This is a genomic window from Motilimonas thetidivivens (genome assembly GCF_046452435.1).
Lineage (GTDB): Bacteria > Pseudomonadota > Gammaproteobacteria > Enterobacterales > CBDFNC01 > Motilimonas.
The window spans coordinates 1-57,671 of sequence record NZ_JBKFDK010000012.1; the positions used below are offsets into that span (position 1 = coordinate 1).

Sequence of the window (57,671 nt, forward strand, 5' to 3'; positions counted from 1 at the left end):
ATAAAAACAATACCTACTCTAAATACAGTCAAATTAAACAGTTGAAGAGCCGACGAAAGACTAGTTACAAATAAATCAATAAGGGTTGGAGTCTAACCAAAGTCACAACTCTTTTCATCTCTAAAAAACATCGTAAACAGTCAAATCAAAATCATGTTTAACAGTATAGCTGAGTAAAGTGGATGCAATGTAAGTTTGGGGGAATACAATAAGTTGGCATTTGGGGAGTGGGGCGAATGACGGGGATTGAACCCGCGACAACCGGAATCACAATCCGGGGCTCTACCAACTGAGCTACATCCGCCGCTGTTTGCATTAAGCAATGATCCTAACGTGGCGCACCCGACAGGAGTCGAACCTGTGGCCTTTGCCTCCGGAGGGCAACGCTCTATCCAGCTGAGCTACGGGTGCAAATGTTAGGCAAAGAAGTCTAAGGTTTTGCGATTAACGAGTCCAGTATTTTTTCTTGTCTCATTATCAAGTGGCGATTTTGTCGACAATATAAATATCGTCACAGACACTTGGTTACTTAATCCTCAAGCCTGAACTTAACCTATTAACATCTCCTAACCGATTAAAGCCAAAAAGGCCCCGCAGGGCCATTTTGTTAAATTGGATTTAGGCTAATCAGAGCCAAACAAATCACGGGTGTAAACCTTATCCACCACATCAGCCAGCTCTTCCACCATGCGGTTCGACACAATCACATCACAATCGGCTTTAAACTGACTTAAGTCACGATAAACCTTAGAGTGGAAAAATTCATCTTCTTTAAGTACCGGCTCATACACCACCACTTCGATACCCTTGGCCTTAATGCGTTTCATAATGCCTTGGATACTCGATGCGCGGAAGTTATCAGAGCCCGCCTTCATAATAAGACGATAAACCCCAACCCGCTTTGGACTACGCTTAATAATCGAATCGGCAATAAAATCCTTACGCGTGGTATTCGAATCGACAATCGCGCCAATAATACTGTTCGGCACATCCGCATAATTTGCACGTAACTGCTTGGTATCTTTAGGTAAACAGTAACCACCATAGCCAAACGACGGATTATTGTAGTGTGAGCCAATACGCGGATCTAACCCCACCCCTTGAATAATCTGGCGCGTATCCAGTCCGTGGGTTTCCGCGTAAGTATCTAGCTCATTAAAATAAGCTACGCGCATCGCTAAATAAGTGTTAGAGAATAGCTTAACCGCTTCAGCTTCGGTTGAATCGGTAAACAGCACATCTATGCTTTCTTTGATTGCCCCTTGAACCAACAAATCCGCGAACATCTCGGCTCTTTCGCTGCGCTCACCCACAATAATCCGTGAAGGATACAAGTTATCGTAAAGCGCCTTACCCTCACGTAAAAACTCAGGTGAAAAGATCAGATTATCGCAGCCGAACTCAGCTTTAATACGCGACGTATAACCCACCGGCACCGTAGACTTAATCACCATCACCGCATCAGGGTTTATCGCCATCACATCTTTAATCACCGCCTCAACAGAAGAAGTATTGAAGAAGTTTGTTTCAGGATCATAATCCGTTGGCGTAGCAATCACCACGTATTGCGCCCCTTTATAGGCAGCCTCTTTATCAAGCGTGGCACTAAAATTAAGCTGCTTGTTCGCCAAAAAATCTGAAATTTCAGTGTCAACAATGGGCGATTGGCCATTGTTTAATAAATTTACTTTTTCTTCGATGATATCAACGGCAACCACTTCATGATGCTGCGCGAGTAACATCGCGTTAGACAGGCCAACGTAACCTGTTCCGGCTATAGCAATTTTCATTTGGTTTACTCAAAAAACTAAAATAAAGATAGAATAACACAAGAAAACTCTTGCAAGGATAAAACTAATGAGTGAATAGAATAAAATTCTATCGCACTGACATATCAAATCTAAGTTGAAACAGATACTTAAAATCTTAACACGAAATAAAATCAAGCTTTACGGATAAATTGAGGTATTTTTGAAAAATTCTTCCAAAACAATGCCGGCACGACCGCTAAACCACTACTTTTCAATGCTCGAATATCTTCACAAGATTTTAGATAGATATTCTTTAAGCTCCGATTACTCACCCCACCCTGCTTCATTTTAATCAATACATGCTCACAATATGACATTGAAACCCCACCAGACCACAAATATCTAAGTAACGAATCATAGTCACCGGCAATTTTATAGCTTAAATCGAACCCCCCCATATTTTCATATAGCTCTCGCTTCATATAAAACGTCGGATGGGGTGGCATCCATCCATACTTTAATTTATTTCGTGAATACTCACCGCTTTTCCAATATCGTATGACCTTATCAGTATTAGTTGCTGAGACATATTGTAAATCACCATAAACTGCATCTTTTTTGCTCTCTAAGAATGTATCAACAATTTGTTGAACAGATTCAGAAGAAGCAAATTCGTCATCGGAATGCAAAAAACCGACAACATCTCCAGTGGCTGCTAAGATACCTTTATTTAACGCATCATAGATACCTAGATCAGGCTCAGAAATGAGTTTTGATACCCTTGTACTTTCACGCTTTACAAGTTCTAAAGTGCCATCAACTGAAGCTCCATCTACAACAATATACTCAATATCAGAATATGCTTGCTGCTCTACTGATCTAAGCGTATCGCAAATGGTCATGGCACTATTATATGTTGCTGTTATGATGCTCACTCGCATAAAGCCACCGAATTATTTACCCCCGTAATCGCTTAAAAACATAGATCCGGCAGTTTTCCACTCACAATAAAGAACATGAAACACATCAAACTATGTTCCAATTATATGCTCTAACCACTAAAACTGGTGCCCAATCATTTTTAGCATTGCATTTTGGAAAAAACGCGAACATTTTTATATAATCACCCATCATACCTAAGGCATTCTATCAGATAGTTTCTCGCTGAATCAGGGTGTTAGCATGAATTTTTTGATAAAAATCTTAGTGATCAAAGTAACATTTTCTTATCCGAACAGCAGTGCAACAATCCTTGATGGCCTAACTGCCGCTGTCCTGCAGCAGCTATTCGTCTAAGGAAACATCACTCATCATTCAAAACACATTCATGCGTTTTCCCTACAAAGCTCCTCCTTTGCCCCCGATATTATTGATTTCGCCTTCATACTATATCGTGGCATTGGCTTGCTGCGACTACAGCCATCATTCAGAATGATAAGCATAAATGTGCAAAAAGCATTCATGTGTTAGCCCTGGCCATGGCTAACGAGAGAATACACAACAGCACTTATCCTTATCCTTATCCTTATCCTTATCTTAATTTCTAGCCTAGCGTTCACATTCAAGTTACGATGTGACTCTGGTATTGAGCTCCTCCTTTGTATGATTAATCATAAATAGTTGCCCGAAAATTTCTCTCTAGCGACGGTATAAAGCGAATGATAAATAATTTGATATTTCGGAATACCCTTTGGGTTGGCTTAGAAAAATCTTTAAGGCTCATACTTGGGGTGCTTTTGAGTAGTTTAATTGCTCGTAGTTTAGGCCCCGCAGAGTTTGGACAACTTAACTTTCTTATCTCATTATTAGTCATCGCATCTGTATTAAATTCGTTAGGCCTGAATAGAATCATTATTCGTGAAGTTGCAGACCACCTAGAAGACATTATATTCATTAAGACAACCATCATTACGGCTCTTTATTTAAGATTGCTAATTTCACTTATTTTATTTCTTTTTGCTGTTATTTTTTCATGGGCTATATGGCCTGCACACCTTCTCTATTCTGCCGTTGTTTTTTCCTCATTATTTTTTATTTCATTCGATGTCTTTGATTTTTATGCGCAAGGCACTTCAAACTTCAAGATAATCAGCATCTGTCGTTCGGTCGCTTTCCTTATTACATCTGCAATGAAGTTGGCGGTGGTTTTTCTTGACGGCGGGATTGATTTTTTTGTTTTTTTGATCCTTTTTGAGCATGCGTTGGTCGCTATACTTTTTTATTACCTTTTCGTGAAAAAGAATAATGCTAATTTGAGTTTTTATGGGGTAAAGCTAGAGCGAGGTGTGCAGTTACTTCGAGAATCTTGGCCGGAAATCATAGCTGGCTTTGGTGCTATTATGTTTATGCGCCTTGACATGATTTTTTTACAGTGGATATCTGGCGATCTTAGTGTTGGAATTTACTCAGCTGCAACAAGGATTACTGAGGCTTGGTACTTTTTGCCCGCTGTGATTATTGCAACAACTTTTCCTAAACTGATTAGTTTGCGTCAAAGTTCTTATTCACAATATCTTGACGGTATTCGGTTGTTAATGTCACTACTAGTAACGATGTCTTTAGTTATTGCCATCATTTTTACTCTAACAGCGGATTGGATAGTGGCTTTGTTATATGGCTCCGATTATGCTGAAAGTGCTAATGTTATTGTTTTACACACTTGGGCGGGGCTATTTTTTTGTATGGGGATTGCTTCGGGCTCTTGGCTTGTTGCTGAGAAGAAATTAAAGCTTAACTTGCAAAGAAATTTGTTCGGCTTGGCAGTAAGCGCATTAACGAATTGGTTGTTAATTCCAAGTTATGGGGTCACTGGATCTGCAGTTGCAACACTGGCTGGTATGAGTGCTGCTTTTTACTTATTTGATGCATTTCATCCACAGCTCAGGCCTATGTTTAAGCTGAAAACTAGCGCATTGCTTCCTGTATACCTTTATCACTTTATTTGTGAGAGAAGAATCTAACCCCATGAAGTTAAAATCAATTTTCAAACATGTTCAATACTCTATATCACCTAGTACTAAATTGGAAAAACCAATTGTAATTCAATTCCCTGTGATTGATATCTGTAATTCTCGTTGTCAGATGTGTCGCATTTGGGAGAATAAAAAGAGCCAAGATATTAATGTGGACGATTTAAGGAAAGGATTAAGTAGCAAATTGTTTGATAAAGTGGAAGGGATTGGATTTAATGGCGGTGAACCAACTTTACGAGGAGATTTGATTGAGCTGGTTGAAGTTGCATTAAACTCACTTCCAAATATAAGACAAGTATCAATAATCACAAATGCTTATAAACATATTGACGTAGTTGAACAGATAAGAAAAGTTGGTAATTTAGTGAAGTCACATGGTAAGTACTTTGATGTGATGGTCTCACTTGATGGCTTTGGCGAAATTCACGATCGCGTTAGAGGGCGAACGGGTAATTTTGATAGCGCGAAGAAAGTTTTGGCGTTTTTAAGTAAGTTTAATAACGTTGATAATATCCGAATCGGATGCACTATAATTCGAGATAATGTATTTCATTTAAGCGAATTACTAGAGTTTTGCCTCGCTAATGATCTATATGTAAAGTATCGCCTTGGTGTACCCCATCAACGTTTATATACCGAAAACTTACTGGATCCTTATGCTTTAACATTTGAAGAAAAATATGAACTTGTTGAGTTTTTAGAAGGGATTATTAAGTATTATGAGTCGAGCCCTCTACAGCGATTTTTTTATCGCTCATTGATTGAACAGATTATTTATAATAAGCCTCGTGCTGCGGGTTGTGATTGGCAGCACCGCGGTGCCACCATTACATCTAAGGGGGAGCTCGCTTATTGTGCAGTGAAAAGTAAAACCTTGATGAGTAATATAGCTGACGGCGATCCTATGCATGCCTATTTTTCTAATCAAGAACATTTATCTGAGATCATTTCTAAAGAATGCGCAAATTGTCATCATGATTATGTTGGTTTACCTAAACCAGCTGAATATCGCCGAATTTTACGTTCTCGGATTGATGATATGTTTGGCCTTAAAGAAAAATTACGTAAAGTACCAGGCTTTGTTACTCTCAATAAACGCCGTCAACGCCATAGTTACAATAATCAACTGCAATTTTACCGCTCCCAAAGTAATAGTCCCCCAACTTCTTGTGAAAGTAAACAGGTTCTAATCTGTGGTTGGTATGGTACTGAAACTTTAGGAGATAAGGGGATTATTGGTGGGGTAATGCATGCGTTAAGGCTGCAACTTGGTGATAACACTCGTTTTATAGTGGTTGCTTTATATACTTACATTAGCGAAATTACTCGTCGTCAAATGCCAGAATTTCGAAATACTCAAATAGTCACTCCTGAAGAAGGTATCGGGCTAGCTAGCCAAATGGATTATGTTGTATTTGGTGGCGGCCCATTGATGGCGATTGATTCATTAGCCCCAATGCAAGTGATGTTTGAACGAGCGAAACAGGGGAATGCTAAAACTATTGTCTCTGGTTGTGGTGTTGGCCCTCTAGGCGATGAGTGGCATAACGACAGTATTGCCAATATTTTAAACTTAGCCGACATTCGGGTTTATCGAGATAGGCGTTCACGAGATTATGCGCTCCAACTTGGAGTTGATGCCCAAAATGATGCTGTTGCAGAAGATCCTGCTTTCACATGGTTGGCCTCAATTGCCAATCAATTACCGAGCAATATAAATGATCCAAACCAGCAGGTGCTGCTGCTTGGGTTACGTGATTTTCCTTATCAAGAATACGCTCGCCATATTCCGCTTTCTGAAGCACTTGCTATACGTGATAATTATGAACGGGTAGTCGTCGAAGCTTTAGAGCAGTTGGTTGTAAAACGGCCCAACTTAGTGATCCATCCACTGCCCATGTGTACGAACCATTTTGGCTCTGACGATCGCTGGTTTTACCGACGCTTATTCCGTTTCAAACCTACTTTAGCAAATGCCCTAGATTACTCCTTGTTAGGGCCTGAAATGGCACCATTGTCATATTGTGAGGCATTCAAAAGTGCTGATGCATTGTTAGCAATGCGTTTTCATTCACTTGTTTTTGGTTTAGGGCTGGGAGTTAACTCCGTTGGACTAGATTATACCTTAGGTAAAGGCAAGGTATGCTCGCTTGCCGAATGCTTTGGGGTTCCATTATTGGGGATGAGCCATCTTCAAGTTGAAGAACTTGTAAATGCTTTAGAAAATTCGTTGGATGCACAACAAGCCGCCCCAATCACTATGGAAAAGCTTACCTTTACCTCTTCATTATTAACAAAAATGAAGGAAATATAAGTTTGAAAATTCTACATATTTGCTACAGCGATCTAGAGGGGGGAGCGGCAAGAGCAGCTTATCGCTTGCACCAAGCTCAGCGAAAACAAGGGCTCGACAGCCAGATGTTAGTGATTAACAAATGTTCTGATGATCCGAAGGTTCATGCTGTCTCGGGTTTTCGCCGCATTCGTACCCAATTAGCTTCACTATTTAGTCGAAATATATTACGACTTCAACAAAATCCTAATCCAGTGCTTCACTCTCTTAACTTGTTCCCATCTGGGTTACTGCATGACATAGAAAAACTGGCCCCCGATATCATTAACCTACACTGGCTTGGCGGAGAAATGTTATCCATTGGTGAGATAGGCCGCATACAACAGCCAGTAGTGTGGACGTTACATGATATGTGGGCGTTTAGCGGAGCGGAGCATTATGATGACGATAAGCCATCAGAACGGTATAGAGTCAGCTATAGCAAGGGAAGTCGACACCCGTCACACCAAGGAATAGATCTCGATAGGTGGATATTTCAACGCAAGCAAAAATTATGGCAAGGAAAGTCATTCCACATTGTTACACCTAGTCATTGGATGGCAGATTGTGTTAGGCAAAGTGATCTATTTTCAAAGATGCCTACCCGTGTTATTAGCAATTGCATTGATCACCTCCTTTACCGCCCCTTATCTAGGGAATTGGCTAGAGAGGCTCTCAAATTTCCAATTGACAAACAACTGATATTATTTGGTGCGATGTCAAGCACATCAGACCCTAGAAAGGGCTATCACTTGCTGATCCCTGCTTTACAGCAGCTGACAGCAGAAGGTAAAACCGAAAATGTAGAATTGGTCATTTTCGGAGCAAGCAATGGTGACGCCGAATCCCTTACAGGCATTCAAGCTCGCTATATGGGAACGATGCATGATGATATTAGCCTCATCCTGCTTTACAATGCAGCTGATATTTTTATCGCCCCTTCATTACAGGATAATTTACCTAATACCTTAGTTGAGTCTTTAGCATGCGGAACCCCATGTGTCACCTTTAATACAGGGGGGATGTTGGATTTAATTCATGATCCTTGCATGGGAGAAGTCAGTAAGGAAATCACCCACGAAGCGCTTTCTGAAGCAATAAGTATCGCTTTAACGAAAGAATACGATAGGGAAAGTATTGCAATAAAGAGTGCTAAAAGTAGAGATGAAACTAACATTGTAAAAAAATACAATGAATTATATCAAAGTATAAAATAGAATAAGAACTGTTGTGATAAATAAAATCAGTGTTATTACCGTTGTTTATAATGGAAGGCAAGATATTCAATCTACGATAGAATCCGTTGCCAATCAAGATTACCCTCATATTGAGTTTATTGTAGTTGACGGGGGTTCTAGTGATGGGACTGTTGATATTTTATCTTCTAACAATAACGTTATAGATAAGTGGATTTCTGAGAAAGATAAAGGGATCTACGATGCTATGAATAAAGGCGTAAAGCTTGCTACTGGCGACTATGTCATTTTCATGAATGCGGGCGATCTATTTTTTACGCCAAATGCTGTTTCAAAATGCATATCTACTTTATGTAGCTCTGATGTTTTATATGGGAATCATTGGGTTATTGGAGCTAGACGAGTAAATGGCCTACAAACTGCAAAAGCGATTGAGCATTTAAATAAAGGCATGGTTTGTTCACACCAGAGTATGTTTTTTCGACGCAGTACTCTTATAGATAATCCTTTTTCATTTGATTATGGCTCAGCAGGTGATTATGAACTCATATGCCGGTTATACAGTAAAGGATTTGAATTTAATAGAGTTGATGAGGTTATTGCATATTATCAGGCGGGTGGAGTCTCCGATGTGAAAAGAGTTAAGTCATTGTTGTTTTCATTGAAAGCGGGAAGCGAGCATTTACCCCTTAACTGGAAAGATTATGCTTACTACACTTACAGAGTTTTACGTGAAATCATCGTTGGTATTTTTTACAAGTGAATACTTCTAGCTTTAATGACAAGGTAAAAACTACATAGTGACCGCATGAATGTAAAAAATTTAGACGGAAAAATGAGATTTTCTTATACAAAACGCCGTGAAATCACCATAACGTCTTAACTTCCGCATTCTTATTACAGATTTTCGTATAATAATAAACCACTCATCTCTGAAAAATTCATGCGATTGCCATGGTAAAAACGATGTTTACTATTTACTTACAAGAGTTCTCATGATTTACATTGATCTGATAATTAATAAATTACAGTCTCATGGTGGCATATCGGTTTATTTTAACGAGCTAACATCTAGGCTATCCAAAGAAAATATCAAAGTCACTTTCTTGAATGAAAAAAATGATAAAACGTCTATTTTTGAACGCCCGTTAAAGTGGCTAGAAAGATATAGAAGTGTAAAAATAAATAGTAAAAAAGGTGTTCTTCATTCTTCTTACTATCGTGTATCAAATAATAAAGAAATTAAGCTGGTAAATACGGTTCATGACTTCACTTATGAAAAGTTTATAAAAGGGCCTGCCAAGTGGATACATTGTTGGCAAAAATATCGCGCTATCCTACGTAGTGATATTGTTATTTGCGTATCTCAGAATACAGCCAATGATTTGTTTCATTATTGCCCTATCGAGGCTTCTAAAGTTCGAGTAATCTATAACGGTGTTTCAGAAATATATTCACCACTCAACCTCAGAGAAAGGACTAATGAGGTATTATTCGTGGGTGCAAGAGCTGGATATAAAAACTTCTCCCTCGCTGTAGAAGCAGTTGCCAAAATTCCTGATTTAAGCCTCAGTATAGTTGGTGGTGGTATGCTGAGTAAAAATGAAACGCGCTTATTGGAACATCATTTACCCGGACGATATCAATGGTTAGGGCGTTTAAGCGATAACGATCTTAATGTAGCGTATAATCGTGCGTATGCATTGTTATATCCTTCAAGCTATGAAGGGTTTGGTATTCCGATATTAGAAGCGATGAGGGCTGGATGTCCGGTAATCGCAGTTAACGTATCGTCAATACCTGAAGTTGCTGGTGATGCAGCAGTATTAACTCCAAAAGCCGATACAGATCTGTTTGTCGACGCGCTGAAATCCGTAGCCAGTAGACGAGAGAGCCTAATGCATGCAGGCTTTGAGCAAGCTAAACTTTTCTCCTGGGATAAGTGCTACATTGAAACCCTGCAAGTATATAAAGAACTTATGCAATAAACGGAGTAAATCTGACGTGAATAAAAAAATTGCTTTAATAACGGGTATCACAGGTCAAGATGGCTCTTACCTTGCCGAGTTTTTATTAGAAAAAGGGTATGAAGTACATGGTATAAAGCGTCGTGCATCTTCGTTTAACACAGAACGTATCGACCATATATATCAAGATCGTCACGAGTCTGATCCACAGCTTTTCCTTCATTACGGTGATTTAACGGATACATCGAACTTAACCCGTATACTTAGTGATGTTCAACCCGATGAAGTGTATAACTTAGGCGCTCAGTCTCATGTTGCGGTTTCGTTTGAAGCACCTGAGTACACGGCAGATGTTGATGCCATTGGTACATTGCGCCTGTTAGAAGCAATTCGCTTTTTAGGCATGGAAAAGAAAACCAAATTTTACCAAGCATCGACTTCTGAACTTTACGGTGAAGTGCAAGAAATCCCGCAAAAAGAAACCACCCCGTTTCACCCTCGCTCGCCGTATGCGGTTGCCAAAATGTACGCATACTGGATAGTGGTGAACTACCGTGAATCTTACGGTATGTATGCGTGTAACGGCATTTTGTTTAACCATGAATCGCCTCGTCGCGGTGAAACCTTTGTTACGCGTAAAATCACCCGCGCATTAGCGAATATTTCGCAAGGGTTAGAAAAGTGCTTATACCTAGGTAACATGGATGCGCTGCGTGATTGGGGTCACGCCAAAGATTACGTGCGCATGCAATGGATGATGTTGCAACAAGATGTGGCAGAGGATTTTGTTATCGCTACCGGTAAACAAATCACGGTACGTGAGTTTGTGCGTATGTCTGCAGCTGAGCTGGGTGTGACGTTAGAGTTTAGCGGTGAAGGATTGGATGAAATCGCAACCGTTGTGGCGATTGAAGGTGACAACGCGCCAGCGCTTAGCGTTGGTGATGTGATTGTTAAGGTTGACCCGCGTTATTTCCGTCCGGCTGAAGTTGAGACGCTACTTGGCGACCCTTCTAAAGCGAAACAAAAACTAGGCTGGGAGCCGCAAATTACCGTTGAAGAAATGTGTGCAGAAATGGTTCAAAACGATTTAAGTAAGGCCAAACAACACGCTATTTTAAAAAGTCATGGTTACGACGTTAGCGTGTCAGCTGAGTAATTAGTTAAGTTAAGTGGCGTTTACAAAGAGCTGATCGATGCCAGTTTTTCGTTTGGAAAGAGAATAGGTTTTGCCCATGAAAAAGATATTTGTAGCGGGTCACAATGGCATGGTTGGCTCAGCCATTGTTCGCCAATTGCAGGGAAGCAGTGACGTTCACGTTGTTACTCGTAATCGCAGCGAGCTTGATTTACTTGACCAGCAGGCTGTGCGCGCCTTTTTTGACGCTGAGCAAATCGACCAAGTTTATCTTGCTGCAGCCAAGGTTGGAGGGATTGTGGCGAACAATACGTACCCCGCTGAATTCATTTATGAAAACCTCACCATCCAGAACAATATCATTCACAGTGCACATTTAGCGGGCGTACAAGATTTATTGTTTTTGGGCTCGTCATGTATTTACCCTAAGCTGGCTGAGCAACCAATGACCGAACGCGCCTTGTTGACAGGCACATTAGAGCCAACCAATGAGCCTTACGCTATCGCCAAAATTGCCGGCATTAAAATGTGCGAGTCTTATAATCGCCAGTACGGTCGCAATTACCGCTCAGTGATGCCAACCAACTTATACGGTGAGAATGATAACTTTCACCCAGAAAACTCGCACGTTATACCGGCATTATTGCGCCGTTTTCACGAAGCCAAGCTTAATGATGATGCAAAGGTGGTGGCGTGGGGCTCAGGTAAACCAATGCGTGAATTTTTGCATGTGGATGATATGGCGGCGGCCTCTATCTATGTCATGAATTTAGACCAGACGACATACGAAGCCAATACTGAGCCTATGTTGAGTCATATCAATGTGGGTACTGGCGTTGATTGCACTATTCGCGAATTAGTTGAAACGGTAGCGAAAGTGGTGGGCTTTAGCGGTGAAATCGAGTTCGATATTACCAAGCCGGACGGTGCACCGCGTAAGTTAATGGATGTATCATGTTTAAAAGCCCTTGGTTGGAGCGCTACCATTACATTAGAAGAAGGGTTAACGTTAACTTACGACTGGTTTGTAGCTAATCAAGGTATGTTTAGAAAGTAGTGGCTTGCGTTATCATTTCAATCTTTTTTGTTTCTGTATTAGAACGGTTGTATTTGATAGCGGTTATCTTTGCTTCATATTAACAACATTGTTCACTGAGGAGCTTTGATGCTTTTACCTGTAATCATGGCTGGCGGATCTGGCTCACGCTTATGGCCATTATCGCGCCAACGTTTCCCCAAGCAGTTTTTAACTTTAATCGGTAACCACTCCATGCTACAAACCACGGCGCTGCGCTTGAAAGGGATTGAGCATGCACCTGCCTTGGTTATTTGTAATGAAGAGCATCGTTTTTCGGTTGCTGAGCAATTTCGAGCTAATGCGATTAAAACCAGCGGCATTATTTTAGAGCCCGTTGGCCGTAATACAGCGCCTGCTATTGCGCTAGCTGCTATGCAAGCGTTAAAGAATGGCGATGACCCACTGCTTTTAGTGTTAGCGGCTGACCATGTGATTAAAGACGAAGCAGCCTTTTGCTCTTCGGTTGAGCAAGCCGTGCCGTTTGCACAGGCTAATAAGCTTGTGACCTTTGGTATCGTGCCAACCACTCCAGAAACCGGCTATGGCTATATCAAGCGCGGTGAGGTGCAAGGTGATAATGCAGGCTTTAGCGTGGCGCAGTTTGTTGAAAAGCCAAATTTAGCCACGGCGCAAGAGTACCTAACATCTGGTGAATACTACTGGAACAGCGGCATGTTCTTATTTAAAGCCAGCACCTACTTAGCTGAGCTAAAAGCCCATCGCCCAGATATGTTAGCTGCGTGTGAGCAAGCGATGGCGGTCACGCAAGCCGATTTAGATTTTATTCGTGTTGATAAAGCGGCGTTTGAAGCGTGCCCCGATGATTCCATCGATTACGCAGTAATGGAAAAAACCACCCAAGCCGTAGTGGTGCCAATGGATTGCGGCTGGAGTGATGTCGGCAGCTGGTCAGCACTTTGGGAGGTGTCTGATAAAGATGAACATGGCAACGCTTGTCGTGGTGATGTGATTAATGTTGATACCCGCAACACCTATGTCCATGCTTCTGAAAAACTCGTCACTACCATTGGATTAGATGATGTGGTTGTCGTTGAAACCAAAGATGCAATTTTGGTAGCGAAACAGTCTGAAGTGCAACAAGTTAAAAAAATCGTCGAGAAACTAAAAGCTGAAACACGCAGCGAGTGGCAGCATCATCGTGAAGTGTATCGCCCTTGGGGTAAATACGACTCAATTGATAATGGCGACCGCTTCCAAGTAAAACGTATTACGGTGAAACCGGGTGAGAAATTATCGATTCAAATGCACCACCACCGCGCCGAGCATTGGATTGTGGTAACAGGCACTGCCAAGGTGACCAACGGTGATAAAGAACTGTTGCTGACTGAAAACCAATCGACTTATATTCCAGTCGGGGTAATCCATGCGCTGGAAAACCCAGGCAAGGTGCCATTAGAGCTGATTGAAGTGCAATCAGGCTCTTACTTGGGCGAAGATGACATAGTGCGCTTTGAAGACAGATATGGCAGGATAGATCGTCATTCCACAGTCAGGGCAAACGCATGAATGTTTTTTAAGCAATGAGTGTTATAATTAAGTCCAGAATGAAAGCCGATTTAACAGGTAAAAGATTAAACTGTTAAATCGGCTAGTGAATTAAATAGCAGCTTGAAAAGACAATTTAAATACAACTGATAGCACAAACACTAAGCAACAACCTTCATCTCTTTCTGCTTTGAAATAGCAGTTTCATATGCACTATCAAGTAAGGCTGACCGTTCCTCACTTTGCTGTTGAGAGTTAGGTATTCGGTACATTGAAGTTGTTTTTGGAACAAACTTAAACTCACTGATAAGGCCATACTTAGTCCAAAGATTCCAGTCTTCCAAATAGTCCATATCTTCTTCAAAACCACCAACCTCCTCAAAAAGGCTTCGTTTAAAGAGAATTGCTTGAATTGGAATATAGTTGTGCTTTAGTAGTACTTCTCGTGAAAATTCTTGATAAAACAATGGTAAAGTAAAATGGTTATATTCAGTATAAGTACTATCTTCTTTGTTAACGTCTGTTGAAACAGCCCAAGCTAATGAATACGCAGCTCCGATTTTTGAATTTGAAAGTAATTCATAAGCCAAGGTTTCAACATGATCAGGAAATAGCAGGTCATCATCATCAAGGAAAAGGCAATACTTACCTTTGGACTTAGCTAGGCCTTGATTACCTGTATACGAACGACCTTTCTTTTCAAAACCATAAAATTCGATATTAATACTCGGATAAGCTTCTTTGACTCTCCCGACAAGACTAGCCATTGTATCCCCACCATCTTCAACAATGATATGTTGAATATTCGGATAGGTTTGGTTAATAACTGAGGCAATACATTCTTTAAGTAAGAACTCACGACCGCGATAAGTTCGCGTGATGATAGTAACCAATGGCAAGGACTCTGTCTTTCGCACCTCTGTTTTAAGTTCATAGAAGGCACCTTCTCTTATCATTTCGTAGTCAAAACCACGAAATGGAAAATAAGTATGCTTAAGTGCGATAGTTTTCAAAAAATGGGGGGCATTTTTAAAGATTAAACCAATGTTACGTTTTACCAAGTCACGACAATTCGGGACACTATTCCCTCTTAAATATAGCGCCAACTGTAACGGAATGATGGCGAGTTTATCGTAGAAATTTCCATACCTTAATCGTAAATAGCTATTTGCTAAAGTACTGCCTGAAAATTGGAGGGGCTTAACTTCACCAGCCTCCTCATATGTGTAGTGATGCACAAGCGCGGATGGAATGAATTTTATTCGGTATCCCAATGAGCGGAAGCGATAGGATAACTCAACATCTTCACCATACATGAATATTTTTTCTTCATAACCGCCAACATTAAAATAGGCAGACCTTCTAACAAGTATGCAAGCATGAGAACACCAAGCTGTTTCAAAAGTAAGTGGATCGTAAAATTTGGGGTGTTCGTAAGGCGCTTGTCTTAATTCCCAGCAAGCCACATCTTCAGCGTCAGAAGTTGCGAATGATACAACTTCAACCAAAGAGTCATACTCAAATTCTAAATCAATGTTGCTGATTAATACGAGTTCCGTATTGGTTTGCGAAAAAGCATAATCATGACCTGCGCCAAAGCCTAAATTTTCTCTCTCATAAACGTTAAAGGAAGCAAAACCATGATCAGCTGATTTAGCTTCATTTAATTTACAGACAGTATCATCAGTAGAACCATTATCAACGAAGTGTAAGTGGATGAGATTAATAGGATACTGCTGCGCTAAAAGGCTTGATAAAAACTTGCCAAACCAACGACCATTATTATAAGTAACAACACTTATAGAAATTTCTGGTAGTTTTTCACTACTAGATGACTTATTTGCAATGGCACGATGCTCATCAGAGAACAATAAGTCATGTCTATTTTTGGTCACGCCTGATGAATAGAGTAGATTCTGCCTACTATCTGGAAGTTGAGAAATATATAGTGACAACTTTTGCTTGATCAACTTGAATCTTCGTAAATACTTTATTAAACCCGAGTTGATCAACTTCCCTTTTAAAGTGATAGAAAAAGAAGTCACATAACGTCGAGCATTTCTAAATGGTGCGGTATAACGCCATGATTTAGATGCTGTCATACCATCCATTATTGATATGCGTTGCTCTCGGTCAACAGTTAACCACTCGATCTCATCATTCTTAACTTCAATATCTGATTCCAAGCCTGAAATCACTTCATTCAAATTTTTTATATCTATAGATAGCTTTTCACGAAATTCTTTATGAGATTTGACTTCATTAGCTAATGCTAGATTCTGTTCATTCAAAACATCTATATCATTAACCAAATGCTCATTAAATATTTTGTGTTTATCAATTTCAGCACCAAGTTCATCTTTCAAAGAGTTCAAATCACTTGACAAATGCTCGCTGAATAACTTGTGTTGTTCGATCTCTGAACAAAGCTCACTATTTTTATTAACAAGTTCAAGTACATCATTATTTATTCGGCTTGAAAAGCTAATAGACTCTTCAAGCTCTAAAGCAAGCTTATTGATTGTCGCATCATGCCAACTAAATTGCTCATACAGCCTATCGTACTCCGAGCAAACCTCATCCCATAACTTACTTTCTCGATCATCAGATAGCACTAGCTGAAAAATTTTCTCCGCTAAACTTGCCATGCCAATTGCATTATTACTTTCATCGCCCGAGTAATTTGATAAGCTAGAGTCAATAACATCTGAGTCAGTAACGCTTTCGATACCTAAATAATGCTTAACCTGATTTTCAATCTTTTTCGTATCTTTTAACAGTTCTTCGTAATTCAATACATAGTAATCATATTCTTCAATATTTCTGTAACTATCTAAAACATATGACATCCAAAGTAAATATGCTTGGGTTTCACTGTAGCCATTGCGTTTCACAAGTGAACTGACAACAGCATTAGGATGCCTGATAGCATAAATATATTTTACATCTGCATTTTCGCTAACAAATATATCATGCCAGAAGTGAACCAAACGGCAATGTCTTGGATCTTTCAAGCCAATATATTTTGAATCCGATTTTTTTGTCTTGAAAAAGGCACAAGCCCGCGTCGTTAGCTCTTCGCTAACAGGGTTGCTTAAAGTAGCCAATCCGCTCCATTTAGTACCAAGTTCGGCCAAAAGTCTTTCGTTAATCTCTACAAAATCACGATCTTCCCAAAAACCTCTTTTATTATCTTGCGCGGCTGGAATTAAATTTTGTCCAAAATCCACACCAAAGGATGATAGCAACTCTGCAACAGCACTGGTACCAGAACGATGCATTCCTAAAACGACAACCACTGACTTATTAATCATTCTTCCCACTTACAATACTTTGAAATCTATTTTCTCAGCCACTGCTAAATCTAAGTTGAACATGATAGTTACTAACGCTTTGCTCGCATTGCGTTAAACAACTTGTTATCTTAATAATAACTATCACACATTGAATAACATTATTTTTTTCAAAAAGTTCTATATTCTTCTGTTAAACATATGCTTCTACGTAATTTTAATCGCGCATACACCACCGCTAAGCGGTCCAACAGTCCCATATTTTTCTTTTGGCCCGCAAACACTTCTTGCGGTGGAACGTCATGATTAGCAAGTTCAAGAAAATTAAACACCCTAGCTAACGTGGCTTGGTGCTGATGACGCAAATCATCATTATGTAAAACAAGCACCTGCTCAGGCTTAAAATGTTGTTTGATAATGGCTAGCTGATCACTAAAACGGCCTCGGTCTAAGTAGGAATGGATGCGCCAAGGAGAGCCGAGCGCCCACTTATCACTTGCTTGTTTTAACCGTGTAGGCTCAGCTAAAAAAGCACCTAGCAGCGAACGAGGCTCATGGCCGCGACCGTGTTCCATTTGGTATTGCGATATCGCGCGATCAACCGGATCTCGCACCAGCATAATCACCTTAGCTTGTGGTGAAAACGCCGCTAACCGGGCAATAATGCCTGGCAAGTAGCAATATATAGGTGTCGCATCACATAGGTACTTCTCACCTTGATAGTGAGGCAACAATGCCTTATAGGCATTCACTAATGCCGCATCATCACTGGTTAAATGCGCGGGAGAATCAAAAATATGCGCTTCTTTACCCTGTACCAAGCAAATATCAGGGTGCTGTTGTAAAAAACTCGCTAGCGCGGTGGTACCGCATTTTTGCCCGCCTACAATGTAAAGGTTAGGCTTCATTCACTACCTCTGCGTGCAGTTCCATACCAAAATCAATTAACCCTGTGGTATCAGGGTTTTCTTCAATCACACTAAACATGGCAGCATCAACACCCCGGTGTAAAAACTGGCGTTCGCCGTTGACTAACGCCGAGCAGCCGCAGTTTAAAAAATAGGTGCCGTTGCGCAATAAACAAGGAAACCGAAAACGCACTTGAATCACCTGCCCTTTTGCCACAAATGCAAGGCGCTTTTGATGATTGCGCGTTGTCGTTGCACCAGCCAGCTCAGCCCCTTCAACGGTTTTAATCAACATGCCAAAACCCACTTCAAAGGCGTCTTGGGCAAATGTCACTTGAAAGCAATAATCGTAATAATGACCAGACTGTAGCAAATTTACCCGCTGCCCCGCGGTGTTGCGCAATAGTGGGTGTTGAATCAAGGCACCATTTGATTGATACCAAACCGTTGAGCTAGGCACTAAATTTTCGTCCAGCTTGCCACTGTCATCGTCATCATCTTTGGTTAGTAGCACAGGCTCACAGCTTATATCGCCGGCGATAATGCGCTGGCGAAACTCATCACGCTCAGCCCCTGTCATGTGAAGCAATTTATGATAATTATGCACCACGTCTTTTGGGCTGCCCGTCATTAGCATTTCACCTTTATCAAGCAAAATGGCGCGATCGCATAGATCAATAACTTGCCCCGCGGAGTGTGACACAAACAACAAAGTAACGCCTTGTGATTGTAATTGCTTGATACGGGCGTGACATTTACGCTGAAATGCATCGTCCCCCACGGCCAGTGCCTCATCCACAATTAACACATCAGGATCGGTATTAATAATGACCGAAAATGCCAAGCGCAACATCATACCGCTGGAATAGGTTTTAACTGGCCTATCAATAAATTCACCAATAGCCGAAAAGGCCAAAATATCATCCAACTTAGCGCGGATTTCAGCTTCGGTTAAGCCCAGCAAGGAGGCATTAAAAAACACATTTTCGCGGCCAGTAAACTCAGGGTTAAAGCCTGAGCCCAATTCCAGCAAGGCGGCAATACGCCCATCCACCGCCACTTCACCTTGGTCGGGGCGCATCACACCGGTAATAATTTGCAATAGGGTGGATTTGCCCGAGCCATTATGGCCAACAATCCCTAAGGTTTCCCCTTGTTCTGCACTAAATGAAATATTAGTTAAGGCCTGAAAGCGTGGCACCTTAGTGTGGCCAAAGACTTTTTCTTTTATCACTTGCAGCGGGTTATCAAACATCAAAAATGATTTTGATACATTACTAACGCGAATGCTCACTCAAAGTTACCCAAAAACTAAAAGGCGTATTATGTCAAAAGCAAGCCGAAGAAAAAAGCACAACCCTCCCATCAAGAGGGATTTATTAATTTAGGAATGTTTTATAAAGATAAGATATATAACCACGGGCTGATAATTCTAATTTCAATGAATTAAAAGCCAAACAGCTCCATCGTCACTGGATTGATAATGTAAAGCATCGCTTTTATTAATGGTGATAATCACCAAAGGCGCGTTTATTTATGCTATTTAAACTGCAGTGCTCAACACTATTTTCAAGCAGCAAGCTGCGATACCAGCGCGAGGGGCATGTTAGTCTGGCCGTGCCCTGGGCGATTAAGCTTAATGGCAATAAAGCAAAAACCGCTTTCATCAAACAAAAAAAGAGGCGCTAAGCGCCTCTTTAAAGCTTGTTAGTTACGCTCTTAATTAAAGAGTGAAATCAACTAGGTTACCGTCTTTTTGCGTCTCAACGCCACGAGTACCGTTTTGGATGTCTACACCCACACCAGATACTTGTTTCTTGATTGCAACTTCACCTTGGTTAGTCTCAACTTCAAATAGGAAGCGAGCTTGGCGGCCTTCAGTTACAGTCACACCTAGGTCTTCTTGAACTAGACGTGGGTCAAGTGTTACCGCACCACCGCTAGGTAGAGTAGTAGTTAGCGCTTTACGCACTACAAGGTCAGTACCTTCACCAGCACCGTTTACACCGTGTTGAGCGTATTCAGTGATAGTAACAAAGATCTTACCGCCTTCTGGTGGAAGAACTTTAGATACGTCACGGATGTAGATTTGGTTAGAAGAAGTAGTACCAGTAGTGATGGTGTCAAACTTCATACCATCACGCTCGATAGTGATGATGTCTAGGATTGAACGCTCAAACAGGTTGTAAGTTGCGCTTGAATCGATAACGCTTGCAGTTAGCTTGTAAGAGCCAGCTTGGATTGCGTCATCACCAGTGAATGGTAGTACAAAAGTATTTACCGCTTCAGTGTCGCCACCTTCGATGGTACCAACGTTAGCGTAACCTGAGCCATCAAGAACTGCAGTAGCTACAGTGCCTTCTTGGTTTAATGTCCAGCCACCTGCTAATGGAGCAGTTGCAGTGAAGTCACCTTCAATCGCTAGCTCAATTTGTGGTGCTTGGATAACTTGGTTAGTTGTATTGTTGGTGATTTGGATACAGCCTTGAGTAACAGAATTAATTGTTACATTAGGTGCAGCAGCTTGAAGCTCTTTAAAGCCACTTGAAACTAGTGCTAACGCAGTTTCACCGTCTTCGTCTGCATCACATATTGCATCGTAGCCTAGGCTAAATAGTGGCACAGGAGAGAAGATAGGATCAGATTGTTTTGGATCCGCTGTGTAAGATGCGTTTAGAAGTGCACCGAACGCTAGTTTAACATCGCTTGAGAAACCTGGGTCAACTTTAAATAGTTGGTTACCAGCTGCGAAGTTAAATTGGAAGCTATCCGCAGTTGTAGCTGCATTAGCTGCATAAATACGTAGACGCTTGTTGTTTAAATCAAGTTCGTGACGTAACCAAGTTGTTGGACCATCGGTGTCCGTTTGGAATACTTTTTCAACGTCAGCGATTAAAGATGAAACTGCAGGACCAACACCTTGACCAGCGTTAGAAACTGCGATGTTGTAGTCTGTAGCGCCAGCGGTTAGGAAGTTTTTAACGTCAGCTGGGTTAAATTCTGCTGGGCCCTTGATTTCAACAATGATAACACCAGCTGCATCTAGGTCTTCACCAGCTTCAAGAGTCATTGTGATAACGTCTTGGTAAGTTGATAGTGCTAGTACTTCATCTTTAGTTACAGAAGCGATATCTGTTACGGTGTTACCTAGGCCGCCATTTAGGTCTACTGCCATAGCAGGCGCAGCGGTAACAGTTGCAAGGATTGCTGCAGCAATCAGTTTCTTTTGAAACATTGTTAATTTCCTTTTAGAAAAAAGTTTTTTTTGGATCCTAAGAATAAAGCTAAGTCTATTCTTTATATACCTTGATGCAAATTGCATCAAACTTAGCTAGCAATATAAAATACCACTAAACTGAATTCGCACCAAAGCGCGCAACGATATTTTTATGCTAAACCGCTTAACTGTCAAACGAAGAATCAAAAAAAACGGTTAATCATCAATAAAACACAACCTAGATCGCTAATTTTTACCGACTCACGCCACCTTAGCAACCAAATTATCATCAATTGTTCAAAAAGCAACCACACCTGCACAATTCGATTATTTATCGCTCTATCGTAGAGTAATTGCTTACACCTTGGTGGGTGAAGCTTATCTTGGTAAGATTACCGCCTCTTTTGCCACAGCAAACATTATGTCCAATCAAACCAAGCAAGCTGTAGCTAACAGTCTCGATGCCTATATTATTCAGCCTCGCTAAGGCTTCTTCACATTTATGAAGTGAGTAGGCCTGTGGTCATGTTAATAAAAACGTACCCTGCCCTTTTAATCGCTGTCTTGACAAGCTAAAATCGCCACTCTTTATGATAACTCGCCTAGCTCCGGCTTAACCTTTACTCTATATAACGTAAGCCAAGCAAGGTTTTTTGCTTGCAATATCGCCACTATTTTTGGGCCACTGTTGTTAAGCTAGCCAGCGATGCTGGCCATACAAAAAAGGTAGTTTATAACAATGAAAGGAATTATCTTAGCTGGCGGCACCGGCTCACGTCTTCACCCTGTCACCTTAGCTTCAAACAAACAGCTTCTGCCCGTTTACGATAAACCAATGATTTATTACCCATTGACTACCTTGATGCTAGCAGGCATTAAAGAGGTGTTAATCATTTCAACCCCGCAAGACAAAGCTCTGTATCAGACCTTGTTTGGTAACGGTGAGCAGTGGGGGATTCAGTTAAGTTATGCCGAACAGCCCAGCCCCGATGGCCTAGCCCAGGCCTTTATTATTGGCGAGCAGTTTATAGGGGATAGCAGTGTCTGTTTAGTGTTGGGCGATAATATATTTTACGGCCATGGTTTGGCCGACACGCTACAACAAGCCGCGCAACGCGAACACGGGGCCACTGTGTTTGGCTATTATGTACAAGATCCTGAGCGTTATGGGGTGGTTGATTTTGATGCTAACGGTAAAGCATTAAGCATTGAAGAAAAGCCCGCCAAGCCTAAATCTAAATATGCCGTCACTGGTTTGTATTTCTATGACAATCAGGTAGTGGAGTACGCAAAGCAAATCACGCCTTCGCATCGCGGTGAGTTAGAAATCACCGATATTAATAACCTTTATTTGCAAGCTGGCCAATTAAATGTAGAACTACTAGGGCGCGGCACGGCCTGGCTTGATACAGGTACGCACGACTCACTACTCGATGCGGCTAACTTTATTCGCGTCATCGAAAAACGCCAAGGGCTAAAGGTATCTTGCCCTGAAGAGGCGGCCTACCGGATGGGCTACATAGATGCAAAACAGCTCGCTTTACTGGCTCGCCCCTTGGTTAAAAGTGGTTATGGCCAATATTTGCTTACCATTTTAGAAGAACAAGGTATCAGCCATGAAAATTATTAATACCGCGATTAATGATGTAAAAATTATCGAGCCCACCGTGTTTGGTGATGAGCGCGGTTTTTTTATGGAGACCTTTCAGCTTGCCCGCTTCCAGCAAGATGTGGCCAATGTGACCTTTGTACAAGATAACCACAGTAAGTCTAAGCAGGGCATTTTACGTGGCTTGCACTATCAAACCCAGCATACCCAAGGCAAATTGGTACGCGTGGTGGCCGGCAGTGTGTTTGATGTGGCGGTTGATATGCGTGAAAGCTCGCCAAGTTTTGGGGAAGCGGTTGGCGTAATTTTGTCGGCAGACAATAAACGCCAGCTTTGGGTACCACCTGGCTTTGCCCATGGTTTTTATGTGCTGTCAGACAGTGCAGAGTTTGTTTATAAGTGCACTGATTATTATCATCCAGCAAGCGAAATCTCGGTGTTGTGGAACGATCCCACCTTGGCTATAGACTGGCCTTTGGTTAATCAGCAGCCACCTGAGCTTTCAGCAAAAGATCAAGCAGGTTTACTTTTTAGTGATGCGCCAAAGTTTCGCTGATCTTGGCCCTTGCCTGTATCGAGTATCACTGCATCCTTAGTTATAAATATGAGTAGAACATGAATCGAATTTTAATCACTGGCGGCGCGGGCTTTATCGGCGCAAACTTTGTTCACTACTGGCTAAACCAATACCCGCAAGATGAAGTGACCGTATTAGACGCACTCACTTATGCTGGTAATATGCAAAATTTGGCTAGCCTAGCCGACCATCCTCGCTTTCACTTTGTGAAGGCCAGCATTAATAATCAGGAATTAGTTGAGTACTTATTACGCGAGCACAAGATAGACACCTTAGTGCATTTTGCCGCGGAATCTCATGTTGATCGCTCAATTACCGGCCCTGACGCATTTTTAGAAACCAATATTATGGGCACTCATGCACTGCTTAAAGCGGCTAGAAATGTTTGGCTTGCCGATCCTGCTAAGCCACTGCCCCATCGCTTTCATCATGTCAGTACCGATGAAGTTTACGGTACTTTAGCACCCCATGATCCTGCGTTTACCGAAACCACACCTTATGCACCTAATTCGCCCTACTCAGCGAGCAAAGCGGCGTCGGATCATTTAGTGCGTGCTTATTTTGAAACCTATGGTTTGCAGGTTTCAACCAGCAATTGCTCAAACAATTACGGTTTTTATCACTTTCCGGAAAAACTGATCCCCCTTTGTTTAACCAATATTTTGGACAATAAAGCGCTACCTATTTATGGCGATGGTTTGCAAATTCGTGACTGGTTATATGTTGAAGATCACTGTCGTGGTATCGATTTGGTGATCAAGCAAGGCCGTGTCGGTGAAACCTACAACATAGGTGGGGTAAATGAATGGACCAATATCGACATTGTGAACCTGTTATGCGAATTAGTTGATCAGCGCTTTGCAACTCAGCCCCATCTGGCAAAGCAGTTTCCTCATGCCCCTGCGGCGAATGGTCAATCAAGTAAATCGTTAATTACCTATGTCACCGATCGCGCTGGCCACGACCGTCGTTATGCTGTAGCGACCGACAAAATCAAAGCTGAGCTAGGCTATGAACCTTGTGAAACCTTTGCCACTGGGATTGAAAAAACCATTGATTGGTACTTAAACAATGAAGCTTGGTGGCGCGCAGTACAAGATGGTAGCTACCAGCAGGATAAATAAATGCATCAAATAATCACTGCGCCTATTACCCATCGCCGATTAATTTGGGCCATGGCCAAACGCGAAATCGCCGCAAAGTATAAAGGGTCTGTGTTAGGGGTATTTTGGACCTTTCTCAACCCTTTGTTTATGCTTGCTATTTATACCTTTGTTTTTAAATATATTTTTAAGGCAAGGTGGAGCGTACCCGAAGGCTCTGCTGAGGTTGATTTTGCTACCTTACTGTTTGCAGGCTTATTGTTGCACGGTTGGCTTGCCGAGGTATTTGCGCGCTCGGTTTCATTGATCACAGGTAATGTTAACTTGGTCACTAAGATCCAGTTTCCACTGGAAATCTTACCTTGGATTAATCTTGTTTCTTCTGGAATTCAACTACTTATAGGTATTGGGGTGTTGTTTATTTTTATGCTATTTAACCAAATCCCCCTGCAACCTCAGTTATTACTGGTACCTATTCTGTTATTGCCGCTGGCGATTTTTTTGCTGGGTGCATCTTGGTTAATTGCCGCCCTGGGGGTTTTTATTCGCGATATCGAGCAATTTATGATGTCGTTTATTACCGTGTTGCTGTTTACCAGTACGATATTTTTCTCTCTCGAAAACGCCCCTGCGTTGATCCAGCCTATTTTGCAGTTCAACCCTCTTACTGTGCCTGTTGAAGCGTTTCGCAATGCCGCCATTTTCGGCACATTTGATAACTGGGGTATTTGGGGGATCTATTTTGCTAGCTCGGTGTTATTTATGCTGCTTGGCTTTGCGGTGTTTAAAAGATTAAAACCTGTTTTTTCAGATATTTTATAGTGAAATCTTAAAAAGTATTGCCCTAGGCTGAATGATTATTTGGTATGATTTTGCACTGTATAAATGAGTGGTATAGATAAGATGTATATTGGTGAGTTGTTGATTCAATCGCAGACCATTAGCGAAGCCGATCTTGAATCTGCATTGCAGTTGCAACGCAACGAAGGCTTTAAACGCTTAATTGGTGAAATATTAGTTGCATCTGGGGTGTGTGCCGAAGCCGAAGTATTGCAAGCCTTGTCGCAACAGTTGTCTTTACCCTTACTCGGCCATGTACTTAAGCAAATGGGTGAAGATGATATTGATATGCTCAAACCCATTGCAACCAATTTAGCTTTAACCTGGTGGCAAAAAAACAATGCCTTTCCGCTGTTTCTGGAAGGGAATCGGCTGTTTGTTGCAACCGAAAATGTGTTTGATGAATTTGTTGCTGGCGCGGTATGCCAAGAGTTAGGGTTTGAGTTTCAACCCGTGCTGACCTCCCATTATGAATTTCGTAAACTGGCGCAAATGTTAGAAAGCTCTGACCATGAGAAGCTTGAAGCCAGCGCAGGGGATGAGTCCAGCTCAGCGCCCATTATCAAGTTAGTCAACAGTGTGATCCAACAAGCGGTTGATGCCAAGGCGTCTGATATTCATTTTGAAATGTATCGCGGCGTGTTTCGGGTTCGGATCCGCATTGATGGGGTATTACAAGAAGTAGAGCGTCCCAGTTTGGCTTTGCATGCCGCGGTTATTTCTCGGGTTAAACTGATGGCTGGGTTAGATATTTCTGAAAAGCGCCTGCCCCTTGATGGCCGAATTCGGGTTAAGTTATCCGGTAAAAACATTGATATTCGGGTAGCGACAACGCCAACCGTCTACGGTGAAAACATTGTGATGCGTTTGTTAGTTAACGAACAGCAAAGCGTTAGCCAGCCAAAAGAACTCGCTATGTTTGCCGACCATTTGCTGACCCTTAATTCGTTAACAGACAAGAAAGAAGGTATTTTCTTAGTTACGGGGCCTACGGGTAGCGGTAAAACGACATCGCTTTACACCTTGTTAAGCAAACTTAATGATATGGAAACTAAGATCATCACGGTTGAAGATCCTGTTGAATATCAAATGCCTGGTTTAACTCAGATTCAGGTTAACAGCGATATTGGTTTGCATTTTTCCACCGTACTTAGATCAGCCTTGCGCCAAGACCCCGATATTATTTTGATTGGTGAAATGCGTGACCAAGAAACCTCGCAGATTGCGGTACAATCGGCGCTAACCGGTCACTTTGTATTATCCACCTTACACACCAATGATGCACCCAGTAGCTTTATTCGTTTAAAAGACATGGGCATCCCTGATTATTTGATCAAATCCACTGTGGTGGGCATTATGGCGCAACGTTTAGTGCGTCGCCTTTGCCCTCATTGCAGTGAAGAATGTGAGTTTGAACACAGCAGAGCCGAGCAATTGGGCTGGGGTCAAGTGGCGCAAAGCTGGCCACAACTGTGTGCTGATGGGGTTAGGTTTAAGCGAGCAACGGGTTGCGATCGTTGTAATCACACTGGCTACCAAGGCCGTTTGGCTATTTTTGAACTCTTAGTGGTTGATAGCGAGCTAGGGGATTTTGATATCGAAGGCTCAAGTTTGCGTGATTATGCCAAGCGGCAAAATATGCGCACGCTGCGCCAAGATGCTCTGCTGCGCGCGGCCGCAGGGGAAACCAGTATTGATGAAATTATGCGCGTGGTAGGTTAAATGTACTTTGAGTATGTTGCTAGACAGAAAGACAGCAGCTTAATTGACGGTTGGATCCAAGCCATATCCAAAGAGGATGCTAAACAAACCCTTGAACAACGTGGGTTGAGTGTTTTAGTTATTAAGCGTGGGTTGCCAAGGATCCCATTAACTGTCTCTCGTGAAGCCTTGCTAACGGCCTTGCGCGAATTAGCCAGTTTACGTGCCAGCGGTATGCCACTGGATAAAGCCGTGGCTTCCCTAAGTAAGGTAGCTGAAAGCAAAGTGTTGCGTAAAGCGTGGTCCATGGTGCTTGCTAGCTTAGAGAACGGTTTATCATTATCCGATGCGATAGAGAGCCTGCCTCATGTGTTTCCTTCTTATATTCCACCCATGCTGCGTTTAGGTGAAGCTAATGGTGATTTGCCTAATGCCTTGTACAGTGTGGCTGAGCGCGTCGAACGAGAAGAGAACTTGCTTAGTGAAATGCGCAGTGCCTTAACGTACCCAGCTTTTTTACTTTTTATCAGCTCCGCTATCATGTTGTTTTTGTTTTCTTACGTATTACCCAACTTTAAAAGTATGGTTGAGGGGCAAGGCTCTGACACGGCACTGGCTCGTTTGATTGCCATATCCGACTGGATTAATTTGAATTTTGATTTCATTATCGTCGGCATCATGATAGCGATTGTGTTGTTATGGTACACTCATCATCGCGGTATTTTACAAGCCAAATTATTTTCCATCTTAAGCTTTGTTCCTGTGACTCGACGCCTATTGCTAGCTTGGGACATAGTGCAATTTTCAAGTAGCATGCAAAAGCTATTAGATTCGGGTGTAGAGCTGGTAAGAGGGGTGGAACTTTCTGCCGAAAGTTTAGCCAGCCAATCGCTTAAAAAACGCCTCGAAGATGCTGTGGTACTGGTCAAACAAGGCAGCTCGTTATCAGGCGCGTTAACACAATTAAAAGTCTTTCCTGACATGGTGTTACAAATGATAACGACGGGCGAATCTGGTGCTAATTTAGGACAAAGCTTCGCTGAGATTAATGTGCTTTACGAACGCCGCTTAAAATTGGGTTTACATCGTGTTATCACTCTTATGGAGCCTGCCGTTATCGTTTTGATGGGTGGGTTAATTGGCTCTATTATGGTGATGATCATTTCCGGTATAATTTCAGTTAATGAGATTTCTTTTTAAAGGTTAAAAAATGAAACGTCTAAAAAACGGCTTTACGCTGATTGAAATGCTCGTAGTATTAGTGCTTATTTCTTTGCTTGCTGGTTTAGTGGGTCCGCGCTTGTTTCAGCAAGTCGGCGGGTCTAAAACTAAAGTAGCCGCAGCTCAGGTTGAGCTGTTAACTTCTGCTTTAAACACTTATCGCTTAGACGTGGGCGAAGCCCCAACCACAGAGCAAGGGCTTGCTTCTTTAATGTCTGCTCCTAATGGCGCCAGAGGCTGGAACGGCCCCTATCTAACGAAAGAAGTGCCTATCGATCCTTGGAATAAACCTTACATTTATGAGCGTAAAAACAATGGCGATTTTGCGCTTTATTCACTTGGCCGCGATGGCGTTAAGGGCGGAGAAGGTGAAGATCAAGACGTGGGTTTATTCTAGTAAATGAAAGATCGACGCCATAACTGCCCCCCTGCTATTATTCGAGGCTTTACGTTAATCGAATTGCTCGTTGTGCTGGCGTTACTTGGCGTTATTTCTGGTATTGCGGTACCCAAACTTTGGAATCAGCTGGAGCGTGCACAGCAACGCCATGCTATCGAAAAAATTTGGCTGCGTAGTTTTCAAGACATTAAATCCATTCTTAAGCAGGGCAACGCCGTCGAGTTAAATGAAGGTTTTATGGTCAATCAAATGACCATTGCCGGCATTACCGATTGGCAAATCAGCGTGCCCACCCCCATAGTTTACCGACCACATCATGTAACGACGGGTGGCGAAATTGTATTTATGATTGATTCCTCAACCCACTGGCAGCTTGCCATTTCTCGCCTTGATGGCCAGATTGACTTGCAAAAACTATGAGGCAAAAAGGGTTTACATTAATCGAAGTATTAGTTGCGAGCGTTATTCTGGTCGCGCTGTTATCGGCATTGCTGCCGTTATTTAATCAGTCTGACTTTACCACTCAGCGTGCCATGATGAGTAATCAACGCATTGCTATTGAAAGAAACATTTTCAATTCAATAAAGTTTATCAACCCGCATTTAGTCAAACAAGGCAACGGTGAGCTGGCTGATATCCAATATAATTGGCGCGCCCGCGCGATAACCCCCGAGGTGCCAAGCCGACTAGATAAATTGGCACTTGACCGTAATCGCATGCTGGCGCTTTACCAAATTGAAGTACAAGTACAACCATCTGCCCAAGCCTCGCAGCCTTGGCAATTTCAATTTGAGCTCATTGGATGGGAGCCATGAGGAATAATAAGGGTTTTACGCTAATTGAGATGCTGGTCGCTTTGTCCATCTTTTCAGCTGTGATGGGACTGGCATTACTAGCCTTTGAACAAGGTCGACTCAATTGGGTAAGAAGCTTACATAAGGGAGAGGCAGAAACACGATTACTCTACCGTGAACAGTGGCTTAGGTTGGTTTTTGAACAATCTGTAGCATCCCGCTTTAGAATCAGCTCTTACAAGTCTGCCCCCTATTTTAAAGGCGACAATGTAAGCATGAGCTTTCTTTCTTCTGCGCCGATATTTCAAGGGCCGGGAAAAGTAGCTCTGACTGAGTTGCAAATCAAAAAGGAACAGAATACTTGGCAACTAATGTATCGAGAAAAGCTGGGGGCAGATCCACAAAGAGGTATGTATCTATCTGATTTGGAATGGTTTCCGCTGTTGACTGAGTTAAAATATGTGGAATTTAGTTACGAGGGCGATATTCACCTTCCCTTCAGTGATTCAATCAATAGCCTTCCTCGTGAGCAACAACAATATTACCGCGATACACCTGAATGGTTGAGTCATTTTAACAGTGAGTTTGAAGAGAGCATTCCTCGCCGAGTGATTATTCGGTTTATCAATAACAAAGAACAAAGATTTGAGTGGGTATTTAGCCTAAATCACTATTCTAATGTGCTAGAGCCAGCCTATATTCCCGGAGACGCTTCATGAATAAAATGACGGGTGCTGTGTTGCCATTATCCTTGGTCATTTTAGCCATTTTAACCATTATGGCACTCACTCTGACACAGAAATCAGCGGGCTTTTTAGACCAAGCTTTTGCGCAAAAGAATCAATGGCAAGCCGAGCTAGCTATTCACAATGCCGAGCAAAGAACATTACTCACGCTGATTGCTGGTAATTATTCGCCTAGTTTGATTAAGCTTGGCGGCACGGAAATATCCATTTACGGCAAATCCTATGAATTATCTAATGACGTAGAAATCAAAGTACAAGACCAAGCTGGGCTGATTAACTTATTGCATGCCTCCTATAAACCCCTGGTGAAGCTGTTGGGCAACCTTGGCTATGCTCGTCAAGCAAACAGTATCGCAACTGAAGCCTTGGCTTGGCAATCGATGCAATCCACCATTCCAGTTAAGCTGCCATTAACTGCGAGAAAGTTGCCCTTCCGGGCTCAAGATGAGTTATTAGAACTCCCTAGCATGAAACCCGAGTATTTTAACGGTAACCAGCCCAATACCTTAGCCATTAAAGATTATTTGCAAGTCGCTGGCCCGGGATGGTTTAATTTTGGCTCTATGCCCCTCCCCGTTTTAACTGCGGTATTGAGCCTAAATAAAGAAGAAATCAAAACCATTGAGGATCTTAGAGCGAGAAACCGATGGATCGAGCTAGAGCCCTTATTACGCCAATACGGTATGTATGGTGAAGGGTTAGAGCTCTCACCCAGTACAAGTTTTATTGTTAATTACCAGTATCAAGGGTATCGTGCTCGGGGCAGTTATAAGATCCTTGCTGCAAGTTTTTACCTTTATGAAAAACAGATTTGGAATTTCCCAGATCAGGATAGATTTTAGCTAATGAATTTAACACTTCAATCTACATATGTGTGCCGCTTAGATCAGCAAGGCCAAGTAGAAAACCTACCAACGTCGCTCAAACCCTTAGACCGACTGGTGATCTTGATCCCTCAATCAAAATCGCTCTACCGAGAGCTGAGCTATGAGCGTGAGTATGTGTCTAAAGCGGAACTTGAAGAGTGTATTGATAACGACCTCAATCAGATCTCGCCTTGGCCAAGCTACCACAAATATTACCTTACCTATAAAGCGGACGATGTTTGGCTTGTTACCGTTTGGATTTGGCCTGAATTAGAGGTTCCCTCAGCGACCCACGTGATGCCGGAAATGGCGTATAAATTGGGCTGCTTGAAACCGGGTATTGTCTTATGCTGGCAAGATGGCAACAGTCTATTTTCGGCGTTGCGCCAAGCCAATGGTTTACCCAGCCGGGTTTGGGATCTAAGCCAACACCACTTGCAACGTCGCTTTACTAGTTGGCTAGAACAAGATGAGAGCATCGAAGGGGTCGTTTATGACGGGCTTGAGCCATTAAGCTATATCGACCTACCAATCTACCCAAGCGCTAAGTCGGTACCTGACTTTTCCTGGCTTAAAGCAGGGCAAAATGCTAATGCCATTGATATCTCGTCGCCTTGGGGATTACGCAGCTTATGGTCGGCTTGCCTTACGCTATTGACAGCTTGGGTAATAGCAACTTATGGCTTGATTTACTGGCAAGATAGCCAGCTAGAAACGAGTGTTGAGTCCGGGGCACTGCAATTACAGCAGTTACAACGCCAACGCGCTGAACTCAACTTAAATATAAAGCGCACCGAGGCAATACAACAGGAGTTAACTAAACAGCAGGCATTAACTCATTCGCTTGATGCGTTAGCGGCCGCCTTACCCAAAACAGTGGTTTTATCTCGCATCGCATTTAAAGACCACAGTATAGAGCTAGAAGCCACCGCCGATACAACCAATGGCTTGTTAGAAGCAATGGAACAGATTGAAAATGTTAATTCGGCCAAGTTTATTAGTGATATAGTTCAGACTCGCGAAGGGAAGCAAAGGTTTTCCCTTGAGTTAACATTAGAACGAGCAGCTCATGTTAATTGATAATATTAAAAAGGCCTTTGGCAGTAACGAAGTTCAAGCCGAATTAGAAAAACCCATGGTGCAATGGGGCATCTTTTTTTCATTATGCATTGTAATTTGGGCCATTATTTTACAACCCGTGTTCGACTGGCGCAGCCAACAGATTGATCAAATTACCCAACGTCAATTTCAACACACAAAAGAAGTGTCCTTGTTGCAGTCACAGGCTGCCTTACAAGGTGTTCTTACGCAATACCAAGATTGGTTAACAACAGCCAAGACGGGATACCTTACTGGTCGTTCAGAAGGTGCGGCAACCTCAAATCTGGTCGTTATCTTAGAAAAGAAATTCAAACCGCTCAAGATTGACTTCTCATCACGTCGCTTTATACCCGCAGAGGTTGTCCCTTGGGTTGGTGAAAAAATTGAAACCCGCTGGGTACTTCGAGGTAATGCTGATAACTTGATCGATTTTGTTCATCAAGTTGCAGGCCACAGTCCTGAAATATTAGTTATAGATCAGGCGGAATTTAGGCAAGTGACTAGCGACCAGTTTGAATTATCTGTTAATATCTACGGCTTCAAAGCTATGTCAGATACCAATCTGATCAATGAAAGTAATAGAATAGAGGCCTTAAAATGAGTAATAAGCTTATTTTGTCGGTTATTTATTCGATAGGTTTGGTTTTGGTTGTTGGGTTGCTGTATCACGATTACCAAACGTTACGAAGTGCACATAATGGAACTAAGACAAATTATTCTGCACCTTTGCCATACCCAAAAAATGAATATATCAGGCCTACAACCAACTTATTTGTAGCAGATCGCGAGTGGCAAGAAAACGGCAACCGCGATATGTCGGCAAGCATAGCCGATACTGACAACAAAACTGAGAAAGCGGAAAACGCGACTGGGGAATGGACTTTAAGAGCCATTGTTTTTCAAGGTGGCGAATATATTGCCTGGATTGAACGGCCCGGACTTGAGCCTTTACACTACGGTTACGCCGAAGGAGACATTTTACCGGACAATACCAAAATACAACACGTAAATGAAAATTCAATAACCGTAGTTGAATCAGAGTCAGGTGAGGCTTCACTTACTCGCCTTTTCCCTATTAAGTAGCATAAGTGTTCAAACATATGAAGTTTAAGTCAATCTGTATCCTCTCTTTGCCCATGACTCTACTATGGGGATGTATTACTACTACACCAACTATCAAGAAGACAGTTGAGATGGAACGTAATGTACCCACTCAGAGTACCGTTCTTGAAGCCGAGGAAGGTAAATCAAATACTGTCGAGCCATCTTCTAAGGCACAAACTCGGTCTGTAAAACCTGCCCCCTTGTTAAGAGCATCGCAGCAGCTTGAGAACGCATCCGTTTTAATTCTCCCAACGCAAGACCTAACAATTAACGCCGAACAAATGGCATTGCCTGCATTTGTCAATTTAGCACTCGGCGAAGTGCTTAATCTTAATTACGGTGTCGACCCTGATGTATCCAGCAGTAAGGCCAAGGTTTCTTTACGTGTAAATGAGCCGATTCCATCAGATCGTTTATTGGGCTTAGTTGAAGAGGTTTTGCAACTGAACGGGGTTTCGTTACTCAATAACGATGGCTTTATTAATGTTGTACCTAATAAAAAAGCAGAAAGTCGCGCAGCTGAATTTGTAAACGACACCATTGCGCCAAAACTCCGCTACGGCAAGGTGATTGAAATTGTACCCGTTTATTATATAGGATTGAGCGAGGCTAGCCAAATAGCTCAGAAGCTGATAGCGCCTAGCGGCGGTACGGTATTAATGCAGCTTAACCTCAACTCACTTGTCGTTATTGCCAAACGTAGTGAAATAGAACAGCTGTATGAAATGCTAGAACGGTTAGATCTACCCGCAGCTTCGGGCTCTTATTTAACCACTATTCGTCCCGCTTATGTGCCTGTTGAAGAGCTAGTACCCGACTTAATGCAAGCCTTAAAGGCCGCGAGTATCCCAGTCACGTTAAATGAGGGTAATCGGGGCGTTGTGATTTACCCACTCAGCAACAACACTTTTATTGTTGCCTCATCAACTCAGCCTTGGCTTAATTACACTCAAGCTTGGATCCGCCAGTTAGATAAACCACAACCGACGCAAAGCGGCAGTGATGGTATTTATACCTATTTCATGAAAAACACCACGGCGCAAGATGTCTATAGTGTCATTTCTCAAGTGTTTAGTGAAAGCGGAGATGCAGGCAAAGAAGCTGATAAACCCAGCATAAATACAGAACAAAGCTCTGCAACCGGGGCTGCTCGCCAGGCGACGTTAAATATTTCGAGCATCAATGCCGATTACAAAGAGCCAACTAAACAAAAAACATCAAATGCTGCGATTGTCGCCGAAAATTACCGAATTGTGGTTGATAATATCCGTAATTCGCTTATTTTTGTTGGCCGTTTTCAAGATTATAAGCGCGTTCTCGACTTACTTGAAGTACTCGACAGACGTCCGCGCCAAGTACTATTGGAGGCACTTATCTTATCAGTGGATGTTTCCGACAAACTTGAGTTTGGAACCAGTTTTAAAGTGGGAACCCCAATTGAGCAAGGCGAACGCGCGCTACAATTTGATGGTAACGGGCTGCAATTTTCAGGAATATTCAATAATATTGAAGCCAACCTAGCCGCTAAGCTAACCAATGCTAATACTAAGGTACTGTCGAGTCCTAGGTTAATCGCAATGGATCAAGAAAGTGCCAAGATCAACGTGGGTAGTCAAATATCTGTAGAAACCGGTGAGGTAGATAATTCTAACGGCAACCAAACCGTATCTAAATCATACACTTACATTGATACCGGGGTAAGCTTAGATATTACACCATCAATTAATGAGTCTGGCGTTGTTGAGCTACAAATTGCACAAGAGGTGAGTAGCCCTGGTACTGTAGAGGAAGATATGAAAAACAGGCCACCCATTAATCGTAACTCAATTAATACCAAGGTGGCGGTAGAAAGCGGACAAACGGTTTATATGGGCGGTTTGATCAGCAACACGACCATTGAAAGCGTAAATAAAGTTCCTTTTCTTGGTGATATACCCGGCGTAGGCTTATTGTTTCAATCTAAATCAGAAAACCAAACCCAAACTGAGATGGTAATGCTGATAACACCACATATTTTATATAATCGTGAAGATGCTGATTTTTATACCAATCAATTCAAAGCTATTTCTGGCTGGGAACCAGTGATAGAAGATTAAATACCCACATGCGTTTTGCCAATGAGCCATTTGCTAGTTTAGTAAATGGCTGGCTCTACTGTTGACAGAATGTGTCTATTGGCAAATGCTGATGCCACATATTTTATTTCATTTTTACTCATATTTGGCATTTTTTATGTCATATATTATTATTGTAACACTTGTTTTTATCAGCTAAACGTAATGACATACATTTACCGCAAAGTCACCGATGACTTTTGAATTGGGCATGGTTTTGCTAGCACACGATCTATTTATGCAATAGTTGAGATATTGGCAGACATTAAGCCAAATGACAGCTATGTAGCCAACACTTTTTGATTTACTGGTAAATATGCTAAAGTTCCCCACGTTACAAATAACGGACATTTCGATGCTGATAACCCCCTGCAATAATTTACCACGAGCAGTTAAACGCACTGCAACTATGTGCTATGACGCATTGGGCATTGTATTATCAATCGCTATTGCACTGTTTTTAAGGCTTGACTCTACAGAGGTCACGGTTGAAATAGGGGCTGCAGAATTTTTATCAATTCTAGTCACTGTGCTAGCTTCAATTTTTTGTTTCATCAGACTGGGATTATACCGCGCTATTTTACGCTACATGACGGTTAATGCCATTACTACACTGGTGGCGGGCATTACGACTTCAGCAATTGTATTAGCCGCAAGTAGCTACTACTTTCAGAGTTTTTTACCTCGTTCAGTGCCCGTGATTTATGCTTTCGTTGCCTTGATTATTTTAGGCTTTCCACGACTTATTCTGCGTAGTGTTGTCCATCAACGCCTGCAAAGATTTAAACCTGCGGTTATCATTTACGGTGCAGGTAATGCTGGCTATCAACTCGCTCATGCTTTGTCACGCGGTATGGATTATCGGCCTGCTGCTTTTATTGACGATGACGTAAAGAAGCATGGCACCACTATCCATGGCTTAAGAGTCTACCCTTATAGCCAGCTTGAAAATCTTATTGCAACCCATTGTGCAGTTAAAATTCTGCTTGCACTGGGCTCCACGCCGAGAAAGCAGCGGGCTAAAATCATCGACCGCCTTGAGTCTTGTTCAGCCGAAGTACTCTCAATGCCAAGTGTTGATGACATTACAACGGGTCGAGCAAAAATAAATGACATTGAAAATATTCAAGTAGAAGATCTGCTTGGCAGAACGCCTGTTCCTCCTATTCCTGATTTGCTGGCGCAGTGTATTAGCAATAAAAATGTAATGGTAACGGGTGCGGGTGGCTCTATTGGATCGGAGTTATGTCGACAAATAATCACTCAAGCGCCCAGTAAACTCATTTTGTTTGAGTTAAACGAATTTAGCTTATACAAAATTGAGCAGGAAATTTCCAATTACATCAAAGCAAATAATTTAACAACTGAGTTACACGCTGTCTTAGGTTCAGTTCAACGACAAAAACGACTCACGCTGGTGCTAAAAAAATACCGCATCGAAACAATTTATCACGCAGCAGCTTACAAGCATGTACCATTAGTAGAGCAGAATGTGGTTGAGGGTGTTCGCAATAATGTGTTTGGCACCCTGAGGTGCGCTGAGGCGGCTATTACGGCTAATGTGAAACACTTTGTATTGATATCTACTGATAAAGCCGTACGCCCCACGAATGTTATGGGAGCCTCAAAACGCATGGCTGAGCTTATCTTACAATCACTGGCAATACGTAAGGGAAATAACACAATCTTTGCAATGGTAAGATTTGGCAATGTGCTTGGCTCCTCTGGCTCTGTGGTTCCTCTTTTTAGAGAGCAAATAAAACAAGGCGGCCCCGTCACTGTGACCCATGAGAATATTATTCGATACTTTATGACCATTCCTGAAGCGGCTCAATTAGTTATTCAGGCTGGAGCCATGGCTAAAGGGGGGGATGTGTTTTTACTTGATATGGGAGCCCCCGTAAAAATTATCGATCTTGCGACGCGGATGATAAAACTTAGTGGCTTAACAATTAAAACTGATGAGGATCCTTTCGGTGAAATAGCCATTCAAATTACTGGGCTACGACCTGGTGAAAAGCTATATGAGGAACTATTGATAGATGGCAACGCTGAAGCAACCGCTCACCCTTCAATTATGAAGGCGAAAGAAGGTTTTTTAAATTGGCAGCAACTATCTAAAATATTACACCCGCTTGACACGGCCTGCACTAATTACAATGAGGAAGTTATTGCTGAAATACTTCACCAGGCTCCTACTGGTTACAGCATTCAGCTACCAACAACAATTTCCTCAATATCTGAGCCAGAGCCAGCAATTGAATAAGTACCTATTTTTCGGGAACGCCCGCATTGAAATGATAAGCGAGATAGCATAACGGTATATAAGAAATTACCATACCAATAAACCCATCCAACAATCCTAATACAATCAGAACTGCGATGGGTGTTAACCAGAAAAGATTAATTGCAACTACAGCTAGTGTCACCTTCTTATGGCTTTGCACTTGCCTTACTGCGTATTGAAAAGCATGGGTACGATGCGCCTCACTGAGCTTACAGTTATGGATATAACGACTTAATAGCGTCCATGTTGCATCAACAACAAATACCCCCAGCATCACTAGCCAGACCCATAAATATTTAGGATCTGAGATGGCATCTATCAACATTAATGAAGCTAGGGTTAATCCTAGAAAACCACTCCCTCCATCTCCCATAAATATCTTGGCAGGTGGAAAGTTCCAACATAAGAAACCTGCACTCGCCATTGCGACAATAAGCACAAGGCCAATATTATATGTCCATTGTTTGTCATCAATAAAGTACAAAGCAGCCATGACAACACAGACGATCAATGCCTCAGCTCCAGCTAGCCCATCTATCCCATCCATGAAATTATAAAGGTTAATAAACCAAATAACGCCAATCCATGCCAACAAAAAGCCCAGCCACCAATAAAGCGTCAGTTTGATTCCGGCGATCTCAATAACGGAAAAACCACCTAAAGCCCATACCACAGAGCATGACACTAGTGCTTGTATAATAAGACGAATTCTTGCACTTAAATCAACATGGTCATCAATAAACCCAACCAACGCAATCGCTAATGCTCCGAACCACACGAGCAAAAATGCACTATCAAACATTTCCAACGGCTGTAATAAAAACAACACGATTATCGGTGCCATAAACAAATACGTGAGTACGATAGCCATACCACCGCCGCTTGGGGTTGGGTGTTGGTGGGAGCTTCGATGACAAGGCTCATCCATCAGGCGGTGCTCGGCATACCACTTTAAAACACCGGTTAACGTCAAGGAGGCGATAAAACAAATAATCAATAAAGCTAGTAGAGAAATCATCAGCGAGACTCACAATCAGATGATGCCATCATGGCAAGCACACGAGACAACGAATAGGGAGGCGTCCACTGCAGTAATTGTTGAGACTTCGCAGTACTGAGCACTAAAGACCCATAAAGACGATTCAGTTTAGGCTCAAAACTTAACAATTTTCCAAGCAAAAACAAGACATTTTTAGGTATATAAAACAACCGAATCTGCACTTGATAAGCTTTTGCTATCTCTTGCAATAACTCCGAGGTTGAATAGGCGTTAGTATCAGCTATCAGAAATACCTGATTGATAGCTGCAGGATGATGCATTGAGACAGCAATAAAATCACACAAGTTAGGCAAAGCCAGCAAACTACGTCTATTTTGGACCTTTGCAAATGGCAAGGGGATACCTTTACGTACCCAATTTATCATGGTCGCAAAATTAGCTTTGACACCCAAGCCATAAATGAGCGGCGGGCGAATGATGGTAACAGCCATTGAACTTGAATTACACATGGATATTAAACCTAGCTCTGCATCATATTTGGAGCGACCATAAGGATCCTCTGGAGGATATATTACTTCTTCAGTAAATTCCGCGCCTTCAAGCGTTTCTTCACCATTCACCTTAATGGAGCTAATAAATATAAATCGCTTAACTCCCATAGCAATGGCCTGTCTAGCCAGTTCAATCGTACCGCTTGTGTTTACCTCTTGATATTCTGCACTAGGGTCACAGCTCTCATCATTCATAATATGCACTCTTGCGGCACAATGGATAACAACATCTTTACCCTCTAGCAAATCGTGCCAGTCAGCCGTATCACTCAGATCTGGTCCGAGTACGTGATGATGCCGAGAAGTATGAGCCCTTACTACTCCTACAACATCATGCCCTAAGCTAAGCAAGTGCTCACACACAGCGTTTCCGACAAACCCATTTGCACCTGTAACTAAAATTGAAGAAGAGTTACCGTGTTCTACCAAAGTCGCCACCCATGAATATTAAAAAAAGTCGTCATTGAACGAGCAAAAAGCATAACATGTCGGCCCCCTTTGCGCGAAGCATGGCCTCCGTGATGGATTATTCGTACTTGTGGCACATAAGCAATTTTAGTGAGACGGCCCGCCCTCAAACTAAGATCAAAATCTTCAAAATAGAGAAAGAAGCGAGCATCAAAACCACCTAAACGAGATAACACGTCACCTCGAAACATCATAAAGCATCCACTCACTATGGGCGGCTGCCAATAAACATCAGTGGCATTTAGTTGCTCAGCCAGTTCGTAGCGGTCTAGGCGATACTTGAACCATTGTTTTACCTTACGGGGAGCAAAACCACGAAGCAAAAGGTCAATTAAGCTAGGATAGCGCTTGCATAAGGGTTGTACTAAGCCGTTTTGCCATCTTGCATAAGGAGTTAACAAACCACAGTCTGGATGTTCCTGCATGAAAGTTAATGCCGCTTGTATCGAGTCAGGCTCAAATTCTAAATCGGGGTTTATGATAAGGTGAAATTCCCCTAACCTATCTAAAACCCGATTATGACCCGCTCCAAATCCGGGATTAGTTGCATCTCGAACTAGCTTTATAACTGCGTTTTCAAGCTGATAAAGCTCTTCAAGCGCTATCATTGCTGATTCAGGCGAGTGATCTATTATAACTAACATCGCCTTTTGGTTAGCATACTCAAGTGCTTTATCAAGGGTTCTTAGTGTCTCGTTTAATTGCGTTAAATTGGGCTTATACACAACCAGAGACATACTTAAACATACATGGTGCTTTTTGTTCATAAACTAGATATCAACAAACCAGAAAAAAACGACTTGATAGCTTGCAACGCTTCAATAATATAACCCTCTTTACTGTCGTTGTTGATAGCAAGCATGTAGCACAGCATACTCATAAATCTTTATCTCACGAGTTTTGAATATGTAAAGGCAGTATTTCCGCAATCATGCGTTTTACACCATGCTGCCATGATGGCAAAGTGAGATTAAATGCCTCCTCAAATTTACTTGTATTCAGTCTTGAGTTGTGTGGCCTTGTTGCTGCGGTTGGATATGATGACGTCGGCACGGGTTCTAAATGTTTGAGGGCCAAAGTTACACCTGATTCATTTGCCTGTGAAAAAATAAATTCTGCGAATTCAAACCAGGATGTGGCACCTTTTGCAACGAGGTGATAAAGGCCTGCTAATTCTGGCTTAGCAAATGCGATGCGAATGGCATGAGCAGAACAATCTGCCAATAATTCCGCCCCTGTTGGAGCTCCTATTTGATCATCAATAACCGAAAGCTGTTCTCGTTGCTGGCCTAACTTCAACATTGTTTTAATGAAATTGTTACCCCGCGAAGAATAGACCCAACTGGTTCTAAATATAAGGTGTCGCGAACAGCGCGCAGCAGCTTGCTCACCCAATAACTTAGTTTCACCATAGACATTTAAAGGCCCAACTTGATCATTCTCACACCATGGCCTTTCACCACTACCATCAAATACATAATCTGTAGAGTAATGCACCAGCCATGCACCCAACTTGTCAGCCTCGGTAGCAATACTCTCCACACTCGTTGCATTAATCAGCAATGCGAGGTCTCGTTCACTTTCAGCCTTATCAACAGCTGTATGCGCTGACGCGTTAAATATGACATCAGGCTTAACTTGCCTTACGGTTTCTGCAACACCAGCAGGATCTAAAAAGTTACCACAATAGTCAGTTGAATCAGAATCAACTGATATAATTTCCCCTAAAGGAGCCAACGCCCGTTGAAGCTCCCATCCAAGCTGACCATTTTTTCCAAATATCAATAATTTCATAATAACCTTCCAAAGTGATGGATGACTCAAGGCATTCTTGAATGAGCAAGAGATCGCCATGTTGATTCTCAGCAAGTTTTGCTGGTGAGCATTGAAAAAATAAGGCGCCAATCATAACGAAAACCCTGATTGATTGAAAATGACAAACTTCAGTTAGAGCCACTTTGTAATAAAATGGTGGCGCCTCATCGTAAAGATGAGAACTAGATCCAAGGTTTATCTCAAGTAAATTATTTTCAATATAGACTTGCCAACTATATACACTTTTGTAGCTCTTCTTAACCATTTCTACTATGCCAATGTTTATCCCTTGCTACATAGCGGTTATAATCGGCTAAAATTCTAGGAAGAATAAACAACAAGCCTGTAAAGGTATGACAACATTGGAGCAAATTGTGAGTATATTTAAAGACTTATTAACATTACCTAAGCTAACCATGGCAACCCTTGCCCTGTTTTCAACACTCAGCTTTGCATCCTCAGCTGACATGTCTGACGAAGCGATTGCAGAGCGTATCAAGCCTGTAGGTGATGTTTACCTAGATGGCGAGCTACCTGATGTAGCCCCTGCAACAGAAGCGGTTGCCGACGCGGGTCCTCGTGATGGCGCAACCGTTTACAACACCAAATGTATGGCTTGTCATGCTACTGGCGCTGCTGGCGCACCGGTTAAAGGCGATGCTGGCGCATGGGCTAGCCGTATTGCACAAGGTAATGACACCCTATATAAACACGCTATTGAAGGCTTTAATGCCATGCCTGCCAAAGGCACCTGTATGGATTGTTCTGATGACGAAATCAAAGCCGCTGTTGATTTCATGATTAGCGGTTTATAAAACAACTCTTTAGTAAAACAGCGAATAACTGATTCATATCTTGTTTTTTCGCGATTTAAAAATCGCTCCTGCGAAAGAAGAATTTCGTAGGAGCTGTATTTACACAGCAAACAACCAACTGATTTAGCTAACATTTCGCGATTTAAAATCGCTCCTACACGATTCATTTTCTACGATTTCTTCAACAACGCCCTTAGATTAGCTATCCCTTTTTGGCCTTTTTCCTGCTTTTGCTCTTTGGTTTGGGTTTGCTGACCACTGCGCTCCCACACCACGTCATCTTGTGGCAGTTCAAGTAGGAACCGACTGGGCTCGGGACGAATAGACTCGCCGTATTGACGTCGCTCGCGACACAAGGTGAAAGTTAATTCTTGTTGAGCACGAGTAATACCCACATAGGCCAAGCGGCGCTCTTCTTCGATATTGTCTTCATCTATGCTGGTTTGATGGGGTAAAAAGCCCTCTTCCATACCCACCATAAACACAAAGGGAAATTCCAAACCTTTTGACGCATGTAGTGTCATTAGCTGAACTTGGTCGGCTTCGTCTTCGCCTTCGTTGCGCTCCATCATGTCGCGCAGCATTAAGCGGTTAACCACTTGTGGCAAAGTCATCGGCTCTTCTAAATCGTCGCCTGCGAGCCAGCCGGTTACCCAGCGAAACAGTTCAGAGACGTTTTTCATGCGCATTTCAGCGGCTTTCGGGCTCGGGCTCGTTTCGTAAAGCCAATCTTCATAATGAATATGGCGCACCATGTCGCGCACCGCTTCAGCGGCATCGCCGCGCTGGGCTTGATCGTTTAACTCCACCAGCCAGCGAGTAAAACTGCGCACCGCTTGTAAGCCTCGCCCTGTTAGGGTTTGCTCTAAGCCAAGCTCAAAGCTCGCGGCAAATAAGCTGATATTGCGCAAATTGGCATAGTTACCTAATTTTTCTAACGTAGCCGGGCCAATTTCACGGCGCGGCACGTTAACGATGCGTAAAAACGCATTATCGTCGTCATGGTTAGCCAGCAACCTGAGATACGCCAGCATGTCTTTCACTTCCACCCGCGAGAAAAACGACGTGCCGCCGCTGATCTTGTAGGGGATACGGTTAGTCATCATCGCCTTTTCTAACACTCGGCTTTGATGATTACCGCGATACAACACCGCGTAATCTTTGAAGTTGGTGTTGTTCATAAACTTATGCCCCATTAACTCGGCCACGACGCGCTCGGCTTCGTGCTCTTCGTCTTTGGCATACAGCACACGCAGTGGCTCACCGTAATGTAGCTCACTGAACAAGGCCTTTTCATATTCGTGCGGGTTATTGGCAATTAAAATATTGGCCGATTTCAAAATGCGCTGGGTTGAGCGGTAGTTTTGCTCTAGCTTAATCAAACGTAAATTTGGAAAGTCGGTTTTGAGTAACACCAAGTTTTGTGGCCGTGCGCCGCGCCAAGAATAGATTGATTGATCGTCATCGCCCACCACGGTAAAACGCGCCCGTTCACCCACTAATAATTTAACCAGCTCGTACTGGCTGGTGTTGGTATCTTGGTATTCGTCCACCAGCAAGTATTTAATTTTTTGCTGCCAGCGGCTGCGCACTTCTTCTTTATATTTCAGCAGCATGGTGGGCATTAGAATTAAATCGTCAAAATCAAGCGCATTATACGCCGTCATGTGGCGCTGATATTTGTCATAAGCTTGGGCAAATAAAACCTCTTGCGCACCGCGGGCAATTTTAATCGCTTGTGGCGGCAAGATCAGATCGTTTTTCCAATTAGAAATCTGGGTAACCAATTGTGACAAAAGATCTTTATCTTCTTTAAGCTCTTTCTCGGTTAGCTCTTTGAGCAAGGCGAGTGAGTCTTGATCATCAAACAGCGAAAAGCCCGGCTTAATGCCGATCACCTTATGCTCTTTGCGAATGATATCCAAACCTAAGGTATGAAAAGTAGAAACGGTTACGCCCTTGGCCGATTTTTTGCCTAAGGTTTGCGCCACCCGCTCTTTCATTTCTCGGGCGGCTTTGTTGGTAAAGGTCACCGCCGCGATGGTTTTCGGATCGTACTGACATTGCTGCACCAAATAAGCAATTTTATTGGTGATAACGCGTGTTTTACCACTGCCTGCCCCCGCCAATACCAAACAAGGGCCAGAGATATATTTAACCGCCTCATCTTGGCGTGGGTTCATTTGCATGTCAGTTTAACCTGAGTAGGAGCGATTTTTAAATCGCGAAAAACATTGCCATATCAATTTATTATTCGCTGTATAAATACAGTTCCTACAAAACGGGCACACCGCTGTGGAACTTAAAATCCGTATCAGGAGTGCAGATCAATTCGGCTTCGGCTTGGCCAATTAACTTAACCCGCTCACTGATATCGTCAGGCGATATTTGCTGAGCCAAGGTTAAATAATCTTGATAGTGGCGCGCTTCAGAGCGCAGCAAGGAGACATAAAACTTATTCATGTCGTCATCAAGGTATGGCGCAATTTTAGCAAACCGCTCGCACGAGCGCGCCTCTATGTAAGCACCTATAATCAACTTATCAATTAATGCAGCAGGCTCATAGCTACGCACTTGCTTGAGCAAGCCTTTAGCATAACGCCCTGCTCGGATATTTTCATATTCAATGCCACGCGCGTCCATGATTTCCAGCACTTGATAAAAGTGGTGCAACTCTTCTTTTATCAACAGCACCATTTTATCAATCAAATCTTGGCTATAAGGAGAGTCACTTTTCGCCATGATGCTTTTTGAGATATTACTCTTACCCTTGAGGCTGGCGAGGTTACCTTTTTTGCGATAAGCAAAATCTTCATACGGGCCAAACCAATCTAACAAGGTTTGCGCACTTTCAGGCGTAACCGCGTATTTGCGAATTAAAAACATCGCCGACTGTCCCGCTTTTAGCTCGCACATTAAATGATCAAGCAGCAAGACTTTTAAATTTTCTGGCTTTGCCGCCTCTTCAACCCACGCATCCGGTGTGGTGCATTGTAAAAATTGATGAATAGGCGCTAATAACTGTTCAACTTCGCTCACGGCGCACTCCAGCAGGGAAAAATTGGCCGCAGATTACCATATTTGTGTTTTTTAAGCGAAGTGAGTTCACCATTAGCAGCACCATTTCAGCTTACCTAGACGCTTAACTCAGCTAATACTTACCACTTACAAATTAACGCGTTAGGTCACAAAATTGTCACACTTGATGCTTACTATGCGCGCAGTTATTAACTTAGTTTCTAACCAAGTCACTAAACCACAAGGATGTAAGCAGATGAAGCTACCAAAATTATTATTAGGCTCGTTAATCGGCCAATGCTTGATTGCTGGGTTGTTGGTATTAACTTTTATCAAAGGGGCCAATAACTTGGAAGCACAGCAAGATGATGTGCAGCGCTACCAAGAAATCAAAGCAAAAATTGCTATCGATATAAAGCAAACCGTGATCGACTACCTCAACAGCGGCGATGCCACTATTTTGGCCAAAGCTGAAGCCCAACTGGAGGTATTAGAAAACTCACTACGCCAAATTAACAACGACAAAACCGCCAGCATCATTTACCAAGTGGCCTTATTGCGCCTTGATTTGAGCCAAAAATACCGCGCCGCTGGCAAACTGGGTAACAACGCCCAAGCGGTATTGGTCAATGCCGAGCGCGAGTTAGCCGACAATATCAAATCGTTGGCGGAATACGGTGAAACAGGTATGGACATTAACCCTGGCGTAGCCATGCAGTATCAAATGCTCGCGGCGGAAATGGCACAAACCGCCCACGTACTCAGTTTACTGCGTAGTCAATATCTTGATAACCGTAGCGAACAAAACCAAAGCAGTATTGCGTTTCAGCTGGCGCAACTAAAAACGCAAGTCAGACAAACCCAAGCCCTTAGCCCATTAGGCTTGATGGAAGAAAAGGTTGATAGCGACGATTTCTTTGGCGATGACAGCGATGATGCCGTTGCCGCAGACAAAATCGTCAGCATTACCGATAACCTCAACAGCCTAATTCAACGCTACCCAAAAGAAATTGATTACACCCAACAACAATTGGCGCAAACACAAGTGCTAAAAGATGAGTTACTGACACGTACCAATCAAGTTGCTTTGAATGTGAAATCCATTGAGCATAGCTTGTTTGGTGTGAAGTCCAATGCGTTTGTGAATACGCAATATACCTTGTACGTGCTGATCGCCATTTCTGTGCTATTGGCCGTCGCCCACTTTGTGAGCCAACATCGCCTGTTTCATCAGCCGCTGCAACAATTTCATCAAGCGATTCGCAAGCAAGCTGAAAATGGCGGAGTATTTAGCATAGAGCCGCAACGCTTCAAAGGTGATTTCAGCCAAATTGTGAGTGATTACAATCGCTTGGTTGAACAGACTAAGACTAAGATGTCGCGCTTAAAACTGCTCTATCAAACCACCTAAAAGCACAGCTCTTAGCCGGGCTGAGTAGGAGCCGAGCTCGCTCGGCGAATTATCCTCGCCCATTCCATAAGCAAGCTCAGGTCCTACAACAATAGACTTGCCGCCAGTATCAAAGTTAACGATACTGGCGTTTTTGTTTAAGAAGTCAAACTTATGTCTCTGGAGCTTTGGGTTACTCTGTTTTTAATCTGCTGCCTAGGTGCAATGAGCCCAGGCCCTAGCCTTGCCTTAGTAATACGAAATACCTTAAACAGTGGCCGCAAGGCAGGCATTGTTACCGCTTTTAGCCATGCACTAGGGGTTGGTGTTTGGGCGTTACTGAGTGTCTCTGGCGTCGCCCTACTCATGGTCAACTCCCCTTTGCTGTTCAATCTAGTCAAACTGGCTGGCGCGCTATTTTTGCTTTATCTGGGTTGGCAGACCTGGCGTAGTGTAAAACAATCGGCCAATCCCACCGCGCCGACACAAAACCAAGCTGCATCTGAGCCTAATGCATTCAAGGCCGCTAAGCCTTGGTCCGATGGCTTTTTAATGGCGCTGTTTAGCCCCAAAATTGCGCTATTCTTTATCGCCTTGTTTAGCCAGTTTATTAATGCTGATAGCGCCATCGCCAGTCAGGTGATTATTTTTGCCACCGTGTCTGGGGTCGACTTTGTCTGGTATTTAGTGGTGGCTTGTGCCTTAAGCCAAACTCATGTGTTTAACCTATTTCAACAAAGGCAGACATTTATTACGGCCAGTACCGCATGGATACTGACCGGTTTTGCCTTATTTATGCTATTCGATTCAGCGCATAACTTGATGGTGTAGGTAAACAGCGTTAAGCCGTTTCTGATTCACTTTGGCGTTTTTTATAAGGCTTTAAGAAGCTGCCTTCTGGGGCGGGTTGGAATATAAATTTCGGCTTAATCGGCTTGATCACGCTGCCGTTGTTAATCCCCACAATAGAATGGGTTAACTCCACCTTGGTTTTCATAAATGTGCCACTGGGCGGCGCATTTAGTGCTGCTATGTCTTGCGGTTTACCGCTTCTTGATAAACTTGGCGCTTTATAACCACCCACCGACGCCGAGGCACCCGAGCTTCTAAAATAACTTTTAGCCATTATTATCTCCCTATTTGTTTGCACCCATTGCTCTCGTTCATATCCGTTGCCTCGCCCTAAGTACATTCAACAAGCGCTCTAATAAGACAATCTAGCTCGATTTGTCTGGTGGCTTGTCTAATGGCTTGGCATAAGAATATAAACAACAATTCAGGTTGTTTAGGTGCCGATCTATCGCCTGCATCCTAACTTGTGCATTATAATGTTGTGCTCAAAATTTGTTCAAATTGCGAACATATCCAGCCTAGCACTATCTTGGTAAAAAGTAAAAAAACACTTATTTTTACAACAACTTAACATTTAAAAAACAAGATGAGACCTGGCCTAACGGTATGGCTAAAACACCTGATAATTTAAACACTAAGCGATTTCCCTAGCCGGATAATTCAGCCCAAAATGACTGAACTTGTTAACAACACAACGATTATGTAACACGGCCTGACAGCCTCAAAAATGTTACCAACTATCATGATGCTTAATATTATCTTGATAGTTTTGAACAGTGTTGGGTATGCTAAACGCTCTAACATGTTTGAGATTGCACCTTATGACATTGCGCATTTTTCCTAGCCCTAAATCTTGGCAACCCAGCTCTGGCGAATTCAACGTATTTTCGGATTGGCAACCACACCATATTGAATTGACAACCGCTGCGCCCGACTGGCTGCAAGCCGAGCACGACCCCACCTTGCCTGAGCAAGGTTATGAAATTGAGATTAAAGCGTCAGGGGTTTGGCTACGTTATGCTTGCCCGCAAGGCAGGCTCTATGCGCTGCATTCGTTGCGCCAACTCGTTCAGCAATTTCAAGCTCTGCCATGTGGCCTAATTAAGGATGCTCCTGATTATTGCGCCCGTGGCATTTTGCTCGATATCAGTCGAGATAAGATCCCAACTTTAGACCATCTCAAACAGCTCATTGATTTTTGGTCGATTTGTCGCATCAATCAATTGCAGCTTTACACCGAACACACCTTTGCATGGCGTGAACATAAACGGGTATGGGCAGATAAATCGCCGATGACGGCAGAGGAGATCCAGCAAATAGACAAGTATTGTCAGCAGCGGGGCATTGAATTGATTATTAATGTCGCCACCTTTGGTCATATGGAGCGCTGGCTGGCTCACCCTGAATACAAACATCTTGCCGAGCAAACCACCGGCTTTTACGACCAACGTGGTGACTTTCGACCATTTTCATTTGGCCTCAATCCATTAAGCCAGCAATCGGTGGACTTTGTCAGTGGCCTAATCGATGAACTGGTGCCTAACTTTAGCAGTAACACCATTAACATTAACTTTGACGAGACCATGGATCTGGGGGTCGACGCCAGTAAAGCAGCCTGCGCAGCCACCAGCAAGGGCCAGGTGTATGTCGATTATCTCAATAAGATCCTCGCATTAACCCAAGCGAAAGGGTTACATACGCAAATATTTAGCGACATGTTGTTTCAATATCCGGAAATTTTATCGCAACTTCCTGCCGATCTAACGTTGTTGAATTGGGGCTATGAAGCCAATCATCCCTATGACGAAGAGCATCAACAGCTAGCTGCCACCGGTTTGCCGTTTCACGTGGTCGTGTCCACTTGCTGTTTTGCGTCCATTTCAGGGCGCTGGGACAATGCCAAAACCCATATGCTGCGCGCAGCAAAATCTGGCTTAGCTTTTGGGGCAAGTGGGTATCATATTTCGGAATGGGGCGACATGGGTCATGCCCAACAAGATATATTTCCTTATGCGGGTTACATTTACGGCGCAGCCTTGGCTTGGGGCGCGGAGCAAAATAACAACATCGATGTTGAGTATTGGCTAAACCATTTAATTTGCCATGACGAGCGCGCGGCCTATTGGGCAATCCGCCTGCAAAATATTTATCTCGACTTAGGCATTGTGACCCCAAATGCCTGCTTTCTTGGGCCACTATTGTTCGACCAAAAATTTCGCCGTCATTTGCGCCGCTCGACCAATTTAACCGAGCATGGCTTTAATCAAGCCCACGCCATACTAAGCCTATGTATCGAAGAGTTATCAGCCACCAGCGCCATTCGCGAGCAACTGGTTTTCACCGCGCAATTACTGCTACATGGTGCGCATTTAGGTCAGCAAATGCTGCAGCAACAAACCCGAGACATTGAACAAATGAATGCCTCCAGCAAAGCCATATTGGCGAGTGAACTTGCCCCGCTATTAATCCAATACCGCTCGCTCTGGCTAGCACATAACCGCATGGGTGGACTTGCTGACAGCATCGCAAGGTTAGAATATTTACATCAACTCTATTCCAGCTAAATCGCAAGGCACGTAGTGTAGGACCGGAGCTCGCTCCGGGAATGGTTAATTTTCGCCGAGCAAGCTCGGCTCCTACAGAATGTCATTACCTAGCCACCTAAATAAGCTTTGCGCACTTCCTCATTGGTGAGCAGGTTAGCTCCGCTATCTTCTAACACTATCCGGCCGTTTTCGATAACGTAACCACGATCAGATAAGCGCAATGCCTGATTAGCATTTTGCTCAACCAAAAACACCGTGATGCCACGCTCACGTAGCTTTTCTATGATATCGAAAATTTGCTGAATAATAATGGGCGCTAAACCTAGGGATGGCTCATCCAAAAACAATAGCCTAGGTTTGCTCATCAAAGCGCGCCCCATGGCTAGCATTTGTTGCTCACCGCCCGACATGGTGCCAGCGCGTTGATGTTTGCGCTCTAGCAAACGAGGAAACAAGCTATAAACCTCTTGCTCCAAACGCGCAAATTCCGCCTTATCATCTAAGAAAAAGCCCCCCATGTGCAGATTCTCTTCCACCGTTAGGCGCGAGAAAATGCGTCTTCCTTCCGGCACGATGGCAATATCTTTTCGCATGATTTGCGACGTTGTCTGCAAGTGGATCGGCTCGCCTTCAAACAAGATCTCCCCTTGGCTAGCCTTAGGATCGCCGCAAATGGTCATTAGTAATGTGGTTTTACCGGCACCATTGGCGCCGATTAAACTCACTATTTCACCCTTACCTACTTGGATATTAACGTCGTGTAGGGCTTGAATTTGGCCGTAGTGGGCCGATACATTTTTCAGCTCTAACATTAAAACTCTCCAAGATAAGCTTTGATCACATCAGGGTTCGATTGAATTTCTTTGGGTGTGCCATTGGCTAATGGACAGCCTTGGTTGACCACATAAATTCGATCCGAAATGCCCATCACTAGCTTCATATCATGCTCAATCAGCAGCACTGAAATATTGTGCTGGTCGCGCAATTCCACGATCAGTTCATCCAACTCGTCGGTTTCGGCTGGGTTTAAGCCCGCCGCTGGCTCATCCAGCATCAATAAATTTGGCTGGGTCATCATACAGCGTGCAATTTCCAAACGGCGCTGCTGACCATAAGCAAGGTTGCCCGCTTGACGGTTGGCAAATTCAGCCAAGCCGATACGCTCAAGCCACACCGCGGCTTTTTCAAGGCCTTGCTGCTCAGACTGACGAAAGCTTTTAGTCTTAAATAAACCAGACAAAAAGCCGGTATTAAGATGGCGATGCTGGGCGACCAGTAAATTTTCCACCACGGTCATTTCTTTAAACAAACGCACATGTTGAAAAGTACGCACCATGCCTTTACGCGAAATAACATGGCCGGGTAATTGTTGCACCGCTTCACCGCGATAAATCACTTCACCGGCCGTCGGTTTGTAAAAGCCCGTTAAACAGTTAAATACGGTGGTTTTACCTGCCCCGTTGGGACCAATCACCGAGATAATTTCGCCCTCGTTAACATCAAGCGCCACGTTATTGACCGCCAACAGACCGCCAAAGCGCATGGTTAAGCCGGATACATGTAATAACTGATTACCCATTGCGCATCTCCATCTTCGGCCGGGTCATAGGCAACAATCCTTGTGGTCGCCATACCATCATAAACACCATCATCAAGCCAAACATCAACATGCGGTATTCATTAAACTCACGCGCCATCTCGGGCAGGATAGTCATGATTATCGCCGCTAAGATCACGCCAATTTGTGAGCCCATGCCGCCTAACACCACAATGGCCAAAATAATCGCCGACTCGATAAAGGTGAACGACTCGGGACTGATAAAGCCTTGTCTCGCCGCAAAAAAGCTTCCCGCAAAGCCTGCAAATGCTGCGCCTATGGTAAAGGCAGACAGTTTAATTAAGGTTGGATTTAAGCCCAAAGAGCGACAGGCAATTTCATCTTCACGCAGTGCTTCCCAAGCGCGCCCAAGGGGCATACGCAATAAACGGTTAATCACAAACACCGTTAACACCACCAGCAGCACCGCTGCCAAATAAACAAATATAACCTTATAAGTCGAATCATAATCAATGCCAAAAAAATCATGGAATAAGGTCACGCCTTCTTCCTTGGCGCGGCGATTAAACTCAAGGCCGAATAAGGTCGGTTTATCAATTTGGCTAATGCCGTTAGGGCCGCCTGTTAGCTCGGTCATGTTATTCAGCATGATGCGGATAATCTCACCAAAGCCCAGGGTCACGATGGCCAAATAATCCCCGCGTAGCCGCAACACCGGAAAACCAAGTAAAAAGCCAAATAACGCGGCTAAACCGCCCGCTATCGGTAATGCAGTCCAAAAACCAACGCCAAAATAGGTGTTTAAAATGGCGTAGGTATAAGCGCCCACGGCATAAAAGCCGACGTACCCTAAATCAAGCAGACCCGCCAGGCCCACGACTACGTTCAAGCCTAAACCTAACATGACATAAATCAGGGTGAGGGTGGCTAAATCCACCGCGCCGCGCGAGGCGACAAACGGCCAAATCAACAGACCCGCTAAGGCAGCGATGGTAATAAAGCGATATAAGGTGGGTTTTTCTTCCGGTGCCGGCAATTTAAAGCCCGAGTCTTGACCCTTAGACTTTAGCTGACCAAACACTCGGCTAATAGGCGCTTTAAATAACTGAGTAAAAAAGACCAACAGCACACCGATAATCACCCAATTGGTGTGGGCGGTATCATTGAGGATAATGCGTAAACCGTCAGGCTGATTATCCAGCTGTAAACCTAATAGCCAGCTGGTTAAAATCAACATCACCACAGAGGCAATCAGCGCATCAATAAAGCTAGACTTGCTCATACTTTTTCTACCTCCGGCTTACCTAAAATCCCCGTTGGCATAAATAGCAATACAAAACACAGCAAACCAAAGGCCACTACATCTTTGTATTCAGAGCTAAAATAGCCCGCTGTGATGGCTTCGGTAATGCCCAGCAGTAACCCACCCAGCACAGCGCCAGGAATACTGCCAATGCCACCCAATACCGCCGCGGTGAAGGCTTTTAATCCGGCCATAAAGCCAAGGTAAGGATTGATCACGCCGTAATACATACTGAGTAACACACCAGCGACCGCAGCCAGTGCCGCACCGATGACGAAGGTAATAGAAATCACCTTGTTAGTGTTAATCCCCAGTAAGTTCGCCATGCCTAAGTCTTCGGCGCAAGCACGACAAGCCCGGCCCATTTTCGATTTAGAAATAAAGGCGGTTAACACCGACATGGAAATAAAGGTCACGACAAAGATAATTACCTGCATATACGACAAGGTGACGTTAAAGGCATCTTCTGGGCCTATGGTCCAGCCGCCGGTAATTAAACTGGGCATGGCGATATCACGTGAGCCCTGCGCTAGACGCACAAAGTTTTGCAAAAATATCGACATACCGATAGCGGAGATCAACGGGATCAAACGGTTACCGCCGCGCAAAGGACGATAAGCGACCCGCTCAATGCTCCAACCATAGGCACTGGTGATCACAATACTTAGGGTAAATGCAGCGATTAACATTAAGGTTAAGCTATCAAAACCTAACATGGCTAAACCAGCAAGCACAAAAAAAGCAGCGTAGCTGCCTATCATATACACTTCACCGTGGGCGAAGTTAATCATGCCGATAATGCCGTAAACCATGGTATAGCCAATGGCAATCAAGGCATAAGTGCTGCCTATGGTGACGCCATTGAGGATCTGTTGAAGAAAATAGTAAAACTGCTCAGACATAATGTCCTCAACTAAAAATAGACTCAACCTGACCAGCAGGCTAAGTTATTAAGCGGGCCTTAGCCCGCCATCATGGTGATTATTGTTTTTGCGTAGAGGTGCCGTCTTTGTGCCAAGTGAACACACCAAACTCAAAGCCTTTAAGGTCGCCTTTAGCGTCCCACTGTAGGTCACCCATTACGGTTTGAGCTGTGTTAGCGCGTAGGTACTCGGCTAGCTCAAATGGGTCAGTTTTACCTGCTTTCATGCCTTGTGCCATGGCTTGAATAGCGGCATAACCTGTCCACACGAATGGACCTGTGGCATCTTCACCCTTGGCAACAATGTGGTCTACCACGGCTTTGTTCGCAGGGTCTAAGTCGTATTTTTTCGGCAAGGTAACCAACAAACCTTCAGACGCTTCGCCCGCGATGGCTGAAATGTCCTTGTTACCCACCCCTTCTGGACCCATGTAAGTGGCATTTAGGCCCTTTTCTTTCGATTGACGAAGTAATAAGCCTAACTCAGGGTGATAGCCGCCGTAGTAAACAAAATCCACATCTAGCTTTTTCAACTTAGCGATAATAGCCGAGAAGTCTTTATCGCCCGCGGTGATACCTTCAAACGCCACCACAGGAATATTCGCCGCTTCTAGGCCTGCTTTAACCGAAGATGCGATGCCCTCACCGTATTGTTGTTTGTCGTGGATAACCGCCACTTTCTTTGGTTTGACGGTGTTAATAATGTAGTTAGCCGCCGTTGGGCCTTGGTCACTGTCTAAACCTATGGTACGAAACACAAGCTCGTAACCACGGCTGGTAATTTCAGGGCTAGTTGACGCAGCGGTAATTAATAAAATACCTTCATCTTCATAGATATCCGATGCCGGTTGCGTCGCGCTTGAACAAAGGTGGCCAAGTACGTATTGCGCACCGTCGTTAACGATTTTGTTAGCTACCGCCACTGCTTGTTTGGGATCACAAGCGTCATCGTAAATCACAGCTTCGAGTTGTTTGCCGTTAATACCACCGGCTTGGTTGATCATTTCAATGGCCGCATTACCGCCAGTAAATTGCATATCACCATACTGCGCAACAGGGCCTGTTACTGGGCCTGCCATCGCGATTTTAATTGTGTCAGCGGCATAAGCTAACGTTGAGCTACCTAATAATGCTAATGAAACGGCCACGCCAGCCGCTGTTTTCGTCCACTTGTTCATGCAACCCTTCTCCATCAATGCTGTAATTTGTTATTTATTTAGATGCGCTTTACTAAGTTCACAATTAACTTAATAAGCTTTTATTACCCATCCGTTTTAACACCATGAATAATAGTTGAACAAACTCAACAGCGTAAAATTTGTGTCGGATCAGATCTTTAATATCGAGATATTGCATCAACATAAAGACATCGAACAGTACAAAAAACTGGATAAATGTTAAATTTAGCCGCAACACTTCATTAACATGGTTTTATAACAAGATAAATAACCAAAAATAAAATTTTAGTCATAGCTACATTTTTATCAACTTTCAGAGCAGATTATTAAATGCACACGCTCAAGCAGATGATATATTCAGAGAACAGTCAATAAACAATCATTAACGCTATTATGATCAACAAGGTGTGGCAGCAATTCGTTTCGATTTTTGCAAGGTGGGTTGTTATCCCTGTCAGTATTGTCTTTGGGCTGTCAGCTTGTGCTCCTGCGCCGGTAAAAATCGCCCTCGTGGTACCTGATTTAACCAATCCCTTTTTTCAAACCATGGCAAATACGGCCACTCAATATGCCAGTAGCCGCGGTTACCAATTGATTTTAATTAACAGCATGGGCAGCAGTGATCATGAATATGAGCAAGTAGTGGCGGCCCATCAAGCCGGCGCTCAGGCTTTATTACTGGTTCCAAGCAAAGCCAACCAATCCGCTAAAACCTTAAGCTATGCGAATCAACATAACTGGCCTGTGATCAGCATAGATCGCAATGTAAACGCCGGTGAAGTGGCGCTCCACATCAGCAGTGATAATTACATGGGCGCTAAAATGGCGGGTGAATACTTACTGGCCTTAACGCATCGGCAAGGCAATATCCTTGAACTCATCGGGCCAATGGATATTTCTGTTAGCCAAGATCGCAACCAAGGTTTTGCCGATGTACTAGAGGCATACCAACAGCCAAGCACCATCAAGGCAGTAGCCAATTTTAGCCAACAAAAAGCGCAGCAAATCACGGCCGCCATGCTAGATCAACATCCTCATATCCGTGCTATTTTTGCTCATAATGATGAAATGGCGCTGGGCGCGGCCGCCGCCATTGCAGCTAGACCTTCACTAAACCCGCAGATAGCGATTGTTGGCTTCGACGGCACGCCAGCGGGGCTTAAAGCGGTGCAACAAGGCCGCATTAATGCAACCTTAGTGCAACAGCCCGACGCAATGATCACCGCAGCCATCAATAGCGCGGTTAACATTATTAATGGCGCCACGCCGACGCCCTATTTAAAAGTGCCTTTACGCCTTGCTCAACACAATGAAGCGCATTAATTCGAGTTCGGATTTGCTGCAATTAGTGATAAACTCATCCTTTTTATGCCATTACATTTTTGGCGCTGCGTATCTAGGAGCGGTTTCCGCCCTGTTAAAGCCTTAACTTTAAATCTGAGACAGTATGCAAACTGAATTTGATCCTAAAGCCCACAACCCTCAATTTCATTGGGGCATGCTAAAACCGCAATATTGGGGTACTTGGCTTGTGGTATTCACCTTAACAGCCATTAGCCTATTACCTTTTTTTGTACGTCGCAGCCTAGTATTTTTGCTCGTTAAGCTTGCCATCCGTTTGAATAGCAAAGCGAATAAACGGGCAAGAGTTAACTTAGCCATGTGCTTTGCGGATAAATCAGAGCAAGAGCGTGAGCAGATCTTATTCGATAGCCTAATGGTGGGGGGTAACTACCTATTTGCTTATCCGGGTTTAAGTATTCGCAGTAACCGCTGGCTAGAGCGCAACACCCAAATATCAGGCCTTGAACACTTAACCCAATACACAGACAACAACCAAAGCGTCATATTACTCGTGCCTCACACTTGGGCACTGGATGTCCCCGGCGCTATCTTTGCTTCAAGACAAATCCCCACCTCAGCCATGGCAAAAAAGCAAAAAAATGAAGTGATGGACTGGCTGATCAATCGTCAACGCATTCGCTACGGCGGCTATGTGTATGAGCGAGCGCAAGGGATTAAACCCTTCCTACGTTCGGTTAAAAACGGTTACTTAGGTTACTACCTACCCGATGAAGATTTAGGGGCGGAAAACAGCGTTTTCGTTGATTTTTTTGCCACCGAAAAAGCCACGATCAAAGGATTAGGCAAACTCTCTAAGCTAACCAAAGCCAAAATTGTCCCTGTGTTTGCCATGATGAACCTAACCACGGGCAAGTTTGAGCTAGAGATCCAACCGGCTTTATCGCCGTTTCCGACCGACAGCGAAGAGCAGGACGCTCGCATGATGAATGTCTGCATTGAGAATTACGTCAATCAACATCCCGAGCAATATATGTGGATTTTGCGCCTGTTAAAAACGCGTCCCAATGATGGGCCTAATCCATATCTTATATAAGGCTTTAAATGAGTGACAAAAAAGAAATAATCATTA

At 43.2% G+C, this 57,671-nt stretch carries 49 protein-coding genes and 2 tRNA genes (1 of these 51 running past the window's edge); 31 read left to right on the plus strand and 20 right to left on the minus strand.

Annotated elements, in window-relative coordinates; genetic code table 11:
- Nucleotides 1–228: 228 nt before the first annotated feature.
- The 4 genes from ACK8OT_RS10525 to ACK8OT_RS10540 all read right to left on the minus strand — a co-directional run bounded on the left by ACK8OT_RS10525 (nucleotide 229) and on the right by ACK8OT_RS10540 (nucleotide 2,692).
- Nucleotides 229–304, minus strand: a tRNA-His gene (locus ACK8OT_RS10525).
- A gap of 30 nt (nucleotides 305–334) precedes the next feature.
- Nucleotides 335–411 (minus strand) — tRNA-Arg (locus ACK8OT_RS10530).
- Nucleotides 412–623: 212 nt separating this feature from the next.
- Nucleotides 624–1,790 (minus strand): nucleotide sugar dehydrogenase, encoded by a 1,167-nt coding sequence (locus ACK8OT_RS10535; protein ID WP_410196472.1) that lies wholly within the window; start codon nucleotides 1,788–1,790, stop codon nucleotides 624–626.
- 152 nt (nucleotides 1,791–1,942) lie between these two features.
- Nucleotides 1,943–2,692, minus strand: a complete 750-nt coding sequence (locus ACK8OT_RS10540; RefSeq protein ID WP_410196473.1) for a glycosyltransferase family 2 protein — start codon at nucleotides 2,690–2,692, stop codon at nucleotides 1,943–1,945.
- Nucleotides 2,693–3,409: 717 nt separating this feature from the next.
- Here ACK8OT_RS10540 and ACK8OT_RS10545 point away from each other — a divergent pair.
- From ACK8OT_RS10545 to ACK8OT_RS10580, 8 genes are all read left to right on the plus strand, one after another.
- A complete protein-coding gene (locus tag ACK8OT_RS10545) occupies nucleotides 3,410–4,711 on the plus strand; it encodes a flippase (RefSeq protein WP_410196474.1) in 1,302 nt (433 codons plus the stop codon).
- A 4-nt stretch (nucleotides 4,712–4,715) separates the two neighbouring features.
- A complete protein-coding gene (locus ACK8OT_RS10550; RefSeq protein WP_410196475.1) occupies nucleotides 4,716–7,037 on the plus strand; it encodes a polysaccharide pyruvyl transferase family protein in 2,322 nt (773 codons plus the stop codon).
- A 2-nt stretch (nucleotides 7,038–7,039) separates the two neighbouring features.
- Complete coding sequence (locus tag ACK8OT_RS10555; protein WP_410196476.1) at nucleotides 7,040–8,272, plus strand: glycosyltransferase; 1,233 nt, start codon at nucleotides 7,040–7,042, stop codon at nucleotides 8,270–8,272.
- Nucleotides 8,273–8,285: 13 nt separating this feature from the next.
- Nucleotides 8,286–9,014 (plus strand): glycosyltransferase family 2 protein, encoded by a 729-nt coding sequence (locus ACK8OT_RS10560; RefSeq protein WP_410196477.1) that lies wholly within the window; start codon nucleotides 8,286–8,288, stop codon nucleotides 9,012–9,014.
- Nucleotides 9,015–9,246: 232 nt separating this feature from the next.
- A complete protein-coding gene (locus ACK8OT_RS10565) occupies nucleotides 9,247–10,239 on the plus strand; it encodes a glycosyltransferase family 4 protein (RefSeq protein ID WP_410196478.1) in 993 nt (330 codons plus the stop codon).
- Between the two features lie 16 nt (nucleotides 10,240–10,255).
- On the plus strand, nucleotides 10,256–11,377 hold the full coding sequence (gmd, locus tag ACK8OT_RS10570; protein WP_410196479.1) for a GDP-mannose 4,6-dehydratase: 1,122 nt from the start codon (nucleotides 10,256–10,258) through the stop codon (nucleotides 11,375–11,377).
- A gap of 76 nt (nucleotides 11,378–11,453) precedes the next feature.
- Nucleotides 11,454–12,413 (plus strand): GDP-L-fucose synthase, encoded by a 960-nt coding sequence (gene fcl / locus ACK8OT_RS10575; RefSeq protein WP_410196480.1) that lies wholly within the window; start codon nucleotides 11,454–11,456, stop codon nucleotides 12,411–12,413.
- Between the two features lie 108 nt (nucleotides 12,414–12,521).
- The gene (locus tag ACK8OT_RS10580) at nucleotides 12,522–13,961 is read left to right on the plus strand and encodes a mannose-1-phosphate guanylyltransferase/mannose-6-phosphate isomerase (protein ID WP_410196481.1); all 1,440 of its coding nucleotides are present in this window, start codon (nucleotides 12,522–12,524) and stop codon (nucleotides 13,959–13,961) included.
- Nucleotides 13,962–14,101: 140 nt separating this feature from the next.
- Here ACK8OT_RS10580 and ACK8OT_RS10585 read toward each other — a convergent pair whose 3' ends face one another.
- The 4 genes from ACK8OT_RS10585 to ACK8OT_RS10600 form a co-directional block, all read right to left on the minus strand.
- Complete coding sequence (locus tag ACK8OT_RS10585; RefSeq protein WP_410196482.1) at nucleotides 14,102–17,254, minus strand: glycosyltransferase; 3,153 nt, start codon at nucleotides 17,252–17,254, stop codon at nucleotides 14,102–14,104.
- A gap of 149 nt (nucleotides 17,255–17,403) precedes the next feature.
- Nucleotides 17,404–18,141, minus strand: a complete 738-nt coding sequence (locus tag ACK8OT_RS10590; protein WP_410196483.1) for a sulfotransferase family protein — start codon at nucleotides 18,139–18,141, stop codon at nucleotides 17,404–17,406.
- Nucleotides 18,131–19,435, minus strand: coding sequence for an ABC transporter ATP-binding protein (locus tag ACK8OT_RS10595; RefSeq protein WP_410196484.1), 1,305 nt, complete (start codon nucleotides 19,433–19,435; stop codon nucleotides 18,131–18,133). The genes ACK8OT_RS10590 and ACK8OT_RS10595 overlap by 11 nt, the downstream gene beginning before the upstream one ends.
- Nucleotides 19,436–19,864: 429 nt before the next feature.
- The gene (locus ACK8OT_RS10600; RefSeq protein ID WP_410196485.1) at nucleotides 19,865–21,376 is read right to left on the minus strand and encodes a VapA family S-layer protein; all 1,512 of its coding nucleotides are present in this window, start codon (nucleotides 21,374–21,376) and stop codon (nucleotides 19,865–19,867) included.
- Between the two features lie 721 nt (nucleotides 21,377–22,097).
- Here ACK8OT_RS10600 and rfbA point away from each other — a divergent pair.
- The 16 genes from rfbA (at nucleotide 22,098) to ACK8OT_RS10680 (ending at nucleotide 37,800) form a co-directional block, all read left to right on the plus strand.
- Nucleotides 22,098–22,988 (plus strand): glucose-1-phosphate thymidylyltransferase RfbA, encoded by an 891-nt coding sequence (gene rfbA / locus ACK8OT_RS10605; RefSeq protein WP_410196486.1) that lies wholly within the window; start codon nucleotides 22,098–22,100, stop codon nucleotides 22,986–22,988.
- On the plus strand, nucleotides 22,975–23,523 hold the full coding sequence (gene rfbC, locus ACK8OT_RS10610; RefSeq protein ID WP_410196487.1) for a dTDP-4-dehydrorhamnose 3,5-epimerase: 549 nt from the start codon (nucleotides 22,975–22,977) through the stop codon (nucleotides 23,521–23,523). The genes rfbA and rfbC overlap by 14 nt, the downstream gene beginning before the upstream one ends.
- A 59-nt stretch (nucleotides 23,524–23,582) precedes the next feature.
- Nucleotides 23,583–24,668: a dTDP-glucose 4,6-dehydratase gene (gene rfbB / locus ACK8OT_RS10615; protein WP_410196488.1), complete on the plus strand. Its 1,086-nt coding sequence runs from the start codon at nucleotides 23,583–23,585 to the stop codon at nucleotides 24,666–24,668.
- Nucleotides 24,669–25,469, plus strand: a complete 801-nt coding sequence (locus ACK8OT_RS10620; protein ID WP_410196489.1) for an ABC transporter permease — start codon at nucleotides 24,669–24,671, stop codon at nucleotides 25,467–25,469. It begins immediately after the preceding gene.
- Nucleotides 25,470–25,532: 63 nt separating this feature from the next.
- On the plus strand, nucleotides 25,533–27,209 hold the full coding sequence (locus ACK8OT_RS10625) for a GspE/PulE family protein (RefSeq protein WP_410196490.1): 1,677 nt from the start codon (nucleotides 25,533–25,535) through the stop codon (nucleotides 27,207–27,209).
- Nucleotides 27,210–28,388, plus strand: coding sequence for a type II secretion system F family protein (locus ACK8OT_RS10630; RefSeq protein ID WP_410196491.1), 1,179 nt, complete (start codon nucleotides 27,210–27,212; stop codon nucleotides 28,386–28,388).
- Between the two features lie 10 nt (nucleotides 28,389–28,398).
- The gene (gene gspG / locus ACK8OT_RS10635; protein WP_410196492.1) at nucleotides 28,399–28,806 is read left to right on the plus strand and encodes a type II secretion system major pseudopilin GspG; all 408 of its coding nucleotides are present in this window, start codon (nucleotides 28,399–28,401) and stop codon (nucleotides 28,804–28,806) included.
- A gap of 3 nt (nucleotides 28,807–28,809) precedes the next feature.
- The gene (locus tag ACK8OT_RS10640; RefSeq protein WP_410196493.1) at nucleotides 28,810–29,229 is read left to right on the plus strand and encodes a prepilin-type N-terminal cleavage/methylation domain-containing protein; all 420 of its coding nucleotides are present in this window, start codon (nucleotides 28,810–28,812) and stop codon (nucleotides 29,227–29,229) included.
- Nucleotides 29,226–29,624 (plus strand): type II secretion system protein, encoded by a 399-nt coding sequence (locus ACK8OT_RS10645; RefSeq protein ID WP_410196494.1) that lies wholly within the window; start codon nucleotides 29,226–29,228, stop codon nucleotides 29,622–29,624. The genes ACK8OT_RS10640 and ACK8OT_RS10645 overlap by 4 nt, the downstream gene beginning before the upstream one ends.
- Entirely contained in the window at nucleotides 29,621–30,322 is a 702-nt protein-coding gene (locus ACK8OT_RS10650) for a prepilin-type N-terminal cleavage/methylation domain-containing protein (protein WP_410196495.1), read from the plus strand. Before ACK8OT_RS10645 ends, ACK8OT_RS10650 begins: the two co-directional genes overlap by 4 nt.
- On the plus strand, nucleotides 30,319–31,191 hold the full coding sequence (locus tag ACK8OT_RS10655) for a hypothetical protein (RefSeq protein ID WP_410196496.1): 873 nt from the start codon (nucleotides 30,319–30,321) through the stop codon (nucleotides 31,189–31,191). Before ACK8OT_RS10650 ends, ACK8OT_RS10655 begins: the two co-directional genes overlap by 4 nt.
- Nucleotides 31,192–31,194: 3 nt before the next feature.
- Nucleotides 31,195–32,295: a PilN domain-containing protein gene (locus ACK8OT_RS10660; RefSeq protein WP_410196497.1), complete on the plus strand. Its 1,101-nt coding sequence runs from the start codon at nucleotides 31,195–31,197 to the stop codon at nucleotides 32,293–32,295.
- The gene (locus ACK8OT_RS10665) at nucleotides 32,285–32,917 is read left to right on the plus strand and encodes a hypothetical protein (protein WP_410196498.1); all 633 of its coding nucleotides are present in this window, start codon (nucleotides 32,285–32,287) and stop codon (nucleotides 32,915–32,917) included. The genes ACK8OT_RS10660 and ACK8OT_RS10665 overlap by 11 nt, the downstream gene beginning before the upstream one ends.
- Nucleotides 32,914–33,399 (plus strand): hypothetical protein, encoded by a 486-nt coding sequence (locus tag ACK8OT_RS10670; RefSeq protein ID WP_410196499.1) that lies wholly within the window; start codon nucleotides 32,914–32,916, stop codon nucleotides 33,397–33,399. The genes ACK8OT_RS10665 and ACK8OT_RS10670 overlap by 4 nt, the downstream gene beginning before the upstream one ends.
- Nucleotides 33,400–33,509: 110 nt before the next feature.
- Nucleotides 33,510–35,516, plus strand: coding sequence for a type II secretion system protein D (locus tag ACK8OT_RS10675; protein WP_410196500.1), 2,007 nt, complete (start codon nucleotides 33,510–33,512; stop codon nucleotides 35,514–35,516).
- 373 nt (nucleotides 35,517–35,889) lie between these two features.
- Complete coding sequence (locus ACK8OT_RS10680) at nucleotides 35,890–37,800, plus strand: polysaccharide biosynthesis protein (RefSeq protein WP_410196501.1); 1,911 nt, start codon at nucleotides 35,890–35,892, stop codon at nucleotides 37,798–37,800.
- Nucleotides 37,801–37,804: 4 nt separating this feature from the next.
- Here the strand turns inward: ACK8OT_RS10680 and ACK8OT_RS10685 are convergent, their stop codons facing one another.
- The 4 genes from ACK8OT_RS10685 to rfbD form a co-directional block, all read right to left on the minus strand.
- On the minus strand, nucleotides 37,805–38,839 hold the full coding sequence (locus ACK8OT_RS10685; RefSeq protein ID WP_410196502.1) for an MraY family glycosyltransferase: 1,035 nt from the start codon (nucleotides 38,837–38,839) through the stop codon (nucleotides 37,805–37,807).
- Complete coding sequence (locus tag ACK8OT_RS10690; RefSeq protein ID WP_410196503.1) at nucleotides 38,839–39,801, minus strand: NAD-dependent epimerase/dehydratase family protein; 963 nt, start codon at nucleotides 39,799–39,801, stop codon at nucleotides 38,839–38,841. The genes ACK8OT_RS10685 and ACK8OT_RS10690 overlap by 1 nt, the downstream gene beginning before the upstream one ends.
- Nucleotides 39,795–40,577 (minus strand): glycosyltransferase, encoded by a 783-nt coding sequence (locus ACK8OT_RS10695; RefSeq protein ID WP_410196504.1) that lies wholly within the window; start codon nucleotides 40,575–40,577, stop codon nucleotides 39,795–39,797. The genes ACK8OT_RS10690 and ACK8OT_RS10695 overlap by 7 nt, the downstream gene beginning before the upstream one ends.
- Before the next feature lie 154 nt (nucleotides 40,578–40,731).
- Complete coding sequence (gene rfbD, locus ACK8OT_RS10700) at nucleotides 40,732–41,634, minus strand: dTDP-4-dehydrorhamnose reductase (protein ID WP_410196505.1); 903 nt, start codon at nucleotides 41,632–41,634, stop codon at nucleotides 40,732–40,734.
- A gap of 437 nt (nucleotides 41,635–42,071) precedes the next feature.
- Between rfbD and ACK8OT_RS10705 the strand changes: the two genes are divergently transcribed.
- Nucleotides 42,072–42,470: a c-type cytochrome gene (locus ACK8OT_RS10705; protein WP_410196581.1), complete on the plus strand. Its 399-nt coding sequence runs from the start codon at nucleotides 42,072–42,074 to the stop codon at nucleotides 42,468–42,470.
- 170 nt (nucleotides 42,471–42,640) lie between these two features.
- Here ACK8OT_RS10705 and rep read toward each other — a convergent pair whose 3' ends face one another.
- Nucleotides 42,641–44,659, minus strand: coding sequence for a DNA helicase Rep (rep, locus tag ACK8OT_RS10710; protein ID WP_410196506.1), 2,019 nt, complete (start codon nucleotides 44,657–44,659; stop codon nucleotides 42,641–42,643).
- 85 nt (nucleotides 44,660–44,744) lie between these two features.
- On the minus strand, nucleotides 44,745–45,509 hold the full coding sequence (miaE, locus tag ACK8OT_RS10715) for a tRNA isopentenyl-2-thiomethyl-A-37 hydroxylase MiaE (RefSeq protein ID WP_410196507.1): 765 nt from the start codon (nucleotides 45,507–45,509) through the stop codon (nucleotides 44,745–44,747).
- Between the two features lie 235 nt (nucleotides 45,510–45,744).
- On the opposite strand from miaE, the gene ACK8OT_RS10720 reads away from it, so the two are divergent.
- Together ACK8OT_RS10720 and ACK8OT_RS10725 are read left to right on the plus strand one after the other, a co-directional pair.
- On the plus strand, nucleotides 45,745–46,899 hold the full coding sequence (locus ACK8OT_RS10720; RefSeq protein WP_410196508.1) for a hypothetical protein: 1,155 nt from the start codon (nucleotides 45,745–45,747) through the stop codon (nucleotides 46,897–46,899).
- Nucleotides 46,900–47,103: 204 nt separating this feature from the next.
- Nucleotides 47,104–47,709 (plus strand): LysE family translocator, encoded by a 606-nt coding sequence (locus tag ACK8OT_RS10725; RefSeq protein WP_410196509.1) that lies wholly within the window; start codon nucleotides 47,104–47,106, stop codon nucleotides 47,707–47,709.
- Nucleotides 47,710–47,719: 10 nt separating this feature from the next.
- On the opposite strand, the gene ACK8OT_RS10730 is transcribed toward ACK8OT_RS10725, so the two are convergent.
- On the minus strand, nucleotides 47,720–48,004 hold the full coding sequence (locus ACK8OT_RS10730; protein ID WP_410196510.1) for a hypothetical protein: 285 nt from the start codon (nucleotides 48,002–48,004) through the stop codon (nucleotides 47,720–47,722).
- 547 nt (nucleotides 48,005–48,551) lie between these two features.
- Here ACK8OT_RS10730 and ACK8OT_RS10735 point away from each other — a divergent pair.
- Nucleotides 48,552–50,294 carry a family 20 glycosylhydrolase gene (locus tag ACK8OT_RS10735; RefSeq protein WP_410196511.1) on the plus strand — a complete coding sequence of 581 codons (1,743 nt, stop codon included), beginning with the start codon at nucleotides 48,552–48,554 and terminating at the stop codon, nucleotides 50,292–50,294.
- A gap of 89 nt (nucleotides 50,295–50,383) precedes the next feature.
- Here ACK8OT_RS10735 and ACK8OT_RS10740 read toward each other — a convergent pair whose 3' ends face one another.
- The 5 genes from ACK8OT_RS10740 to ACK8OT_RS10760 form a co-directional block, all read right to left on the minus strand.
- Nucleotides 50,384–51,088 (minus strand): ABC transporter ATP-binding protein, encoded by a 705-nt coding sequence (locus ACK8OT_RS10740; RefSeq protein ID WP_410196512.1) that lies wholly within the window; start codon nucleotides 51,086–51,088, stop codon nucleotides 50,384–50,386.
- Nucleotides 51,088–51,855: a high-affinity branched-chain amino acid ABC transporter ATP-binding protein LivG gene (livG, locus tag ACK8OT_RS10745; RefSeq protein ID WP_410196513.1), complete on the minus strand. Its 768-nt coding sequence runs from the start codon at nucleotides 51,853–51,855 to the stop codon at nucleotides 51,088–51,090. The genes ACK8OT_RS10740 and livG overlap by 1 nt, the downstream gene beginning before the upstream one ends.
- Nucleotides 51,848–53,116 (minus strand): high-affinity branched-chain amino acid ABC transporter permease LivM, encoded by a 1,269-nt coding sequence (locus tag ACK8OT_RS10750; protein WP_410196514.1) that lies wholly within the window; start codon nucleotides 53,114–53,116, stop codon nucleotides 51,848–51,850. Before ACK8OT_RS10750 ends, livG begins: the two co-directional genes overlap by 8 nt.
- A complete protein-coding gene (gene livH, locus ACK8OT_RS10755; protein ID WP_410196515.1) occupies nucleotides 53,113–54,039 on the minus strand; it encodes a high-affinity branched-chain amino acid ABC transporter permease LivH in 927 nt (308 codons plus the stop codon). Before livH ends, ACK8OT_RS10750 begins: the two co-directional genes overlap by 4 nt.
- 79 nt (nucleotides 54,040–54,118) lie before the next feature.
- Nucleotides 54,119–55,237 (minus strand): branched-chain amino acid ABC transporter substrate-binding protein, encoded by a 1,119-nt coding sequence (locus tag ACK8OT_RS10760; protein WP_410196516.1) that lies wholly within the window; start codon nucleotides 55,235–55,237, stop codon nucleotides 54,119–54,121.
- Between the two features lie 393 nt (nucleotides 55,238–55,630).
- Between ACK8OT_RS10760 and ACK8OT_RS10765 the strand changes: the two genes are divergently transcribed.
- The 3 genes from ACK8OT_RS10765 to ACK8OT_RS10775 form a co-directional block, all read left to right on the plus strand.
- The gene (locus ACK8OT_RS10765) at nucleotides 55,631–56,560 is read left to right on the plus strand and encodes a substrate-binding domain-containing protein (protein ID WP_410196517.1); all 930 of its coding nucleotides are present in this window, start codon (nucleotides 55,631–55,633) and stop codon (nucleotides 56,558–56,560) included.
- Nucleotides 56,561–56,684: 124 nt separating this feature from the next.
- Nucleotides 56,685–57,635, plus strand: a complete 951-nt coding sequence (gene lpxM, locus ACK8OT_RS10770; protein ID WP_410196518.1) for a lauroyl-Kdo(2)-lipid IV(A) myristoyltransferase — start codon at nucleotides 56,685–56,687, stop codon at nucleotides 57,633–57,635.
- An 8-nt stretch (nucleotides 57,636–57,643) separates the two neighbouring features.
- On the plus strand, nucleotides 57,644–57,671 hold the start of the coding sequence (locus ACK8OT_RS10775; RefSeq protein WP_410196519.1) for an O-antigen ligase family protein. The gene runs 1,250 nt beyond the window's last position; 28 of the gene's 1,278 nt are visible here — the first part of the coding sequence; its start codon is at nucleotides 57,644–57,646; its stop codon lies off the right edge, out of view.

Excerpts from the sequence above, each read along its gene's own strand:
- livG (WP_410196513.1), bottom strand. The coding sequence starts at position 51,855 with ATGGGTAATCAGTTATTACATGTATCCGGCTTAACCATGCGCTTTGGC.
- ACK8OT_RS10540 (WP_410196473.1), bottom strand. The coding sequence starts at position 2,692 with ATGCGAGTGAGCATCATAACAGCAACATATAATAGTGCCATGACCATT.
- ACK8OT_RS10645 (WP_410196494.1), top strand. The coding sequence starts at position 29,226 with ATGAGGCAAAAAGGGTTTACATTAATCGAAGTATTAGTTGCGAGCGTT.
- ACK8OT_RS10640 (WP_410196493.1), top strand. The coding sequence starts at position 28,810 with ATGAAAGATCGACGCCATAACTGCCCCCCTGCTATTATTCGAGGCTTT.
- ACK8OT_RS10630 (WP_410196491.1), top strand. The coding sequence starts at position 27,210 with ATGTACTTTGAGTATGTTGCTAGACAGAAAGACAGCAGCTTAATTGAC.
- livH (WP_410196515.1), bottom strand. The coding sequence starts at position 54,039 with ATGTCTGAGCAGTTTTACTATTTTCTTCAACAGATCCTCAATGGCGTC.
- ACK8OT_RS10720 (WP_410196508.1), top strand. The coding sequence starts at position 45,745 with ATGAAGCTACCAAAATTATTATTAGGCTCGTTAATCGGCCAATGCTTG.
- rfbC (WP_410196487.1), top strand. The coding sequence starts at position 22,975 with ATGAAAATTATTAATACCGCGATTAATGATGTAAAAATTATCGAGCCC.
- ACK8OT_RS10620 (WP_410196489.1), top strand. The coding sequence starts at position 24,669 with ATGCATCAAATAATCACTGCGCCTATTACCCATCGCCGATTAATTTGG.
- rfbB (WP_410196488.1), top strand. The coding sequence starts at position 23,583 with ATGAATCGAATTTTAATCACTGGCGGCGCGGGCTTTATCGGCGCAAAC.
- ACK8OT_RS10725 (WP_410196509.1), top strand. The coding sequence starts at position 47,104 with ATGAGCCCAGGCCCTAGCCTTGCCTTAGTAATACGAAATACCTTAAAC.
- ACK8OT_RS10730 (WP_410196510.1), bottom strand. The coding sequence starts at position 48,004 with ATGGCTAAAAGTTATTTTAGAAGCTCGGGTGCCTCGGCGTCGGTGGGT.
- ACK8OT_RS10695 (WP_410196504.1), bottom strand. The coding sequence starts at position 40,577 with ATGTCTCTGGTTGTGTATAAGCCCAATTTAACGCAATTAAACGAGACA.
- ACK8OT_RS10705 (WP_410196581.1), top strand. The coding sequence starts at position 42,072 with ATGGCAACCCTTGCCCTGTTTTCAACACTCAGCTTTGCATCCTCAGCT.
- lpxM (WP_410196518.1), top strand. The coding sequence starts at position 56,685 with ATGCAAACTGAATTTGATCCTAAAGCCCACAACCCTCAATTTCATTGG.
- rfbA (WP_410196486.1), top strand. The coding sequence starts at position 22,098 with ATGAAAGGAATTATCTTAGCTGGCGGCACCGGCTCACGTCTTCACCCT.
- ACK8OT_RS10580 (WP_410196481.1), top strand. The coding sequence starts at position 12,522 with ATGCTTTTACCTGTAATCATGGCTGGCGGATCTGGCTCACGCTTATGG.
- ACK8OT_RS10585 (WP_410196482.1), bottom strand. The coding sequence starts at position 17,254 with ATGATTAATAAGTCAGTGGTTGTCGTTTTAGGAATGCATCGTTCTGGT.
- ACK8OT_RS10740 (WP_410196512.1), bottom strand. The coding sequence starts at position 51,088 with ATGTTAGAGCTGAAAAATGTATCGGCCCACTACGGCCAAATTCAAGCC.
- fcl (WP_410196480.1), top strand. The coding sequence starts at position 11,454 with ATGAAAAAGATATTTGTAGCGGGTCACAATGGCATGGTTGGCTCAGCC.
- ACK8OT_RS10735 (WP_410196511.1), top strand. The coding sequence starts at position 48,552 with ATGACATTGCGCATTTTTCCTAGCCCTAAATCTTGGCAACCCAGCTCT.
- ACK8OT_RS10660 (WP_410196497.1), top strand. The coding sequence starts at position 31,195 with ATGAATTTAACACTTCAATCTACATATGTGTGCCGCTTAGATCAGCAA.
- ACK8OT_RS10750 (WP_410196514.1), bottom strand. The coding sequence starts at position 53,116 with ATGAGCAAGTCTAGCTTTATTGATGCGCTGATTGCCTCTGTGGTGATG.
- ACK8OT_RS10760 (WP_410196516.1), bottom strand. The coding sequence starts at position 55,237 with ATGAACAAGTGGACGAAAACAGCGGCTGGCGTGGCCGTTTCATTAGCA.
- ACK8OT_RS10765 (WP_410196517.1), top strand. The coding sequence starts at position 55,631 with ATGATCAACAAGGTGTGGCAGCAATTCGTTTCGATTTTTGCAAGGTGG.
- ACK8OT_RS10565 (WP_410196478.1), top strand. The coding sequence starts at position 9,247 with ATGATTTACATTGATCTGATAATTAATAAATTACAGTCTCATGGTGGC.
- ACK8OT_RS10680 (WP_410196501.1), top strand. The coding sequence starts at position 35,890 with ATGCTGATAACCCCCTGCAATAATTTACCACGAGCAGTTAAACGCACT.
- ACK8OT_RS10590 (WP_410196483.1), bottom strand. The coding sequence starts at position 18,141 with ATGAAGCCTAACCTTTACATTGTAGGCGGGCAAAAATGCGGTACCACC.
- ACK8OT_RS10685 (WP_410196502.1), bottom strand. The coding sequence starts at position 38,839 with ATGATTTCTCTACTAGCTTTATTGATTATTTGTTTTATCGCCTCCTTG.
- ACK8OT_RS10675 (WP_410196500.1), top strand. The coding sequence starts at position 33,510 with ATGGAACGTAATGTACCCACTCAGAGTACCGTTCTTGAAGCCGAGGAA.
- rep (WP_410196506.1), bottom strand. The coding sequence starts at position 44,659 with ATGCAAATGAACCCACGCCAAGATGAGGCGGTTAAATATATCTCTGGC.
- ACK8OT_RS10655 (WP_410196496.1), top strand. The coding sequence starts at position 30,319 with ATGAATAAAATGACGGGTGCTGTGTTGCCATTATCCTTGGTCATTTTA.
- ACK8OT_RS10550 (WP_410196475.1), top strand. The coding sequence starts at position 4,716 with ATGAAGTTAAAATCAATTTTCAAACATGTTCAATACTCTATATCACCT.
- gspG (WP_410196492.1), top strand. The coding sequence starts at position 28,399 with ATGAAACGTCTAAAAAACGGCTTTACGCTGATTGAAATGCTCGTAGTA.
- ACK8OT_RS10545 (WP_410196474.1), top strand. The coding sequence starts at position 3,410 with ATGATAAATAATTTGATATTTCGGAATACCCTTTGGGTTGGCTTAGAA.
- rfbD (WP_410196505.1), bottom strand. The coding sequence starts at position 41,634 with ATGAAATTATTGATATTTGGAAAAAATGGTCAGCTTGGATGGGAGCTT.
- ACK8OT_RS10670 (WP_410196499.1), top strand. The coding sequence starts at position 32,914 with ATGAGTAATAAGCTTATTTTGTCGGTTATTTATTCGATAGGTTTGGTT.
- ACK8OT_RS10535 (WP_410196472.1), bottom strand. The coding sequence starts at position 1,790 with ATGAAAATTGCTATAGCCGGAACAGGTTACGTTGGCCTGTCTAACGCG.
- ACK8OT_RS10650 (WP_410196495.1), top strand. The coding sequence starts at position 29,621 with ATGAGGAATAATAAGGGTTTTACGCTAATTGAGATGCTGGTCGCTTTG.
- ACK8OT_RS10625 (WP_410196490.1), top strand. The coding sequence starts at position 25,533 with ATGAGTGGTATAGATAAGATGTATATTGGTGAGTTGTTGATTCAATCG.
- ACK8OT_RS10600 (WP_410196485.1), bottom strand. The coding sequence starts at position 21,376 with ATGTTTCAAAAGAAACTGATTGCTGCAGCAATCCTTGCAACTGTTACC.
- ACK8OT_RS10665 (WP_410196498.1), top strand. The coding sequence starts at position 32,285 with ATGTTAATTGATAATATTAAAAAGGCCTTTGGCAGTAACGAAGTTCAA.